Origin of the sequence: Plastoroseomonas hellenica (assembly GCF_018129085.1) — a bacterium.
Taxonomy (GTDB): domain Bacteria; phylum Pseudomonadota; class Alphaproteobacteria; order Acetobacterales; family Acetobacteraceae; genus Plastoroseomonas; species Plastoroseomonas hellenica.
In genome coordinates, this window is the sequence record NZ_JAAGBB010000018.1 from 57,672 (window position 1) to 113,913 (window position 56,242).

The window sequence follows — 56,242 nt, forward strand, 5'->3', positions numbered from 1 at the left end:
CCCGCCGCATGGCGGAGGATCACGTGGCGCTTTACACGCAGCTCGTGCACGGCAGGCGCATCCGGATCCCGGCCGCGGCGGAGTGACGGCCGGGACAAGCCCCGGAACTTCGCTTCAACTCTCCGCGGCCCTGCCCGGGGCCGCGGGCAGGATGATCTCGAAGACAGCGCCCGGCCCAATGGGCAGAAGGCGGAGGCTGCCGCCCGCGGCCTCCGTATGGCTGCGTGCGATGGACAGCCCGAGGCCGGTGCCGCCGCTCTCGCGCGCGGTGGTGAAGAAGCGGTCGAAGACCCGGGCCGCATTCGCGGCGGTGATGCCGCGCCCGCTGTCGCTCACCCGTATCAGCACCTGACCTTCCGCGATTTCCCAGGACAGGTTGCAGCGGGCCTCTGCTCCGGCGTGCTGGCGCACATTCTCGAACAAGATCGCGAAGACGCTGCGCAGCGTCTCCGGCGCGATCGCCGCGGTCGCGGCCGCGCCGCGCCATGCGATGGCGAGGCCCTGCGCGATGAAGGGTGCCGCCGCCACCTCCACGACCGCGCCGATCGTGGCCGCCGCGGGGCCCTGCGCGTGCGGCGCTTCGGCGCGCGCGAGCTCCAGCAGGCGGCGCACCAGCCGGTCCAGCCGCTCCACATCCGCCGCAGCCTGAGCCAGGAAGCCAGCGCGCTCCTCCGGCGTCATCGTCGCGGCATGGTCCTGCAGCAGCTCCAGCGCGCCGCGCAACGCGGCGAGCGGGGTCTTGAACTCATGGCTGACCTCGGCGGCGAACTGGCCGATATAGTCGGCGCGGCGCTCCAGCGTGCCGGCCATGCTGGCGATCGCGGCGAAGAGCTCATCGGCCTCGCGCACTGCGCTGCGCCTTGTACGCTGCATCGGCACCCGCGCGCCGGCCGCCACCGCCTTGGCCTGTTCCGCGACGGCGCGGATCGGCCGACCGACCGTATAGGCGGTGAAGGCGGCGAGCGCCGCCGCCACCAGCACCAGTGCCAGGGTCAGACCCGCCAGCTCCCACCGCTTGCCATAGAGCGCCTGGGCGATGCTGGATGGCGTGCGGGAGAGCCCCACGGCGCCGATGACATGCGGCCCGGCCCGCACCGGCAGCGCCACGAAGACGCGGAAGGGCGCCGCGCGGCTGATCGAGGCGAGCCCTGCCGGCGTTGCCGGCTCTCGTCGCGCCCGCAGCCGGGATGCAGGGTTGCCGGCCAGCGCGGCGGCGACCTCCTCCAGTCCCGCCAGCGACAACCCGCGTTCCCCGCCACTGGTCGCGACCACGATGCCCGCGTGGTCGGTCACGCGCATGCCGGCCAGGGTGACGCGCTGCGCCTCGGCCAGCACAGGCCCCAGCGCCTCCCCGGCGATGCGGGCAAAGCGATCGGCGGGTGCCGCGGGCAGCGTAGGCTCAGGCGGGGGCGACAGGATCGGGTCGCGCGCCAGGTCGAGCGTCGCGAAGCGCGGCGCCCAGCCTTCCGACGGCGGCACCAACGGCAGCGCCGCGAGCGTGGCCTCCGCCTCAGGCCCCGCCGCCTGCAGCCAGCCGGCATGGAAGGCGGCGCCGATCACCGCGGCCTGGGCCACCAGTTCGGTTTCGGTTTGGCGCACCAGCGCGCTTTCATAGATGCGCAGCATCCAGAGCCCACCGAGCGGCAGCGCGAGCAGCAGCAGGTTCACCAGCAGCAGCACGGTGCGGATGCGCGGCTTGCGCCGGATGGATGGCCTCGGTTCAGCCGCCATCGAGGAAGCGGTAGCCGAGGCCATGCACGGTGCCGATCGGCTCGGCGCCCAGCGCCGCGAGCTTGGCTCGCAGATGCCGCACATGGCTGTCGATGGTGCGGTCGCTGACGATGCGCGGCTCGGCATGGGCGGCCGCCATCAGCATCTCCCGCGTGTAGACGCGGCCCGGCTGCGCGGCCATGGCGCCGAGCAGGCGGAACTCGGTGACGGTCAGCGGGATGGGTTGACCGTGCCACTGCGCCTCGAAGCGTTCGGCATCGAGGCTGAGCGGGCCGCGGCGCAGCGGCGCGGCGGCGGGCGCGGTGACGCGCCCCTCCGCGCGGCGCAGCATGGCGCGCACCCGGGCCACCAGCTCGCGCGGGCTGAAGGGCTTGGTGACATAGTCGTCGCCGCCGAGCTCGAGGCCGAGCACCCGGTCCAGCTCCTCGTCGCGGGAGGAGAGGAAGATCACCGGCACGTCGTGACTGCGGCGCAGGCGCCGGCAGACCTCGGTGCCGTCGAGCTCCGGCATGGTGACATCGAGGATGATGAGGTCGGGACGCTCGCGCTCGAAGAGACCGAGCGCGGCAGCGCCGTCCGCGGCCTCCACGGTCGCGAAGCCGTCCCGGGCAAGCGCGAAGCGGATCACGCTGCGGATATGGGGGTCGTCGTCCACGACCATGATCTTGGGCATGCGGGCGGGGAATCACTCCTCTGCACGATCTTTGCACAGGATTTCCTGCGGCGCTGCAAGGCCTGCGGATAGCGGCTGCACATGGGCGGGGCAGGGTGCGGGGTGTCCAGAGGGGAGACCTGACCGCATGTCCGCCACCGAACCGCCATCCGGGGTGATCCCGCCCATGCCGGCGCCGCCGACCCGCCCGCGCAGCCTCGCCGCCAGCCTTGGCATTCCGACGATCAAGCTTGGCATGCTCGCCGGCCTGTTGCTGGCGCTGCTGCTGCCGCAGTACTTCATCGCCGACCTCATCGCCGAACGCGAAGGACGGCAGGAGGAGGTCCGGCGGGAGATCGGCGCATCCTGGGGGCAGCCGCAGACCGTGCTCGGCCCACTCCTGGTGCTGCCCTACCGGGTCCCAAGCTCCCGCGCACCGAGCGGCTGGGACCGCGCAGCGATTGCCATCCCGCCGGCCGAGCTTTCCACGCAGGCGGCAGTGATGCCGGAGCGGCGTCGACGGGGCCTGTTCGAGACAGTGGTCTACACTGCGCGGATCGATCTCGCCGCGCGCTTCGCCATCGAGGCGGTTCTACCGGACGGGGCGGAAGCGTTGTGGGGCGATGCCTATCTGCTGACCGGATCCAGTGACCAGCGGCCGGTCGCTGCCGCACCCAACTTGCGTTGGGGCGGGCGGGTGCTGACTCCGGCCGAGGGAGGCCAGGAGCGTTGCGGCGGCCTGGAGACGCTACGCTGGCCGCTGCGGCTCGAGGGGCCGCCGGAGCCAGGGCAGGCCATCGCCGTGAGCGGCGAGATGGAGCTGCGCGGGACGAGCAGCCTCGGGTTTCTGCCATTCGCGGCACGGGCCCGTTTCACGGCGGCTGGTGCCTGGGACAGCCCAAGCTATATCGGGGGTAACCTACCATCCCGCACCACGCTCGACGATGCCGGCTTCCGTGCTGAATGGTCCGGCGGCGTGGCGAGGCGAGCCTTTCCGACGGCTGCTGCGGGTGGCTGCGGGCCGAGCATCGCGGAAGTGCCCAGCATGGGCGTCGCCCTGCTGGAGGCCGTGCCGACCTACCGCATGGTCAACCGCGCCGCGAAATACGCGCTGATGTTCCTGGTGCTGGCCTTCCTGACCTATTTGCTCTTCGAGCTGGTGGCGGGACTGCGCATCCATCTCGTGCAGTACGGGCTGCTCGGCTTCTCGGTGGTGCTGTTTCCGCTGCTGCTGCTGGCGATCGCGGAACCGGCCGGCTTCGCGGCCGCCTATGCGATCAGCACCGCGATGGTGATGGCGCAGGCCAGCCTCTACACCGCGTCCGTCACCCATGACCGCCGGTTGGCGCTGATCTTCGCGGGCGTGCTCGCGACGCTGTTCGGCTTCCTCTACGTGGTGCTGAGCCTCGAGAGCCTCGCACTGCTGACCGGCGCTGTCGCGCTCTTCGCTGCGCTCTCGGTGGTGATGCTGGTGACGCGCCGGATACGCTGGGGCGCGTGAAGCTCGGAGCCTGGCCGCAGCGCGGCCAGGCTCCGGAGCTTCAGGTCAGCGCGGCAGCAGGCGGCGCACGCCATTGGCCATGTCGCCGAGCGCGGCCTCCGGCGTCGCGTTGCTTTCGACCACGCGGGCGATGTTGTTCACGATGGTCTCGGTGATGCGCACGCCATTGGTGCCCGGGAAGGCGTACCAGGCCTGGGCGATCGGCATCTGCTCCATCGCCGGGCGGAACAGCGGGTTCTCCCGGTAGAAGCTACCGAGGAAGCGGTCGTCGCGGGCGGCGATGGTGTTGCAGGGCACATAGCCGGTGCCGCGCGTCATCAGCTCCTGCCCGCGCGGGCCGGTGGCGAAGGTCACGAACTTCCACGCCGCCTCGTGCCGCGCGGCATCGCGGGTCAGGATCACCGCGGCATTGCCGCCGGTCGGCAGGCGGCCCTTCTCGGCATCGATCACCGGCATCTTGGTGGTGCGCAGATCGACATCGCGGCCGATGCTGCGCTGCATGGAGCCGATATAGGCCGTCGTGCCGGAGAAGATGCCCATCTTGCCGGCATAGAAAGCCTGCAGCGCCGCATCCACGGTGAAGGCCGGCATCCGGCCTTCCTTCACCATGCGGTCGATCAGGCGCATGGAGGCAAGGCCCTCGGCACCGTTGAAGGCGACGTCACGCTCATCGGCGGCCAGCATGGTGCCGCCATGGCCGTAGAGCAGGGCGGAGAACATCCAATCATCACCGGCCCAGCGGAAATGCATGCTGCTGTTGCCGTCGCCGAGCGCCTGCACGCGGCCGGCGAGTGCGATCAGGCTGTTCCAATCGGTCGGCAGGTTGTCCGGGTCGCCGCCGGCGCGGCGCACCAGGTTGGCGTTGTAGTAGACGATCGGGTTGGAGGAGGCGAAGCCCATGCCCGCCTGCACCTCCCTCACCTGACCGAGGCCGAGCAGGTTCGGCGTCCAGCCCTTGGCAGCGACATCCCCCTCCCGTTCCAGGAAGGGGCGGAGGTCGACCGGCAGGCGGCGCTCCACCAGCATGCGCAACCGGTTGAGTCCCTGGAAGCTGACATCCGGCAGCCCGCCGGCGACACCCTGGCGGAGCACCTGCTGCACGGCGTCCTCGTAGGAAGGGGAGGGCGCGGTGTAGCGCACCGAGAGCCCCGGATTGGCGGCGGCGAATTCCTCCGCGATCTTCTCCATCACGTCCTTGAAGAAGGCCGGCATCGGGTAGTGGACGACGAGCTCGGTCGGGCTGCCCTGGGCCGCCAGGATGCGTGGCGCGGCCAGCGTGCCGGCGAGCGCGGCACCGAGTGCTGCGCGGCGCGTGAGGATGGTCATGGCAATCTCCTTCGGAGGATGAGCGGTCAGCCCTTGAGGCCCGCGGTCGCGATGCCCTGGATGAAGCGGCGCTGCGCGAGCAGGAACAGGATCACCATCGGCGCGGTCACCATCACGGCGGCGGCCATCAGCGCGCCGACATCGTTGCCGGCCTCCTCGGCGCGGAAGAACAGCACCCCGAGCGCCGGCGTCGCCATGCCGTGCGACTGCACGACGATCAGCGGCCAGAACAGGTCGTTCCAATGCGCGACGATGGAGAAGGTGGCGAAGGCGGTTGCCGCCGGCCAGGCATTCGGCATGACCACGCGCCAGACGATCGACATCTCGCCCATGCCGTCGATGCGCGCGGCATGGATCAGCTCATCCGGCAGGGAGCGGAAGGCCTGGCGGAACAGGAAGATGCCAAAGACCGAGATGCTGAAGGGCGCGACCAGCGCCGTGAAGCTGTCGAGCAGCCCGAGCCGGGCGAAGCCGACATAGAGCGGCAGCGCCGGCACGTGGTAGGGGATCAGCAGCCCGAGCATGACCAGGCCGAACAGCACCTCCCGCCCGCGCCAGCGCAGTTTTGCGAGTGCATAGGCGGCGGGCACGGCGAAGAGGGTCTGGAAGAACAGGATCAGCGCGCAGACCACGACGCCGTTGAACAGGAAGCGCAGCATCGGCACTTCCCTGAGCGCCTTGCCGTAATTCTCCAGCGCGTAGAACCGCTCCGGCAGCAGGGAGAGTGAGTTGCTGAACACCTCGCTGCCCGGCTTCAGGGAGGCGAAGAACATCCAGACATAGGGCGCGAGAACGATGACCGCGCCGAGGCCGAGCAACGCCAGGCGCGGCAGGTCCTGGATCAGCGTGCGGTTAGCGCCAGGCGTCATCCGTAGTGCACGCGGCGGTCGAGGATGCGCGTCTGCACCAGCATCAGCACCAGCACGATCCCTAGGAAGACCACGGTGATGGCGGCGGAATAGCCGATGCGGAAATAGGTGAAGCCTTCCTGGTACATGGTGTGCAGCAGCACCTCGGAGGCGTTGTTCGGCCCGCCGCGGGTCAGCGCCTGCACGGTGTCGAAGACGCGGAGGCACCGGATGGCGGTGATGGTCACGACGAAGAGCGTGGTCGGGCCCAGCAGCGGCCAGGTGACCAGCCGGAAGCGGTCGAGCGCGGAGCGCGCGCCGTCGAGCTCGGCAGCCGCGTAGAGCTCGCGGGGGATGGCGGTGAGGCCGGCCATGAACAGCACCACGACGAAGCCCAGATTCTCCCAGACCCCGATCAGACAGAGCGAAGGCATCACCCAGTCGGAGGAGCCGAGCCAGTTGATCGGCGCGATACCGATCATCCCGAGCAGCTTGTTCACGGGACCGATGGTCGGGTGCAGCAGGTATTGCCAGGCCGTCGCCATGGCGACGAGCAGCGAGACCACCGGCAGGAAATAGATGGCGCGGAAGGTGGCGCGCAGCCTGGTGCCGCCTTCGATCAGCAGCGCGATGCCGAGGCCGAGGCCGATCGAGGCCGGTATCACCACGCCGACATAGAGCAGCGTGTTGCTCAGCGCGATGCGGAACACCGGGTCGGTCGTCAGCTCGGCGTAGTTCTCGAGGCCGATCCAGGCGAGCTCCGGCGCCCCCAGCTCCCAATCGGTGAAGGAGAGGCCGAGCAGGGCTGCGCTGGGACCCAGCAGCAGCAGGAACAGCGCGATGGTGGCGGGGGCGGCCAGCAGCCAGCCCGCCGCACCCTCGCCGAGGCCGCGCGCGGTGCCGGCCGCACGCCGGGGCGCCGGCAGCGCCAGCGCCTCAGGCATGGACGCGCCGGTCCGCAGGGACGGTGCGCAGCCGCTTTCCATCGGCGCCGAAGAGCAGCGCCTCCGGCCATTCGGCGCCGAGCCGGATGGCATCGCCGCGCCGCAGCCCACCGGCGATGGCGACCGGCAGCTTGGCGACCAGCGGCGCGTCCGGTGCCGCCAGCCGGGCATGCAGCAGCACCTCGGCGCCGAGGAATTCCAGATGCTCCACCGTCGCCGCCAACCCGTCGCGGGTCAGGCTCAGCGCCTCCGGCCGCAGCCCGAGAGTGAGCGTCGTGCCGGCCGGCGCTTCCGCCAGCATGGGCAGCAGCAGCGGGCCGACTGCCACACCACTCGGGGTGGCCAGCGCGGGCAGGGTGTTGATGCGGGGGCTGCCGAGGAAGCCCGCGACGCTGAGGTCGCAGGGGTCGTCATAGACCTGGCGTGGCGTGCCGAGCTGCAGCAGCTCGCCTTCCATCATCACCGCGACCCGGTCGGACATGGTCATCGCCTCGACCTGATCATGCGTCACATAGATGGTGGTGACGCCGGCGCGGCGGTGCAGCTCCACGATCTCCCGCCGCGTGCCGGCACGCAGCTCGGCATCGAGGTTGGAGAGCGGCTCATCCATCAGGAAGGCAGAGGGTTCGCGCACCAGGGCGCGGCCGAGCGCCACGCGCTGGCGCTGCCCGCCGGAGAGCTGCGCCGGGCGGCGCTGCATCAGGTGCCCGAGGCGCAGCATCTCCGCCGCCTCCCGCACGCGCGTCGCGATGGCACCGCGCCGTCCCGCCTGGCCAGGGACCAGATGGCGCAGCAACGGCAGCCGCTCCAGCGCCGAGAGCCGGCGCATCACCAGCGGCACGGCCAAATTCTGCTCGACGGTCAGGTGCGGATAAAGCGCGTAGTTCTGGAACACCATGGCGATGTCGCGATCCGCGGCGCGCAGCCGCGTCACGTCGCGCCCGCCGATGGTGATGCGCCCTGCATCCGCGGTCTCCAGACCGGCGATGATGCGCAGCAGCGTGGTCTTGCCGCAGCCGGAGGGGCCGACCAGGGAGAGGAATTCGCCCTCACGCAACGCGATGGAGACGCCTTTCAGGACCCGGGTCGCGCCGAAGGTCTTTTCGATGCCTTCGATCAGGATCTCCCGCCCCGCTTCACGCTGCATCGGGTTGCGCTTTCAGCAGATCGGAATTTGGATAGGCCTCGGCCCGCACCTGGTGGATGAAGGGGCGTTCCATGCCATCAGGGACGACCAGACTGGTCTCGACATGATCGGCATCGAAGCGGTGCAGCAGGTAGCCGCAGGGCCGGGCGCCGGGCAGGTCCGGCTGTTCATCCTCGGCGACGATGAAGCCGACCGAAGGCGCCCAGGCAAAGCGTACCGCGCCGCGCGCCACCTCGTGATGCAGGTGCAGGTGGCCGGAGGCGACGAGGCGGAGCGCCGGATGCGCCAGCAGCGGCAGGAAGGGCGCGCGCGCAAAGGGCGGCACCGACCAGTAATCGAACAGCGGATCATCGGCGGTGGTGACGAAGACCGGCTTGTGTAGGAACACCGCCAGCCGCCGATCGCCGAGGCTCGCCAGCGCCTCCGCGATGAAATCCGCCTGCGCCACTTCCTCGGGGTGGCCGGTGCCGCAGACCTGGCTGTTCAGGCCGAGCAGGCGCCAGCCATCCCTGTCCAGCACCCACCGCTCCTGCCCGAAATGCCGGCGGAAGCGCAGCAGCCGTTCCGTGTCGAAGGGCTGGCGCGGTGCGCGGTCGGGATGGTCGCCGACATCATGGTTGCCCGGCACCGCGAGCACCGGGCGCGGCAGCCGGGCGAAGCTCGCGGCGGCGAAAGCCATGTCAGCCTCGCTGTCGGCGCCATCGAGGGAGACGTCGCCGCTCGCCACGATGATGTCCGGGATCTCGGCCGCCAGCGCGGCCGCCACGGCGTCGAAATTCGCGCGGAACAGCGCGGTCCCCGCACCGAGATGCGTGTCGGAGATCTGGGCGAGCGTGAACATGGGGCTTCTCGGCGATCGTATGCCGGCGCTGTCTTAGGGAGGCTGGATTGCAGTCGCGTGACAGAATGATGAGCGTTTTGCGGTTGCGAAGGCCGTTCCGCTAGCGGAGCGCGGGATCGGGCGACGGCGCCGCTTCCATATCCGCGAGCACCCGCGCGACATGCGCGGCGAACAGGTCGACCAGCGCCAGCGCCTCGCTGGCCAGGGCCTCGCCATGGCGACGGACCAGGCAGATCTGCCGTTCCAATGGCGGATCGCTGATCGCGTTGATCTGGAGCGCGCCCAATTGCACGGCGCCGCGCAAGGCGCCGAGCGGCAGCAGCGTCGCCCAGCCACCAGCCCGGACCAGCCGGATCGTCGCGGCGAGGCTGTCGATCTCAGCATCCGGTGCCACGTCCAGCCCGACGCGGGCGGCACCCCGATCCACGATCCAGCGCAGCCCGTGATGGCGCGCCGGAAGTGCCAGGCGCAGCCTGGCCAGCATGCCGAGCGGCACCGGGCCCGTTGGCAGCAGGCCGGAGCCCGCGGCGGTCACGGCGACCAGCGGCTCGCGCGTGATCGGCCGCACCACGAGGCCGGGCTGCACGGCGTCATTGTCGACGAAGGCGCAGTCGATGCTGGAATTCAGGACCATCCGCCGCAACTCGTCGCTCAGCCCCTCCACCAGGTGCAGGCGTCGGTCGGGGAAGCGCTGGTTCCAGTCCGCGGCGCTGCGCGCCACGACCTCCGCCAGCAGGCTCATCTCGTCGAGCGCCGGGACGCAGCCGGCGCGCACCTGGCCGCGCGGACGGATGAGGCTGGGCCCGAGGCGGCCGAGATCCTGGATGAAGGCCGCCGCCGGCGGTGCCAGCGCGTTGCCGAGCACGGTCGGCGTCAGCCCGTGCGGATGGCGCTGGAACAGGCGTTGCCCCAGCGCCGCCTCCAGGTGCTGCAATCGCAGGGTGGCAGCGGGCTGGGCGATGCCGAGTTCCCGCGCGGCCCGGGTCAGGCTCGCGTGCCGCCAGGCGGCTTCGAAGCAGTCGAGATGCTCCCGCTCGATCGCCGTCGGCCAGGGGACCTGCGCCGGTGGCCGCAGGGCGGCAGCACCGATATGGCGAAGGATGCCGTGGGCCAGGATCGGTTCCAGGGCGGCCTCCCACGCATCCGCCGTGCCGGCGCTGCCGAGCAATTGCCAGCCGGGGCCGTCGGGCAGCGGCGACAGCAGGCGCAGGGTGGTCCTGCCATCGCGCAGCCAGCCCGGCAGCAGGAGCGAGGGCAGCAGCACGGGCCGGCGCCAGGGGCGCAGCGCTTCGTCGAGGCGATCCGGCGGCACGCCGAGCGGCACCGGCGTCAGCCCGCACGCCGCCGCCTGTGCCGCGGCGCCCTGCATCAGGGCAGGGGGCAATTCCGGCAGGCCGACGCTCTCCGCGCCGTCGGTGGGGCCGGCGAGGACCCAATGCTCGACCAGCCTCCCCGGCCGCTCACAGGCGTCCAGGGTGAAGCCCGCCTGCACCGCGGCGGCACCGGCCGGCAGCGCAAAGACATGCAGGTGCCGTTGCGGCATCTGCGCGGCGAGCTCGGTTGCGATTACCGCGGCGGCCTCCCGCGCCGGGCAGCCAGGTGCTGCGAGGCGCAGCCCGATCGCCAGCACCGCCGCAGGCTGCGAGACCCCGGCCGCGATCCGGCGCAGCGCCGCCTCCAGCTCAGCGAGCAGCGGCCTCGCAATGCGCTCGAATTGCCGTCCCGCGGCCGTCGGCACCAGGCCGCCTGCCTGGCGATCGAACAGCCTGGCGCCGAGGGCTTCCTCCAGCGCGCCGATCTGCACGCTCAGCGTCGCCGGTGCGCGGCCCATCTGGCGCGACGCGGCAGAGAGGCTGCCGGTATCGAAGGCGGCCAGGGCGCAGCGAAGCTGGCGGATCGTCGGCGGGTGCAGCGCTGAAGCCCCCTTCGCTCAATCTTATGGCCTTCGTCACCAAACCATATTGGACGCGCCGCCATGCACTGCAACACGCTCGTCATCGGAGAGCGAATGGGGATGGTGATGGCACGCAACATCAAGGCCCAGCGGGGTAACCTCCTGCGCTGCAAGGGATGGCGGCAGGAGAGCATCCTGCGGATGCTCGAGAACAACCTCGAGAATGGCGAGGATCCCGAGAACCTCATCATCTACACCGGCGCCCGCGCCGCGCGGAGCTGGGCCGATTACGACCGCATCGTCGGCGCGCTGCAGGCGCTGGAGGCGGATGAGACGCTGATCTGCCAATCCGGCCGCGCGGTCGCGAAGTTCCGGTCCCATGTGCGGGCGCCGCGCGTGGTGATGGCCAATGGCAATGTCTTGGGACGCTGGGGTACGCCCGATCAGTTCCATGAGCTGGAGCAGAAGGGCCTGACGGTGACGCCGGGCATGACCGCCGCCGCCTGGCAGTATATCGGCAGCCAGGGGATCCTGCAGGGCACCTACCAGTCCTTCATGGGCGCCGGGCAGCAATTCTTCGGCGGCGACCTGCGCGGCCGGCTGATCCTGACCGCCGGCTGCGGTGGCATGGGCGGCGCGCAGCCGCTGGCCGGCAAGCTCGCGGGCGCCGCGATCCTGGTCGTCGAACCCTCCCGCGCGCGGATCGAACGCCGTATCGCCAGCGGCTATTGCGACCGCATCACCGAGGATCTGGAGGAAGCGCTGCGCTGGGTGCTGGATGCCAAGGCATCGCGCAGCGCGCTGTCGGTCGGCCTGGTCGGCAATGCGGCCGTGGTGCATCCGCTGCTGCTGGAACGCGGCATCTTCCCGGACATCGTCACCGATCAGGTGAACACCGACCCCTATCGCGGCTACATCCCCGCCGGCATGACGCCGGAGGAAGCCGCGGCGCTCGCGCAATCCGACCAGGCGGAGCGCAAGCGCCGCGCCGAGGCAAGCCTCATCGTGCATGCGCGGGCGATGCTGGAGTTCCGCCGCCGCGGCGCCATCGTCTTCGAATACGGCAACGGCTTGCGCCTGCGCACCGCCGATCTCGGCGAGACGGAGATGCTCTCCATGGAGAGCTTCGTCACCATGTTCATCCGGCCGCTGTTCTGCGACGGCTATGGCCCCTTCCGCTGGCTCGCGATCTCCGGCGATCCGCAGGACATCGCGGAGATCGACGGCATCGTGGAGGAGACCTTCTCCCACAACCATTCGATCAACCACTGGATTCCGCTGGCGCGGGAGCATGTGCACTTCACCGGCCTGCCGGCGCGCATCGGCTGGCTCGGTCATGGCGAGCGCAGCCTGCTGGCGACCAAGGTGAATGAGGCGGTGGCCCAGGGCCGCACCAAGGGGCCGATCGCCTTCACCCGCGATCACCTCGATGCCGGCTCGGTCGCCAACCCCTTCCGGGAGAGCGAGAAGATGCAGGACGGGTCGGAGGCGATCTCGGACTGGCCGATCCTGAACGCGCTGCTCGCCTGTGCGAATGGCGCCGATCTCGTCGCCGTGCACTCGCGGGGTGGCTATTCCAATCAATCTGCTGGCCAGACCACGATCGCCGATGGCGATCCGCTGTCGGCGGAGCGGCTGCGCGCGGTGCTGGATGGCGATACCGGCATCGGCATCATGCGCCATGCCGAAGCGGGGTATGAGCGCGCGCTGACGAACAAGGCCAATTTCGGCCTGGGCTTCGCCTGATGTACGTCCTGCATGATAGCCGGCTGTCCGGCAATGCCTGGAAGGTGCGGATCCTGCTCTCGCAGCTCGGCCTGCCCTTCCGCCGCGTCAGCTATGTGCTGCCGGAAGGCCGCACCCGCACGCCGGAATTCCTGGCGAAGAATCCGGTCGGCAAGGTGCCGATGCTGGAGCTGCCTTCGGGGGAGGCGCTGTTCGAATCGAATGCCATCCTCTGCCACCTGGCGGAAGGCACGCCCTTCCTGCCGGAGGGCCTCGACCGCGCGCGCGTCCTGCAATGGATGTTCTTCGATCAGTCGGAGGCGCTGAAGGCGCTGGCAGGCGCACGCTTCTGGATCGGCATCGCGAAGAAGCCGGAGGAGAAGGCGGCCGAGATTCCGGTCTGGCATGCTGCCGGCAACAAGGCGCTCGGCATTCTCGACGGCCATCTGGCGGCGCGGGATTTCCTGGTGGGAGAGCGCTACACGATCGCCGACCTCGCCAACTTCCCCTACGTCGCCATGGCGCATGAAGGCGGCTTCGATATGGCGCGCTATCCGAACGTGACGGCCTGGATCGACCGCATCCGCGCCCAGCCCGGCCATGTGCCGCTGATCCAGGATGACGCGAAGGGAGTGGTGTGATGCGGGTGAAGCTCGATCTCGACGCGCTCGAAGGCGCGGTCCTCGGCGGGCTGGTGCTCTCGGCGGGCGGCAGCGGCGTGAAGCGCGGCGAGCGCAACCGCCGCATCGGCGAACAGGCGCTGGACTACGGCCCGCTCATGATGGTGACCCTCGACGAGCTGGAGGATGACGCCGGCATCATCGTCGCGACTGGCGTCAGCGCGCCCGGCTTCGCCAAGGCGATCACCTCGATGCGCGATTCGATCCAGTCGGCGGAGATGCTGATTGCCGCGACCGGCGGGGGCAGGCCGGCGGGCGTGATGCCGGGCCATGTGCCGGGGCTGATGGCCTGGATGCAGGCGGCGGTGCTCGGCATCCCCCTGGTCGATGCCGCGACCAATGGGCGCGGTCATCCGACGGTGAAGATGGGCGGCATGGGCCTCGCCTCGCGGCCGGAGGTCGCGGTGACCCAGGCCGGCTGCGGCGGCGCCAGGGATGACCGGGTCGAGATCGTGGTCACCGGCAGCATGGCCAAGACTTCGACCATCATGCGCGCCGCCTCGGTGCAGAATGGCGGCAGCCTCTACGCGACTCGCGGGCCCTTCGCCGCAAGCTTCGTCCGCCAGGGCGGCGCGCCGGGCGCAATGAGCTTCGCGACCAATCTCGGCCGCGCCATGCTTGCCAAGCCGGCTGGCTTCGCCCGGGTGGAGGCGGCCGCTGCCTTCCTCGAGGGCGAGGTGCTGGTCGTCGGCCGGGTCGAGGCCAATGACGTGCGTTACGATGGCGGCTTCGATGTCGGCCGGGTGGTCATCGCCGGCGATGGCGGGCGCATCACCCTGCATGTCTACAACGAGTACATGGCGGCCGACGCCGACGGCGTTCGCGTCCGCACCTTCCCGGACATGATGGGGTCCTTCGATCCGGCGACCGGTGCGCCGATCGCGATCAATGAGATGCCGGTGGGCCGCGAGGTCGCCATCGTCTCCGGCCCGCGCAGCGCCTTCCCGGTCGGCGCCGGCGCCACCGATCCCGCCGTCTTCCCGGAAGTGGAGGAAAAGCTGGGCGTACCGCTCGCCCCCTGACGGGGTGCGGGGAGGAGGAAGCGGGCGCCAGACCCGCGGACAGTCACGGCACTCGCACTGCCGCCATCCATCCGCTGACGAGACGGAGAGACGCATGCAACGCCGCCATTTCCTCGCTGCCGCGACCTCCCTTGCCGCCGCGCATTCACTCGCGCGGCCCGCCTATGCGCAAGGCGCCGCCAAGGTCCTCCGCGTCATCCCAGCGGCCAATCTGACCAGCCTGGATCCGATCTGGACCACGGCGCCGGCCACCAAGAATCACGGCTATCTCGTCTATGACCAGATCGCCGCGGTCGACGCCGAATTCGTCCCCCGCCCGCAGATGGCCGAAGGCTGGGAGATCGGTGATGACGGCCGGAGCTGGACCTTCATGCTCCGCGAAGGGCTGCGCTTCCATGATGGGGAACCGGTGCGCAGCGCCGACTGCATCGCCTCCATCCGTCGCTGGTGGGCGCGCGACGTCTTCGGCCAGGTGCTGGCATCCCAGACCGATGATATCGAGGCGCTCGACGACCGCCGCTTCCGCTTCCGCCTGAAGCGGCCCTTCCCGATGCTGGCCGCGGCACTCGGCAAGTCCAACTCCTCACAATGCTTCATCATGCCGGAACGGATCGCGCGGACCGATCCCGGTCAGCAGATCACCGATCCGACCGGCAGTGGGCCCTTCCGTTTCCTGCGCGAGCAATGGGTGGCCGGCGTCAAGGCCGTCTATGCGAAGCACGAAGCCTATGTGCCGCGTAGCGAGCCGGTCAGCAGCATCGCCGGTGGCCGGGTGGCGCGGGTCGACCGCATCGAATGGACGGTGATCCCCGATGCCGCGACGGCGGCCGCCGCGCTCCGCACCGGGGAGCAGGATTACTGGGACCAGGCGATGCACGACCTGCTGCCGTCCCTCCGGCGCGACCGCAACATCGTGGTGGAACCGCGCGATCGCTCCGGCACCTATGCGATGCTGCGCTTCAACCACCTGCAGGCGCCTTTCAACAATCCGGCGATCCGCCAGGCGGTGGCGATGGCGGTTGACCAGTCGCAGTACATGCAGGCCGTCGCCGGCAACGAACCCGGCGCCTGGGGCACCTGCGAGGGCTTCTTCGCCTGCAGCGGTCCGATGGCGAGCGAGGCCGGTAACGCCGTGCTGAAGACCCGCAGCATCGAACGCGCCCAGGCGGCACTGCGCGCCGCCGGCTACAATGGCGAGAAGGTGGTGCAGATCGCAGCGACCGACAGCGCGCCGCTCACGGCGGTCAGCGAAGTCACCGCCGACCTGTTGCGGCGCATGGGCTTCAACCTCGACTACGTCGCGTCCGACTGGGGCTCCATGCTGCAGCGGCGCAACAGCCGGGAGCCGGTGGAGCGCGGCGGCTGGAGCGTCTTCCACACCGTCTGGAATGGCGCCGATATCCTGAGCCCCGCGGTCAACACCCTGGTCCGCGCCAATGGCGGCGCCGCCTGGTTCGGCTGGCCGAGCGATCCCGAGCTCGAGACGCTGCGCAACGCCTGGTTCGAAGCGCCGGATCTCGCGAGCCAGCAGGCGGTGGTCCAGCGGCTGCAGGAACAGGCCTTCCGATCGATGCCCTATGTGCCGCTTGGTTATTACGTGCAGCCCGCGGCGTGGCGACGGAACGTGACCGGCGTCTTCCCGGTGCCGACGACGGTCTACTGGAACATCGGCAAGTCGGATTGAGCGAGGCTCAGCCCAGTTCCGGCTTCCAGCGCAGCAGGCGCAGCGCATTGAGCGTCACCAGCACGGTGGCGCCGGTATCGGCCAGGATCGCCGGCCACAGCCCGGTGATCCCGGCCAGCGTGGTGACCAGGAACAGCCCCTTGAGCCCGACCGCCACCGCCACGTTCTGGCGGATATTCGCCATGGTGGCGCGCGACAGCGCCACCAGCTCCGCAACGCCGGTCACGCGGTCCTTCAGCACCGCGGCATCGGCGGTCTCCAGCGCCACATCGGTGCCACCGCCCATCGCGATGCCGACCGAGGCGGCGGCCAGCGCCGGCGCGTCGTTGATGCCATCGCCTACCATGGCAACCGGCCCTGCCTGCCGCAGCGCCGCGATCTCCCGCAGCTTGTCGTCCGGCAGCAGCTCCGCCTTCACAGCCAGGCCGAGGCCCGCCGCAATGGCGCCGCCGGTGCGGGCATTGTCGCCGGTGAGCATGACGGATCTTACGCCGAGGCCCGCCAGTGCGGTGATGCCGGTGGCGGCGTCACCGCGCGGCTCGTCGCGCATGGCGATCAGGCCGAGCAGAGCATCGTCGGCCAGCACCACGACGACCGTCTTGCCGGCGCCTTCCAGCCCCGCCAGCGCCTCGGCCACTGGCCCGAGCGCGGTGCCGGCTTCCCCGGCATGGCGCGGGCTGCCGATGCTGATCCGTCGCCCGGCGACCAGCGCCGTCACCGCCCGCCCTGGGATTGCCGTCTGCTCGCGCGCCGGCGGCGGGGTCAGGCCGCGTTCCCCGGCGGCGGCGAGGATCGCCTTGGCCAGCGGATGCGCCGAGCCCTGCTCGACCCCGGCGGCGAGGCCGAGCAGCTCCTCCGCCGATCGGCCGGCCGCCGGCAGCAGGTCGGTCACGCGGGGACGGCCCTCGGTCAAGGTGCCGGTCTTGTCGAAGGCGATTGTCTGGGTGGCGCCGATCGCCTCCAGCGCCGCGCCGCCCTTGACCAGCAGCCCGCGCCGGGCGCCTGCGGAGAGGCCGGAGGCCATGGCGGCCGGCACCGAGATCACCAGCGCGCAGGGGCAGGCGATCAGCAGCACGGCGAGGCCACGATAGAGGCTGGTCCACCAGTCCCAGCCGAGCAGCGGCGGCGACAGCAGGATCACCAGCAGGGAGACGGCCATGGCGCCCGGCGTCCACCAGGCGGAGAAACGTTCGATGAAGCGCTGGGTCGGCGCGCGGGAGGCGGTGGCGTCCTCCACCATGCGGATGATGCGGGCGATGGTGTTGTCGGCGGCGGCGCGGGTCACGCGGATGCGCAACGCGCCATCAGCATTGATGCTGCCAGCGACCACGGCGTCGCCGGGGCCGCGCGCGACGGGCACGCTCTCGCCGGTCACCGGGCTCTCGTCGAGGGCGGAGCGGCCTTCCTCGATGACGCCGTCGCAAGGCACGCGGTCGCCGGGCCGTGCCAGCACCAGGTCACCGACGGCAAGCCGCTCCGGCGTCACCGGCTCGGTGGTGCCGTCGGCGTGCAGGCGCAGGGCAGTGCGCGGCATCAGCCCGGCCAGCGCCCGGATGCCGGCCCGTGCCCGGCCGGCGGCAACGTTCTCCAGCAATTCCCCGAGCGCGAAGAGCAGCACGACGATGGCGGCCTCCTCGGCGGCGCCGATCACCGCGGCGCCGATCCCCGCCGTGCACATCAGCGTCTCGATCGAGAAGGGGCTGCCGGCGCGGGCCAGCGCCAGGGCGCGGCGGCCGAAGGGGACCAGGGCGACGGCGGTCGAGGCGAGGAACAGCGGATAGGTCAGCCGCTCCGGCAGCAGCAGCGACAGCAGATAGGCGGCGCCGACCAGCCCGCCGAGCAGCCAGACCAGCTTCGCCTTGCCGGTCCGCCACCATGGCCTGCCCTGATCGGCGGGGTCGTCCTGGCCATGGGCGTGGCCGTGGGAATGGCCGTCATCCGCTGCCGCGGCAGCGGCCGTCTCCGAGAGCGGCGTCGCTGCATAGCCGAGTGCCGTCACCTCCCGGGTGACTGTCTCGGCGCTGGCCGTGCCCGGCGCCAGCGCCGCCGACAGCCGCTCCGCCATCAGGTTGACCTCGACCTCGGAGACGCCGGGCAGGCGCTCGACCGCGCGGGTCACCTTGGCGACGCAGCCGGCACAATCCATGCCCTCCACCCGCCAGGTCAGCTTGGTCGTCGTACCCATCACCGCCGCTCCATCGCTCCGGCGGCAGATATGGAACTTGCAGCGACTGGAGGTTCAAGCCCCCAGGAGCGTTCCTCAATCGCCGAGGATGAAATCGGCCAGCAGCTTGATGTTCAGCACCACGATCAGCGCGCCGATCGCCCAGCCAACCACGAGTTGCCAGCGCGGCGCCGCCAGCGCCCCGAGCCGCCGCTGGTCGGAGGCGAAGAGCATCAGCGGAATGATCGCGAAGGGAAGCTGCAACGACAGGATCACCTGCGACAGGATCAGGAGCTGCGCCGTGCCGCTGGCGCCGTAGAGCCAGGTGACCACCACCGCCGGCACGATCGCGACCAGCCGGGTCACCAGCCGTCGGAAGAAGGGTGGCAGGCGGAAGCGGAGGAAGCCTTCCATCACCACCTGGCCGGCGAGTGTCGCCGTCACCGTCGCGTTCAGCCCGCAGAGCAGCAGCGCGATGGCGAAGAGCATGGCGGCCAGGCCGCTGCCGAGCAGCGGCGCCATCAGCCGATAGGCGTCGCCGATCTCAGCCACTTCGGTGTTGCCGCTGGTGTGGAAGGTGGCGGCCGCGGTGACCAGGATGGCGGAGTTGATGAACAGCGCCAAGGTCAGCGCGATGGTGCTGTCGATGGTCGCGAAGCGCACCGCCTCCCGCTTCTCCTCGATGGTCGGGCCGACATCGCGGGACTGCACCAGGGCGGTGTGCAGATAGAGATTGTGCGGCATCACCGTGGCGCCGAGGATGCCGAGGGCGATGTAGAGCTGCGTCTCGTTGGTGACGATCGAGGCCGCCGGGATGTAGCCGCGCAGCACATCGCCCCAGACCGGATCGGCCATCGCGATCTGCACCGCGAAGCAACTGAAGATCAGCACGATCAGGCCGAAGATCAGCGCTTCCAGCCAGCGCATGCCCTTGTGCTGCAGCCAGAGGATCAGGAAGGCGTCAAGCGCGGTCAGCATCACGCCATAGAGCAGCGGAATGCCGAACAGCAGCTCCAGCGCAATGGCGGTGCCGATCAGCTCCGCCAGGTCGGTGGCGCAGATCGCGACCTCGGCCAGGAACCAGAGCGGATAGGCGACCGGCTTCGGGAAGCGTTCCCGGCAGAGCTGCGCCAGGTCCCGGCCGGTCGCGATGCCGATCCGGGCGCAGAGCGCCTGCAGCAGGATCGCCATCAGAGAGGAGGCGAGCGCCACCGCGAGCAGTGTGTAGCCGAAGGCCGAACCGCCGGCGAGCGCGGTCGCCCAGTTGCCCGGGTCCATATAGCCGACGGCGACCAGATAACCGGGGCCGACAAAGGCGAAGAGGCGGCGGAACCACCCGGCGGCATCCGGCACCCTGATGCTGCGATGCACTTCGGGCAGGCTCGGCGGGCGCAGGTCAGCGGGGGTGGCGCGGGGTGATGATCCGGCGTCGGGGCCGGGCGGCGGCGCCATGAAGCTGCTCCATAACTTAGCCTCGGCTAAGATACTCGGCATGACCTATGATGCAAGGCAGCACGTGTGAAGAATGCCCATATTCCTGCCATGCCAAAATCGACGACCTCACGTTTATTGCCGCCTGCCGATGATCATGCCGCCCGCTTCCTGCGTCAGCGGGAGGCGGATCGTGCCGCCGTCGCCGAGGATTATGTCGAACTGATCGCCGACCTGCTGCGCGAGGAAGGGGAGGCGCGGGCCGTGGATCTGGCACGGCGCATGGGCGTTTCGCAGGCGACGGTGACAGCGACCGTCGCGCGGCTGCAACGGGCAGGGCTGGTCGAAACCAAGCCTTATCGCGGCCTGTTCCTGACCCGGGCGGGAGATGCGATGGCCGAGGCCGCGAAGCGGCGGCATGACCTGATGGTGCGCTTCCTGTTGGCCGTCGGCCTCGATCGCGAAACCGCGGAAGCCGATGCCGAGGGGCTGGAACACCATGCCAGCGAGCGGACGCTGGCCACTTTCGCCCGTTTCCTGGCGGAACAGGAGAGCAAGGCATGACCACATTGTCGATCGGCGAGCTCGCCCGGGCCACCGGCGTGAAAGCCACGACCATCCGCTGGTACGAGACGGAGGGGCTGCTGCCACCGCCGGCCCGGACCGAGGGTGGGCACCGGGTCTACGGCACCGCGCATCGCGACCGTCTCGGCTTCATCCGGCATGCGCGGGAGCTTGGCTTCCCGATGCCGGCGATCCGCGACCTGCTCGACCTCGCGGCGCATCCGGACCGCGACTGCAACATGGCGCATGCCGTGGCGACCGCGCAGGTGACGGCGATCGATGCCAAGCTCCGCCAGCTCACGGCGTTGCGGGCGGAGCTGGCGCGCATGGCGGAGGCCTGCGCCGGCGGCGCCGCGGGGCACTGCCGCATCCTGGAGACGCTGGCCGATCACGCGCATGGCCATTGCGCCGATCCTTCGCATGGCGATCCGGCCCGAACGCCGAAAAATGTCATGCAGCCGGCCGCCATGCCGCTTCGTTGACCTGTCGCGGACGGGCTGCACCGTCCCTGCGGAAAGGACACGAAGCATGATCAATCCGAATCAGATCACCGAGCATATGGAAGTCGTCGGCTCCTGCGGGAACCATGTCGGCACGGTCGATCATCTCGATGGCGATCGCATCAAGCTGACCAAGGACGACAGCGCCGATGGCCATCACCATTTCCTCGACATCTCGGCGGTCGCCGAAGTGAAGGATGGCAAGGTGGTGACTAAGATGAACCACAAGCAGGCGCTGGCCCAGCTGCACTGACGGTGCTGCTGGCCGCCCGGTCAGCCGCGGGCGGCCAGCACCACGCCGCCGAGGGTCAGGACCAGGGCCAGCACCTCCCGCGCGCCGAACGGCTCGCCCAGCGCGGTCGCCGAAGCGATCACGCCGACCACCGGCGCCATCAAGGTGCCGACGGAGGCAACGGAAGCCGGCAGCCGTCGCAGCGCAGCAAACCACCCCGCGTAGCAGATGCAGAGTGGCACCAGCGCGGCATAGGCCAGCAGCAGCCATCGCGACGCCGGCACGCTCGCGGGATCGACGGCTTCGAAGGCGAGCGACAGCGCCATCAATGGCACGCAGCCGATGCCGACCTGCCAGGCAGCGCCGGCGAGGGGCGGCATGGTGACCGGCCAGCGTTTGGTGACCACCGTGCCGATCGCGAAGAGCAACGCAGCGCCGGACGCGAACAACACGCCCGGCAGCTTCGCCAGCCCGATCTCGATCCCGTGCCCGAGCATCAGGACCGCGACGCCCGCGAAGCCGATGGCGAGCGCGATCAGACGTCGTGCCGTCGGCCGCTCCCCGAGCACCGGCCAGGCGAAGATCACGGTCCAGATCGGCATGGTGTAGCAGGTGATGGCCGCTTCGCTCGCGCTCAGCCAATAGAGCGAGAAGATCGCGAGGCCCATCCAGGAAGTCACGTTGAGCAGCGATATCAGAATCAGGCGCGGCAACACCGCTGCCCGGACCGCGAGGCTTTCGCCCATCGCCAATGCCAGGCAGGCCAGGATGGCCGCCCCTGCCAGCCCCGGCCAGGCACGCAGCGCGAGCGGTGGCAGCTCACCCACCAGCAGCTTCATCGCCGGCCAGTTCAGGCCCCAACCCGCGGCGGTCAACAGCAGGATGACCAGGCCGGCGGTACTCGCCGGCGCGCGGGTGGTCAGTGCATGAACTCCGGCGCCTCGCGGGCCAGGATGCGCTTGACGCTTTCGAGGTGCAGGCGCGCGCTCTCGCGGTCGCCCTCGCGCATCTGCCGGTAGGTCCGCTCGGCCATCTCCGGCGGCACCGGCTTCAGGGCGCGGCCGGTCGACATGGCAAGCCGCTGCGCCTCCGCGGCGCGCTCCAGGTAATAGAGGTCGTCCCAGGCCTCGGCGATCGATTGGCCGATCACCATGACGCCGTGGTTCTTCATGAAGACCACGTCGGCCTCGCCCATCGAGGCGGCGATGCGATCGCCCTCCGCCTCGTCGAGCGCGAGCCCGCCATACTCCTCATCGACCACGGTGCGGCCATAGAATTTCAGCGCCGTCTGCCCGGCCCAGACCAGCGGCGGGCCTTCCAGCATGGCGAGCGCGGTCGCGTTCGGCATATGGGTGTGGAAGGCGGCGCGGGCGCGCGGGTTCTTCATGTGCAGGCGGCCATGGATATAGAAGGCTGTCGCTTCCGGCACGCCCTGGCCGGCCACCACGTTGCCGCCGAAGTCGCAGACCAGCAGATTGGATGCCGTGACCTCGCTGAAGGCGAGGCCATAGGCGTTCACCAGGAAAAGGTCGTCGCGCCCCGGCACCATGGCCGAGAAGTGGTTGCAGATGCCCTCATGCATGCCGAGCTTCGCCGCCATGCGGAAGCAGGCCGCGAGATCGACGCGCGCCTGGCGCACCGCATCGCCATCGAGATCGGAATTGCGCAGGATCGCGGGTGCCGTCGCGGCACCGAGGGCATGGGCCATGTGAACTCTCCCCGGAACGCATGAGGCTTGCAGAGGCCAGCGCCCAGGACAAGATGTCCGACGGAGGTGGCGCCCATGCGACCGAAGCTGGCCAGCGTGCTGGAAACGGCACTCTATGTCGACGCGATGCCCCGTGCGCGCGACTTCTATGAGGATGTCCTGGGCCTCGCGCCCGTCTTCACCGACGACCGGCTGACCGCCTATGAAGTGGCGCCCCGCTCGGTGCTGCTGCTGTTCCGGCGCGGCTCGACCACCGAGACGGCGGTGATGCCGGGCGGCACCATCCCGCCGCATGACGGGGCGGGGCCGCTGCATATGGCGTTCTCCGTCGCCGAAGGCGACCTGTCGCCCTGGGAGGCCTGGCTGGCGACGCGCGGCATCGCCATCGAAGGGCGCACGGACTGGCCGCGCGGCGGCCACAGCGTCTATTTCCGCGACCCGGACGGGCATCTCCTGGAATTCGCGACGCCGGGCATCTGGCCCGGGGATCGCTTGCCTTCGGAGGCGGCAGCGCGATAGTCCGGAGCCTTGAGCACGAGGCAGGGGCTATGAGCGGCAGCAATCAGCGGATCGACGGCAAGCGGCTGTGGGACAGCCTGATGGCCATGGCCGAGATCGGCGCGACGCCCAAGGGCGGCGTGCGCCGCCTGACGCTGACCGATGTCGACAAGCGCGGCCGCGACCAGTTCCGCACCTGGTGCGAGGCGCTCGGCCTCCAGGTCCGGGTCGATGCCATCGGCAACATGTTCGCGCGGCGGGAGGGGCGGGACCCCAGCCGCCTGCCGGTGCTGTTCGGCAGCCACCTCGACAGCCAGCCCACGGGCGGCAAGTTCGATGGCGCGCTCGGCGTCATCGCCGGGCTCGAGGTGATGCGCACGCTGAACGACCTCAACATCGCGACCGAGGCGCCGATCGAGCTGGTGAACTGGACCGATGAGGAAGGCAGCCGCTTCGGCCATTCGCTGATGGGCAGCGGCACCTGGGCCGGGATCTACGGTCTCGACAAGACCTATGCGCTCAAGGACGCCGAGGGCGTCACGGTCGGCGAGGCGCTCGAGGGCATCGGCTACAAGGGCGAGCATGCCGCGAAGCCCTTTCCGGCCGACGCCTATTTCGAGCTGCATATCGAGCAGGGACCGATCCTGGAGCGCGAGGGCAAGGAGGTCGGCATCGTCACCGGCGCCCAGGCGCAGGTCTGGTATGATGCCGTGGTCACCGGCCAGGACGCCCATGCCGGCACCACGCCGCCCTCCGCCCGCAAGGATGCGCTGCTGACCGCGGCCCGGATCATCGATCTCGTGGACAAGCTCATGCGCGAACGCGGCGATGACGGCCGCGGCACCGTCGGCTGGCTGCAGGTGGTCAATGCCAGTCGCAACGTGGTGCCGGGCGAGGTGCGCTTCTCGATCGAGTTCCGCCACCCGGAGACCGCTGTCATCGAGGAGCTGGCCGCCGGCTTCCCGGCCATGGCGGAGGCGATCGCGACCGCCAACCGCACGCCGCTCGAGCTCACTCAGCTCTTCAAAATCCCGCACCAACCCTTCGATCCCGGCTGCGTCGACCTGGTGCGCCAGGCCGCGGCGCGGCTCGGCTATTCGACGCGGGAGATCATCTCCGGCGCCGGCCACGACGCGGTCTATGTCGCGCGCAGCGTGCCCACCGCGATGATCTTCACCCCCTGCAAGGACGGCCTTTCCCACAACGAGGCGGAGAGCATCCAGCCGGAGGAGGCGGAGGCGGGCGCGCAGGTGCTGTTCCAGGCGATCCTGGCGCGCGCCAACCGGACGCTATGAGATAGGGCTGCGGCGAGGCTAGCATCCGGCGAAAGCCTGAGCGTTCGATGATCGGATGGCCGAATGGCCCGGAGATCTGAATCGGACGCTCTACGATCAGGGAGCCACGCCATGGACGCAGCCACCTTGCCCCCCGTCATCCGCCTGCATCCCGAGGACGGGGTGGTGATCGCCCGCATCGCGCTGCCGCCGGGGACGCCGGTGGCGCCGGGCGTCGCAGTGGGCGAGCGGCGTATCCCGCCCGGGCACAAGGTGGCCACCCGCCTACACGAGAAGGGGGAGCCGATCCGGCGCTATGGCCAGATCATCGGCTTCGCGACCGATGCGATCGCGCCGGGCGCCTGGGTGCATACGCATAACTGCGCCATGGGCGATTTCGCCAAGGACTACGCCTGGGGCGTCGATGCCCGCGATCCGAAGGCGGTGCCGGTGCCCGCCACCTTCGAAGGCATCCGCCGCGCCGATGGCCGCGTCGCCACCCGCAACTACATCGGCATCATCACCAGCGTGAACTGCTCCGCCCATGTCGCCGATCTGATCGCGCGGCAGTTCGAGCCGAACCCGATCACCGGCGACAATCCACTCGCCGATTGGGCGCATGTCGACGGCGTCGTCGCGCTGACCCACAAGACCGGCTGCGGCATGACGATGGGCGAGCCGCTGACCCTGCTGCGCCGCACGCTCGCCGGCTTCGCGCGCCACGCCAATTTCTCCCATGTCATCGCAATCGGCCTCGGCTGCGAGGTGAACCAGCTCGCGCCGATGCTGGAGGAGCAGCGCCTGGCCGGGCGGCTGCGCAGCATGGACATCCAGGACAGCGGCGGTGCCCGCAAGACGGTCGAGGCCGGGATCAGCTTCGTGCGGGAGGTGCTGGCGGATTCCAACACCTCGCGGCGGCAGACGGTGCCGGCGAGCGAGCTGACCGTGGCGCTGCAATGCGGCGGCTCCGATGGCTATTCGGGCATCACCGCCAATCCCTCGCTCGGAGCTGCGTCCGATCTGGTGGTTCGGCATGGCGGCACGGTCATCCTGTCGGAGACACCGGAGACCTATGGCGCGGAGCATCTGCTGACCCGTCGTGCGGTCAGCCAGGAGGTCGGCGAGAAGCTGGTCGAGCTGATGCGCTGGTGGGAACGCTACACCGAGCGCGAGCAGGCGGAGATGAATGCCAACCCGTCGCCCGGCAACAAGGCGGGCGGCCTCACCACAATCCTGGAGAAGTCGCTCGGCGCCATGGCCAAGGCCGGCACCACGAACCTGGTCGATGTCTATCGCTATGCCGAGGCGGTGACCAAGAAGGGCTTCGTCTTCATGGACACGCCGGGCTACGACCCGGTCGCCGCCACCGGCCAGGTGGCGGGCGGCGCCAACCTGGTCTGCTTCACGACCGGGCGCGGCAGCGTCTTCGGCATGAAGCCGGCGCCCTCGATCAAGCTCGCGACCAACGGCGCGATGTATGAGCGGATGTCGGACGACATGGATGTGAATTGCGGCACCGTGCTGACTGGCGAGGAGAGCGTCGCGCAATGCGGTGAGCGCATCTTCGAGCTGATGCTGCGCGTCGCGAGCGGGGAGCGGACGAAAAGCGAGGCGCTCGGCTTCGGCGCTTCCGAATTCGCGCCATGGACCATCGGGGCGACGATGTGAGCCCGGCCTATGGCATGGTGACGTCAGGCGTCGGTGCCATGCTGCTGGTCGCCGGCCTCGGCTTCCTGCTGGCGTCGCTGATGGCCATGACGCGGGCCTGGCGCGGCGGCCTGCCCTGGTGGTCGGGCGGGCTGATCTGGTTCACGCCCTCCCGCCAGCCACCAGCAGCGCGCCCGCACATGCGGACGGCGCTGCGCCGCTGGCTGGCCGCGATCCCTTGCCTGATGGCCGCCGTCGCGCTGCTCTCGCTGGCGGGCACCTAGAGCATGATGCGCTCGCTTGCGCTCACGGATCATGCTCTAGCCTTTTGTTTGATCGCGTGATTCAGACTTTTCGGCGATTCCGCCTCAAGTCATCACGCTCTAACGGCGCCCGCCGCGCTTTTTTCTGGCGATCCGATTCACGCCTCCGGGCGGTTCCGCCCGGAGGCGATCCGACCGCTGCTCAGGCGCTCCAGGGCACCAGCTTCTGGGTCTGCTCGCCGAGCCCTGCGATGCCGAGGCGCAAGGTCTGCCCGGCCTTCAGGAAGATCGGCGTCGGCTTGACGCCGAGGCCGACGCCCGGCGGCGTGCCGGTGCTGATGACATCGCCCGGATGCAGGGTGATGCACTGGCTGACATAGGCGATGAGCTGCTTCACGCCGAAGATCATCGTCTTCGTGCTGCCGTTCTGCATCCGCTTGCCGTCCACCTCGGTGAACATCGCGAGGTTCTGCGGATCGGGGATCTCGTCCTTGGTCACCAGCCAGGGGCCGAGCGGCCCGAAGGTGTCGAAGCCCTTGCCCTTGTCCCAGGCGCCGCCACGCTCGGCCTGCCACTCACGCTCCGAGACGTCATTGGCGATGGCGTAGCCGGCGACGTAATCCAGCGCCTTCTCCTCCGGCACGTGCCGCGCCGTGGTGCCGATGATGACCGCGAGCTCGACCTCGTAGTCGGTCTTCACGCTGTTGCGCGGGATGATGACGTCGTCGTTCGGGCCGGTGACGGCGCCGAGCGACTTCAGGAAGACGATCGGCTCCTTCGGGATCGCGGCGCCGGTCTCGGCCGCGTGGTCGGCGTAGTTCAGGCCGATGCAGACGAAGTTTGTCAGCCCGGTGACGCATTGGCCGAGGCGCGGATTGCCGTCGACCTTCGGCAGCGTGTTCGGGTCGAGGCCTGCGATCTTGGCCAGCACACCGGGCGACAGCGCCTCGCCGGCGAGATCCGGGATGATGCCCGACAGATCGCGGATCGCGCCCGCAGCATCAAGCAGACCCGGCTTTTCCTTGCCCTTCGGGCCGTAACGCAGAAGCTTCATCGAGGTCTTCCTTATGGAGTTACAAGAACGGGCCGGCCACCTGACCGATCCGAGAGCGAAGCCCGTGCGGCCGCAGGCCGCCGATAGTTGCTGCGGGGCGAGCGCAGCGATGCCCCGGCTCTCCTTCGCCTAGGCTTCGGAGAGCACGCGCCACGCAGCTGCAGGCTGCTACTGGTTTCTGCGGAGCAAGGCGAAGCCGATGCTCCGGGGCCGCGAATGCGGCCCCGCGCGCGACCAACAGCCGTCGCCAGAGCGCACCCGACAGCGCGAAAGCCAAGCGACCGGAGGTCGCGCCGGCGCCTGAGGACATTAATTCGTCCAACCGCCGTCGATGACGATGGCCTGGGCGGTCATGAAGCCGCTCTCGTCGCTCGCGAGATAGACGGCGAGTGCCGCGATCTCCTCGGCATTGGCGAGGCGGCCCATCGCCTGGCGGGCGACGAAGGCGGCGCGCGCTGCCTCGAGGCCACCCGCCGCCACGGCATTGGCGGCGACGCGTTCGCCGAGGCTTGGCGTGTCCACCGTGCCGGGGCAGATGCAGTTGCAGCGGATGCCGCGGGTCACGTAGTCCGCAGCGACGCTCTTGGTCATGCCGACAACGGCAGCCTTGGTCGCTCCATAGACGAAGCGGTTGGCGACGCCTTTCACGCTGCCGGCAGCGCTCGCCATGTTGACGATGGCGCCGCCGCCCTTGGCCAGCATGCCGGGAAGCGCCGCCTGCATCGCCTTCCATTGGCTGCGGGCGTTCAGTGCGAAGGCCGCGTCCCATTCGGCGTCGCTGCAGGTCTCGGCCGTGTTCTGGTGCACGAAGCCCGCGCAGTTGAACAGCACGTCGAGCGGCCCGGCCTTCGCCATGGCGGCTGCCAGCGCGTGGTCATCCAGCACGTCGAGCCGCTGCGTCGCGACGCCGTGCTCTTCGAGGCCGGCGAGCTTCGCGGCATCACGGTCGGTCGCGATGACGCGACCGCCCTCGCGTGCAAAGGCGATGGCGGAAGCGCGGCCGATGCCCTGGCCGGCCGCGGTGACGAAGCAGGCCTTGCCCGCGAGGCGTCCGGTCATGTCCCGCTCCCTTGTCAGTGGAGCGTCCGATTCAAACCTTCGGGCCGTCCGACGTATAGGTCGGACCCCATCCGGTCATCGGACGCTCAGTGGTTATGGCGGCTCTCGCCGCGCGTCGTCAGGATATCGAGATACATGGTCGCCGGCTCCAGGCAGCCGCCGGTGCCGAGCTGGCCGACCATGCTGCGGTAAATCTCCTCCCAGGGCGTCTTGTTCAGCAGCTTGGGCGGGGTCCAGGCGGCGCGGCGGGCGGCCAGCTCCGCTTCCGGGATCAGCACGTCGACCTTGCGGGTCGTCAGGTCGATGCGGATCGGATCACCCGATTTCAGCAGTGCCAGTCCACCGCCGACCGCCGCTTCCGGTGTGACGTTGAGGATGGAGGGGCTGCCGGAGGTGCCGCTCTGTCGCCCGTCGCCCATGGTGGGCAGCGCCGAGATTCCCTTGTTCAGCAGTGCAGCCGGCGGCTGCATGTTCACCACCTCCGCGCTGCCGGGATAGCCGACCGGTCCGCAATTGCGGATCACCAGTACCGTATGTTCATCGATCCCGAGCGAGGGATCCTCGATGCGATCGTGATAGTCCTCCGGCCCTTCGAAGACGACGACCTTGCCTTCGAAGACATCGGGCGGGTTCGACAGGAAGCGGCGGCGGAAGGCCTCGTCGATGACGCTCACCTTCATCACCGCATTGTCGAAGAGGTTGCCGGAGAGGATGACGAAGCCCGCACGCTCCTTCATCGGCTCGGCATAGGCGCGGATCACCTCGCGGTCCGGTGGCGGCACTTCGGCCAGGTCCTCGGCGACGGTCCTGCCGGTCACCGTGCGCGCCTCGCCGCGCAGCTTGCCGGCTTGCTTGAGCTCCGCCATGACGGCGGGGATGCCGCCGGCGCGGTGGAAGGCCTCGCCCAGGAAGCGGCCGGCCGGCTGGCAATCGACCAGCAACGGAATGTCCTGGCCGATGGTTTGCCAATCCTCGATCGAGAGTTCGACGCCCATGTGCCGGGCAATTGCGATGATATGCGGCGGGCAATTGGTGGAGGCGCCGATCGCGGAGGCGCAGAGGATCGCATTCTCGAAGGCGGCGCGCGTCATGATGTCGGAGGGCCGAAGATTCTCGCCCACCATCGCGACGATGCGCCGGCCCGTGGCATAGGCCATCTGCCCGCGCTCCCGGTGCGGGCCGGGGATCGCCGCGCAGCCGGGCAGCGACATCCCCAGCGCTTCCGCCAGGGAATTCATCGACAGCGCGGTGCCCATAGTGTTGCAGTGGCCGACGCTCGGCGCGCTGCTCGCCACCAGCTCCATGAAGCCGTCATAGTCGAGCTGGCCCTGTGCCAGCATCCTGCGCGCTTCCCAGACGATGGTGCCGGAGCCGGTGAGCCGCCCCTTGTAGTGGCCATCGAGCATCGGCCCGCCGGACAGCACGATCGCCGGGATGTTCATCGTGGCGGCACCCATCAGGCAGGCGGGCGTCGTCTTGTCGCAGCCCGTGGTCAGCACGACACCGTCCAGGGGATAGCCGTGCAGCACCTCGACCAGCGAGAGATAGGCCAGGTTGCGGTCGAGCGCCGCGGTCGGGCGCTTGCCGGTTTCCTGAATGGGATGGATCGGAAACTCCAGCGGGATGCCGCCGGCGTCACGGATGCCGGCCTTGGTGCGCACCGCCAGATCGATATGGTGCCGGTTGCAGGGCGCGATGTCGCTGCCGGTCTGAGCGATGCCGATGATCGGCTTGCCCGACTGCAACTCGCCCCGCGTCAGCCCGTAATTCAGCATGCGCTCGATGTAGAGCGCGGTCATGCCGGGATCCTCGGGGTCGTCGAACCAGCGCTGGCTGCGCAGGCGGAAATGCTTCTTGGTCTGATCGGCGCCGGCCATGGCTCCTCGCCTCCCACTATCTTGGGGAGGCAGGCTCTCGCCCTCGGCGGACGCTGTCAACGGCGGGCGGCGGCGGTCAGCCGGCGCCAGCGGCGCAGCATGAGCACGGCCACCACCGCCAGCCCGGCGGCCAGCCCCCACCAGACCCCGCGGGCCTCGAGCCCCACCGGCAGCGCCAGCGCGACGCCGAGCGGCAGACCGATGCCCCAATAGCCGAGGGCGGCGAACAGCATCGGCACCCGCGTGTCCTTGAAGCCACGGAGCGCGCCTGCGGCCACCACCTGCACGCCATCGGCAAGCTGGAAGACGCCTGCGATCACCAGCAACGCGGCGCCGAGCTCGGCCGCCGCCGCGGCACTCGGGTCGGCCGGTTCCAGGAAGGCCCAGGTGAGCGGGCCGGAGAAGCCGATCAGCAGCACCGCCATCAGCACCATGAAGCCGGCGCCGAGCAGGATCGCGACCCGCCCGGCCCAGGCCGCCGCGGCCGTCGCGCCGGCGCCGACGAAGAGCCCGACGCGGGAGGTCGCGGCCTGGCCGATGCCCATCGGGATCATGAAGGTGCAGGTCGCGATCTGCACGGCGATGGCGTGGGCGGCCACGGAAATCGCGCCGAACCAGCCCACCACGATCAGCGCCGTGGCGAAGACCCCAATCTCCAGCAGCATCTGCGCCGCGATCGGCAGCCCGACCCGGAACACCTCCGCGAGGCGCGCGAGGTCGAGGCGCCAGAAGCGCCCGAGCAGGCGAAAGCGGTGCAATTGCCGGTCGCGCCGGATCAACAGCAGCAGCACGCCGAGCATGGTCAGGTTGGCGATGGCGCTGGCGATGCCGGCGCCGGTCACGCCCCAGCCATGCCAGGACCCGACGCCCCAGGGGGCGCCGCCGAAGACCAGGATCCAGGCCAGCACGGCATTCAGCAGCACTGCGCTGCCGGAGACCCAGAGTGCCGCGTTCGGTCGCTCCATCGCCGCGAGGAAGCCGCGCAGCAGGACGAAGCCGCAGAAGCCGGGCATGCCCCACATCATCGCGCGCACATAGTCGCCGGCGAGTGCCGCCAGGGCCGGATCCTGCCCGAGCAGGCGCAGGATCGCGTCGGCGTGCCACATCACCAGCCAGGCCGGCAGCGTCAGCGCGGCGATCGCCCAGACAGTCTGGCGTGCATCGCGCCGCATCTCCCGCATCCAGCCGCGGCCAAGCCCGCCGCCGCGACGCCCGGCGCCGCGGGACTGCGCCAGCATCGGCGCCGCGGCGAGCGCGATGCCGAAGCTCGGCGCCAGCATCGCCCAATAGAGGTTGGCCCCAAGCGTCGCCGCCGCCAGCGCCTGAGTGGAGAGCCGCCCCAGGATCAGCGCATCGGTCAGCGCCAGCGCGAATTGTGACAGGTTGGTGAGCGCCAGCGGCGCCGCGAGGGCGAGCAGCGCGCGCAGTTCGGCCCGGAGACCGCTGCGCGGCATGGACGTGTCCGGCATGGTGTTTTTTGACCGTGTTGGGACGGGCGTAGCCATTCCAGGCTGACGCAGCCGGGGATGCGGATCACGCGCTCAGATGGAGACACTGACCCGTGGCGGGCTCGCTTGAGCCGCTGGCAGATCAGTCCGGCGGCGTCGCGCCGCCGGAGATGGAGATCAGGCGGCCGGGGCTTCGCCGAGGAAGGATTGCACCGCCAGGAACAGGGCGCCGCGATTGCGCTCCATCCACATGCCATGCGTGCCTTCGCCGAGCAGCACCAGGCGTTTCCCGGGCGAATTGGTCAGCAGCGGGAACAGCGTCTGCGCCATGTAGGGCGGCGTGTCCTGGTCCCATTCGCCGAGGACCAGTAGGGTCGGCGCGGTGATCTTCGCGGGATCGTAGAAGGGCCGGCCGGCGGCCCAGTATTCTCGCCCATCCGCGACCGAGCCGTTCGGCGCGCGCAGCACCGGTGGGTTGCGGCGCTGGCCTTCGGGATCGGTCGCCCAGGTGACGCCGGCCCAATGCTCGAACCAGCCGGCCGGCACCAGCCCGGCGCGCTTGTCCTCCGGCACGCCGGCGCCGCGCCGGGCGCGCGCCGCCTGCTGGGTCACCAGGCGATAGGCGCCGAGATTGCCGCCGGGGTCGGCGAGGCTGGCGCTCTGGCGCAGCCAGACCGGTGCATAGAGCACCAGCCGCTCCACCAGCGCCGGGTTCTCGGCGGCGAAGCGCCCCATCAGGGCGGTGCCCCAGGAATAGCCGAGCATGCAGAGCTTCGGCAGCGACCGTGCATTGCGAATGAAGGCCGCGGCGGTCGTGATGTCCTGCACCGCCTGTTCCCCGCGCACCAGCGGCGGGTTGGCCTCGGGCGGCTGCGCCATCTCGGGCGGGCGAGTGCTGCGGCCATAGCCGCGCAGGTCGAGGCACCAGACATCGAAGCCGTTGCCGGCGATATAGTCCATCCAGGACGGGCCGCCGCCGAGCGGCAGGTCGAAGGCGGTCGAGGCCGGATAGGTCGCGCCATGCACCATCAGCAGGGTGCGGCCGGGGCGGGCGGCCAGGCCCTCCGGCCGCTTGCTGCGCAGGAACAGCTCGATTCCCGCATCGCCCGAGGGGATCATATGCTCCTCGGTCACGATCTGCGGTGCCGCCTGCGCCGCGGCCTGCACGGGAATGACGAAGGGGGCGGCGAGGAGGGGGGAGGTCATGAGGACGCGGCGCTTCATTGGATGTCCCGTGCTCTGGTTTGACCCACCCTACAGCTTGGCGGCGGGCAATGCAGCCTCCCCCTCCCCGGGCCCTTACTCGCTCTCCGGCGGAATGACGTTGCTGCGCTTGCCTTCCAACAGGACGTCGCGGACCGTCTCGACGGACAGGCGCCGGATATCCTCCCAGGCCTCCGGCGAATGGAAAGCGATATGGGGGGTGACGATCACGCGGCCGAGCACCCAGTCCTCCCGCGCGCGATAGGCGCGGAGGAGTTCCGGCAGCGGCTCGACCGGCGGCTCCACCGGGATCACGTCGAGGCCGGCGCCGGCGATATGGCCTTCCTTCAGCAGCTTCGCCAGCGCATCGAGGTCGAGGATCGGGCCGCGCGCCGTGTTCACCACCACCGCATTCTTCGGCAGCAGCCGCAACTCCCGCTCGCCCACCAGGCCGCGGGTGGCGCGGGTCAGGGGCGCATGGATCGAGAGCACGTCGGACTGCGCCAGCAACTCATCGAGCGTCCGGACGCGCTCGAAGCCGAGGGCGCGCTCCCAGCCATTCGGCTGGAAGGGATCGTGGAAGACGACGCGGTAGCCGAGCGCCTTGGCGCGCAGCCCGGCGGCTGTGCCGATGCGGCCGCAGCCGAGCAGGCCGAAGGTCTGCACCTCCTGCCGCCGCACCACCGGGTGGCGCATGACCGCCCAGGGGGCGGGCGAGGAGCCGCGCTGCGTATCATGATAGAGCGTCAGCCCGCGGCGCAGCGACATCGCCAGCAGCACCGCGAATTCCGCGACCTCCATGGTGCCGTAGTCCGGGGTGTTGCAGACGGTGATGCCGCGCGCCGCGCAGGCTTCCCGGTCCACCCGATCATAGCCGACGCCCATGCGGACAACGAGCTTCAGCTTCGGTGCACGCGCGATGTCCTCGGCCCGCACCGGGCAGCGCAAGGTCATGATCGCATCGGCTTCGGCGAGCATGGCATCGGGCAGCTCGCTCATGCTGCTCTTGGCATTGCCGCGCAGGATGCGCGCGCCACCCTTCAGGACCGCATCCTCGACGGATGTGTCGGGATAGAGCCCCTCAGGCTCGAGCACCGTGAGCGCCATACGCGCTTCCCCCCTTCTATGCTGAGCGTGATGACCTCAGGCCGGGCCGGCCGAAAAGTCTGAATCACGCGATCGGACAAGTTCGGGCAGGATGCGGGCCGGATCGGGTACCGGCAAGAGGAGCAGGGCGCATGGCGGAACGGCGGATACTGGTGACGGGGGCAGCGAGCGGCATCGGGGCCGCGGCCTGCCGGCTGCTGGCGGCGCCCGGCGTCACCATCGCCGTCCATACCCGCAGCAACCGGGAGGGGGCGGAGCGCACCGCGGCCGCGGTGCGGGAGAAGGGCGGCATGGCGCATCTGGTGCTGGGCGATCTCGAGGATGCTGCGGCGCCTGCGCGGATCGTCGCCGAAGCGGCGGTGGCGCTCGGCGGGCTCGACGTGCTGGTCGCCAATGCCGGATTCGCGGACCGCACGCCGATCGCCCAGCTCACCGCCGAAGCCTTCGCTCGCAGCCAGGCGGTGATCGCGCAGGGCTTTCTGGCTCTAGCGCAGGCGGCTGCGTCGCATCTGGCGGCGGGGCAGGAGTCGCGGCTGATCGCCGTCTCCTCCTTTGTCGCGCATGTGTTCCGCACGGACACGCCGACCTTCCCGGCTTCCGCCGCGGCCAAGGCGGCGGTGGAGGCGCTGGTCAAGGCGCTCGCCATCGAATGGGCGCCCAAGATCACGGTGAATGCGGTGGTGCCGGGCTATACGCGCAAGGACGCCGGGGCGCATCGCGCGCTGACCGATGCACAGTGGCAGGAGACGCTGGCGCGCATTCCGCTGCGGCGCCTGGGCGAGCCGGAGGATGTGGCGGCGGGGATCACCTTTCTGGCCTCGCCGGCCGCGCGCTACGTCACCGGGCAGTTGCTGCATGTCGATGGGGGCATTGCGGTGTGATGCTCGGCGGAGAACGTCCTGACGTTCGGAGCCGAGCATGTGCGCGCAGGGTTGGTATGGCGGCTGCGCGCCGAGTCACGGGTATGCTGCTCCTGCTGCTGAACCTTCCGGCTGCGGCGCAGGATGCGGCGGCGGTGCATGGCGGGCCGGTGCGCGCGCTCGCAATGGGGGTGGACGGCACGCTTGCTTCCGGCAGCTTCGATCAGTCGGTGATCCTCTGGGACGTGGCGGCCGGTCGGGCCCGGACGGTGCTGCGCTGGCACCAGGGCGCGGTCGCGGCGCTCGCGCCGCTGCCGGATGGCGGCTTCGCCAGCGCCGGAGAGGATGGACGGATCGCGCTCTGGCCTGCCGGGTCCCTGGGGCCGGAGCCGGCGCGGGTGCTGGAAGGCCATGCCGGTCCGGTCGCGGCGCTGGCGGTGCAGGAGGGCATTCTGGCCTCCGCGAGCTGGGACGGCACGGCGCGGCTCTGGCCGCTCGCCGGGGGCGCCGCCCGGGTGCTGGAAGCGCATCGCGGGCAGGTGAATGGCGTGGCCTTCCTGCCGGACGGCACGCCGGCGACCGCGGGCTATGACGGCAGCATCCGCCTGTGGCCGGCGGCCGGGGCTCCACGGATCCTCGCAGAGCTCGGGCTGCCGGTGAATGCGCTGCTGGCGCTGCCGGATGGCGCGCTCGCCGCGGGCGGCGCGGATGGTGCGGTGCGGATCCTGGCGCCGGATGGCCGCCAGCGCGAGCTCGCCGCGGGCAATCGCCCGATCGCGGCGCTGGCGGCGTCCCCCGACGGGCGGCTGCTGGCGGCGGCATCGCTCGGGGGATCGGTGACACTCTGGGCATTGCCGGAGGGGCGGCTGCGGCACAGCCTGGAAGGGCCGGGGCTGCCGGTCTGGTCGGTGGCTTTCGCCGCGGATGGCCGCACGCTCTGGACCGGCGGCGCGGACCGGCGGGTGCGGCGCTGGGACGCCGCGACCGGGCAGGCGATCGGCCCGCTGGTGTCGGAGGGCGGGGATGCCGCGCCGCGCGCCGGCCTCGATCCGCACGGCGCCCGCGTCTTCCGCGCCTGCGCTGCCTGCCATGCGCTGACGGCGGAGGGCGGGCCGATGGCGGGGCCGAGCCTCGCCGGCATTTTCGGGCGCCGCATGGGCAGCCTGCCTGGTTATCGCTATTCGGAGCGGCTGGCGCGCGGCGACATCGTCTGGACGCGGGAGACGGTCGCCGATCTCTTCACCCGCGGCCCGGATGTGGTGACGCCGGGCACCCGCATGCCGATCCAGACCGTCGGCGACCCCGAGGATCTGCGCGCGCTGCTCGATTTCCTGGAAGCGGCGACTCAACCAGAGACGCGATAGAGCGTCACCACGCGTGTTTCGCGATCCTCCAGCTCCCGCGTCACCGGCACATCATAGGTGGCGATCGGCGCCATGCCCTGCTTCGGTAGATAGGCGCGGCCGGGATCGGCGATGATGACCTCCGCTCCTGCGCGCGCCAGGCTGCGCAGCCAGGGCAGGATGTGCTCGGTCATCGGCGCCTCGTAGCAGACATCGCCGGCCAGTACGGTGTCCCAGCGGCGGGCTTCGCCGACCACGTCGCGGGCGAGTGCGGCGACCGCCACGCCGTTCAGCGCGGCATTGAGCAGGGTGGCCTCGGCGGCGAGCGGATCGATCTCGGCGGCCTCCACCAAGGCGGCACCGGACAGGGCGCAGGCGATGGCGGCCAGGCCGCAGCCGGCGGCGAAATCCAGCACCCGCTTGCCGGCGACGCGCTGCGGTTCGTCGAGGACCAGCCGCGCCAGCGCCTGGCTGCCGGGCCAGGCGAAGGCCCAGAAGGGCGGCTCGATGTTCTGCTCGGCGAGGAAGGCTTCCGTCGCCTCCCAGAGTGGCGTGAGCTCCGTCGCGAGGTGCAGCGCGATCTCCGGCACCAGCGGCGCGCGGGCGATGGTAGTGGCGCTCCGGATGAAGCCGACTGGGTTCACAGCCGTCCGATGAGGAAGGCGAGCGCGACCGCGAGGCCGACCTCCCGGTTGGCCTGGAAGAGCCTGAGGCAGAGGCCGGGATCATGGATATCGAGCGCCGCCACCTGCCGCGCCAGCAGCGCTGCCGGCAGGGCCAATGCCGCGAAGAACCACATCGACAGCCCGGTCAGCCAGCCGGTGAGTGCCAGGAGCGCGATCATCCCGCCATAGCAGGCGGCGAGGAAGAGGCCCGTCGCTTCCCCGAAGTGGAGCGCGGTGGAGCCGATGCCGACCATCGCGTCGTCTTCGCGGTCCTGATGCGCGTAGATCGTGTCGTAGCCAAGGATCCAGAGGATGGTCGCGGCATAGAGCAGCGCGGTCACGGCATCGACGCCGCCGGTCGCCGCCGCATGGCCCATCGGGGCGCCCCAGCCGAAGGTCAGGCCGAGCATCGCCTGCGGCCAGTTGGTGACCCGCTTGGCCAGTGGATAAAGCGCGATCGGTACCAGCGAGAGCACGCCGAGCAGGATGGCCGCGCGGTTGAGCTGCGCCAGGATCAGCAGCGATACCAGCAGCAGGCCGATGAGGAAGACCAGCGCCTGTCGCGGCGTGACGGCACCGGAAGCGAGCGGCCGGCCGCGCGTGCGCTCGACGCGCTTGTCGATGTCGCGATCCCAGAGGTCGTTCACCACGCAGCCGGCACCCCGCATCAGCACCGCGCCGATGCCGAACAGCGCGGTCAGCCGCAGCCCTTCGGTCACCGTCGGCGCCGCCAGGGCGAAGGCCCAGAGCGCGGGCAGGAACAGCAGCGGGACCCCGATCGGGCGATCGAGGCGCATCAGCAGCGCGTAGGGGCGGGCGGCCTCGGGCAGGCGCGCGACCCATCCGCCTGCGCGGATATCGGTATGGCCGGACACGGCGCCTATAGTCACGGCCGGAGGGTCCATGTCCATCCCGCGAATCGCCTGCGATGCCCCGCTCGCCGAGGGTGCCGAGATCGAAGCCTCGCCCGCCCAGGCGCATTACCTCGGCGCCGTCATGCGCCGGGCCGCCGGCGATCCGTTGCACCTGTTCAACGCCCGGGACGGCGAGTTCGCGGCGACCATCGCCGCGATCCGCAAGGATCGCGCGCGTTTCGCGGTAGGCGCCCGGCTGCGCGCCCCGGCAGCGGTGCCCGATATCCGGCTGCTGATGGCGGCCGTGAAGCGGGACGCCATGGAATGGACGGTCGAGAAGGCGACCGAGCTTGGCGTCGCCTCGATCCAGCCGGTCTTCACCCGCCGCAGCGTCACCGACCGGGTAAACACAGACCGGCTGGCGCTGATCGCGCGCGAGGCGGCCGAGCAATGCGAGCGCCTAGACGTCCCCCGCGTGCATCCGGCGGCACCTTTGCACGCGGTGCTGGATGCCTGGGACGGGGCGCCGCTGCTGGTCGCCGCGGAACGTATGGATTGCCCCCCGCTCATTGCAAGGGCGAGTGGGTTGCGTCCGCCGCTCGGCTGGCTCGTGGGACCGGAGGGGGGGTTCGAGCGGGCCGAGCTTGACGATCTGGCCCGGCGCCTCTTTGTTGCGGAGGTCGCCCTCGGCCCGCGCATCCTGCGGGCGGAGACGGCGGCGGTCGCGGGGCTCGCGCTGCTGCAGGCAGCCGCGGGAGACTGGGCCTGATGAACCCGCGAGAGCAGATCCCGCGCAGGCGGAACGCCGGAGCGGGTGAAGATGCTCGCAAACTATCTGGCCCTGTCCTGGAACGGATCCATGTCGAATCCCGGTGACGCCGATCTGACGCCGATCACGTCGACGCAGCAGCTTGCCGGCTGGTTCGCTGCCGGCTCGAAGCCGCGCGACCATTGGACCATCGGCACCGAGCACGAGAAATTCGGCTTCCGGCGGGACGACCTTTCGCCGCCGCCCTATGCACCGCACGGCATCGAAGCCCTGCTGCTGGGCCTGCAGGGGCGCGGCTTCGAGCCGATCACCGATCAGGGCAAGGTCATCGGGCTGAAGCGCGACGGCGCCTCCATCTCGCTGGAGCCGGGCGGCCAGCTCGAGCTGTCGGGGGCGCCGCTGCCGGACCTGCACGCGACCAATGCCGAGCTGCGCGCGCATCTGGAGGAGGTGCGGGCGGTTGCCGGCCCGCTCGGGATCGGCTTCGCGCCGCTCGGCTTCCATCCGCTGGCGACGCGCGAGCAGATGCCCTGGATGCCGAAGAGCCGCTACGCGATCATGCGCGAATACATGCCGCGCGTCGGCGCCATGGGCCTCGACATGATGCTGCGCACGTGCACGGTGCAGGTGAACCTCGATTTCGGCGATGAGGCTGATATGGCGGAGAAGTTCCGCGTCGCCCTCGCGCTGCAGCCGCTGGCGACCGCCCTCTTCGCCAATTCGCCCTTCGCGGAGGGCAGGCCGAACGGGCTCCGGACGCTGCGCGGGCGGGTCTGGACGGAGACCGATCCCGATCGCACCGGCATCCCCGCCATCGCCTTCGAGCCGGGCTTCGGCTTCGAGCGCTTCGCCGACTGGGTGCTCGACGTGCCGATGTATTTCATCGTGCGCGACGGGCGCTATGTGGATGCGGCGGGCGTGCCGTTCCGCGCCTTCATGGAAGGGCGGGCGGAGCGGCTCGCGGGCCATGCGGCGACGATGGGGGACTGGGCGGATCACGTCACCACCGTCTTCACCGATGTGCGCCTGAAGCGCTTCCTGGAGATGCGCGGCGCCGATGCCGGCAGCCCCGCGATGATGGTGGCGCAATCCGCCTTCTGGGTCGGGCTGCTCTATGACGATGCCGCGCAGAAGGCGGCGGCGGCGCTGGTCCGCGGCTGGGACATCGGCGGTATCCGCGCGCTCAGGCTCGCGGTGCCGGAGCAAGCGCTGACGGCGGAGATCGCCGGTCGAAGCCTCCGCGACGTTGCGCGCGACGCGCTGGCGATCGCGCGCCAGGGCCTCCGCGCGCGCGGCCTCGGGGAGGAGCGCTACCTCGACGTGCTGGACGAGGTGGCGGCGAGCGGCCTGACCCAGGCGGACCGCTGGCTGGAGCGCTGCGCGCGGGACTGGGGCGGCGATGTGCGCCCGGTGCTGGAGGCAGCTTCCGTCTGAGGCGCCGCCACCGAGGGGGTCACCGCACCGCGGTGCCGCCGACGGTCAGCCCGGCCATCTTCAAGGTCGGCTGGCCGACGCCCACCGGCACGCCCTGGCCCTGCTTGCCGCAGGTGCCGATGCCGGGATCGAGCGCCATGTCGTTGCCGACCATCGTGACCTTGGTCAGCGCGTCCGGCCCATTGCCGATCAGGGTCGCGCCCTTCACGGGCGCGCCGATCTTCCCATCCTCGATCAGGTAGGCCTCGCTGGCGCTGAACACGAACTTGCCGTTGGTGATGTCCACCTGGCCGCCACCGAAATTCACCGCGTAGAGGCCGCGCTTGACGCTGGCGATGATCTCCGTCGGCGCCACGTCGCCACCGAGCATCACCGTATTGGTCATGCGCGGCATCGGAATATGGGCATGGCTCTCGCGGCGGCCGTTGCCGGTCGGCGCCACGCCCATCAGCCGGGCATTCTGCCGGTCCTGCAGGAAGCCCTTCAGGATGCCGTCTTCGATCAGCACGTTACGGGCGGACGGCGTGCCCTCGTCATCCACGGTCAGGCTGCCGCGCCGATCGGGAATGGTGCCGTCATCGACCACGGTGACGCCCGGCGCCGCGATGCGCTGACCGAGCAGGCCGGCGAAGGCGCTGGTGCCCTTGCGGTTGAAGTCGCCCTCCAGCCCGTGGCCGATCGCTTCATGCAGCAGGATGCCCGGCCAGCCATTGCCGAGCACGACCTCCATCTCTCCGGCCGGAGCGGGCACGCTCTCGAGATTGACCATGGCCTGGCGCAGTGCTTCCTCGACCGCTGCCTTCCAACTCGCTTCCCCGAGGACGCGGTCATAGGCGAAGCGGCCGCCGGTGCCGTAGCTGCCGGTCTCCCGCCTTCCGTCCTGTTCGACGACGACGGAGACGTTGAAGCGCACCAGCGGCCGGATATCGGCGACGCGCTGGCCGTCCGGGCGCAGGATCTGCACCGCCTGCCATTCGCCGGTGACGCTTGCCATCACCTGCACCACGCGCGGGTCGCGGGCGCGGGCGAAGGCGTCGATCTCGGCGAGCAGCGCTGTCTTGGCCGCGAAGTCGAGCCCGGCCAGTGGATTGGCATCGGCATAGAGCCGCGCATTGGTGGCGCGGGGGCCGACATCGAGGGTGCCGGAATGCCCATGCTTCACCGCCGCCACCGCCTCGGCGGCGCGGGCGAGCGCCGGCTCGGAGATCTCCGCCGAATGGGCGTAGCCGGCGGCATCGCCCGCCACGGCGCGCAGGCCGAAGCCGCGCGTGGTGTCGTAGGACGCGCTGCGGATGCGGCCATCGTCGAGGGCGATGGCCTCGCTCTCCCGGTATTCGAGGAAGAGCTCGCCATCCTCGCAGCCTTCGGTGCCCCGGCGCAGCAGGCGTTCGGCGTCGGCGCGGTCGATTGTGTCGAAGAACAAGGCATCGGTGGTGGCGAGCGCGGTCATGCGATGGCTCCCGGGCGTGCGGCGCGGCGCGTCGCGTGAAGGGCGAGGATGGCGGCGGTGAGCACCAGCACCGCCACCGCCTGATGCAGGGTGCCGAGCCAGGCGGGCACGACGGCGAGCAGCGTCGCGACGCCGAGCGCGTATTGCAAGACAATCGCGCCGAGCAGCGCGAAGGCGGCATGGCGGGCGCGGCCGGCGGGCAGCGGCTGGGCGCGGAAGGCGGCGAAGAGGGCCGCGGCCAGGGTCAGCGTCGCCAGCAGGCGGTGGTTGAACTGCACGGCCGCGATGTTCTGCGTCAGGTTCTGCCAGAGCGGGGTGAGGCGCCAATACCCCTCCGGCACCCAGCGGCCGTCCATCAGCGGGAAGGTGTTGTAGTCGAGGCCGGCGCGGATGCCGGCCACGAAGCCGCCGGCCAGGATGGTCAGCATCGCGAGCCCGGCCGCGGCATGCAGTGATGCCCGCAACGACTTCGCCTCGGCGGGCGCCGGGCCGGGGCGCAGCAGGGTCAGCGCCGTCCAGAGCACCATGGCGAAGAGCAAGAGCGCGAGCATCAGGTGGATGACGAGGCGGTAGGGGGAGACGGCGGTGCGATCGGCCTCGAAGCCGGACGCCACCATGATCCAGCCGACCAGCCCCTGCATGCCGCCGAGCGCCAGCAGTAGCAGCAGGCGCGGCTTGTAGCCCGCCGGGATGCGGCCGCGCAGCCAGAACCAGGCAAGGCCGCCGGCATAGACGAAGCCGATCAGCCGCCCCCAGAAGCGGTGGGACCATTCCAGCCAGAAGATGCCCTTGAAGCCCTCGAGCCCGAAGCCCGCGTTCACGAGCTGGTACTGCGGAATCGTGCGGTAGAGGTCGTAGAGGCGCTGCCATTCGGCATCCGACATCGGCGGCAGGGCGCCCGAGAGCGGCGCCCATTCCATGATGGACAGGCCGGATCCGGTCAGCCGCGTGGCCCCGCCGAGCGTCACCATCACCCAGATCAGCCCCGCGACCGCCAGCAGCCAGCGGGCGACGGCGCGGCGGTTGCGGGCCTCGGCGGGGGCGGCATCCGGGGCCTGGGGACGGGCATCGAAGGGCATGGCGCGATATATAGGCCTGTGCCCGGCGCGCGACACCCGTCCTTGTCGGGGGGCCGGTGTCCTGCTAACCGCGCCGCCCATGGAGATCGACGCCCCGCCCGCGCCACGCCTCTCGGTCGTCGTGCCGGTGCGGAACGAGGGCCCCAACATCGTCCCCCTGGTGCAGGAGATCGAGGCGGCGCTCGCCGCCATCCCGCATGAGATCGTCTATGTCGACGACGGCAGCACCGACGACACCCCGGCGCGGCTGGCCGAGGCCGCCGGCATCGCGCCGCTGCGCCACCTCCGCCACCGCGAGAGCTGCGGGCAATCGGCGGCGGTCATCACCGGCGTGAAGGCGGCGCGTGGCGCCTGGATCGCGACCTTGGATGGCGACGGGCAGAACGATCCCGCCGATATCCCGCGCCTGCTGGCCCGGGCCGAGGCGGAAGGGGCCCGGACGCTGATCGCGGGGCATCGGGTGAGTCGGCGGGATTCGCGGGTGAAGCGGGTGACCAGCCGGATTGCCAATCGGGTCCGCGCCCGGCTGCTGCGCGATGCGACGCCGGATACCGGCTGCGGGCTCAAGGTCTTCTCCCGTGCCCTGTTCCTGGAGCTTCCGCATTTCGACCATATGCACCGCTACCTGCCGGCGCTGACCTTGCGCCAGGGCGGCCAGGTGGTGAGCGAGCCGGTGGGCCACCGGCCGCGCACGCGGGGCCGTTCCAACTACGGCACGCTCGACCGGCTGGCGGTCGGGATCAGCGACCTGCTGGGCGTCGCCTGGTTACAGCGACGAGGCAAACTGCCCGTCATTGAAGAATGACGGGCATTTTTGTTTTGTCCTCAAACGCCGGCGCCGGCATCCGTCGGCTTGGCTTTCGCGCTGTCAGCTGTGCTCTGGACGCGGCGGTCGGTCGCGCGCGGGCCGCATTCGCGGCCTCGGGGCATCGGCTTCGCCTCGCCGCCGCAGAGATGGGTGGCGGCCTGCGGCCGCTTGGTTCTTTTTGGGGCGTCGCATGACGCCGTCTCCGGCCGCAGCGCGCCGGGGGGCGCTGGTCAAGTTCGCGATCATGGTGGCGGGCCTGGTCGCCGGTGGGCTGTTGCTGCGCGCCGTGGGGGCGGCGCCTGGTACCGACTGGGTGGATGCGCATATCCGCGATGGCGGGCTGCTTGGGGAAGCGGTGTTCCTGCTGCTCGGCACCGCGCTGACCGCGGCCGGGGCACCGCGGCAGGGCATCGCCTTCCTCGGTGGCTACGCCTTCGGGGCGGTGATCGGCACGGCGCTGGCGCTGCTGGCGCAGGTGGCGGGTTGCGCCTTGTCCTTCGGCTGGGCGCGGCTGGTCGGGCGCGCCTGGGCGGAGCGGCGGATGGCCGGCCGCTTCGGCCACCGGCTGCGGCCGCTGCGCGATTCGCTGGCCGAAAGCCCCTTCGGGGCGACGCTGGCGCTGCGGCTGCTGCCGATCGGGAACAACCTGGCGCTGAACCTGCTGGCCGGCATGGCGGGCATCGCCTTCTCGCCCTTCCTGGCGGCTTCCGCCATCGGCTACCTGCCGCAGACCGTGGTCTTCGCCTTGCTCGGCAAGGGCATCCGCGTGGACGGCGCCTGGCAGATGGCGCTCGCCGGCGGGCTGCTGGCCGGCTCGATCGCGATCGGCTTCTGGCTGCTCCGCCGCCACCGGGCCGGACGAGCGCTGGAGGATTGATGCGAATCCGGCGCGATTCGCCTGCCGGCCTGCCGCGCCGCCGCCGTCAAGCGATCCAGGGGACCTGGACGTCCGGGCTGCCGGCCGCGGTCAGGGTGCGCCAACTGCGCACCGTCTGCTTGGTCTGGTCGCTGAACGCGATGCGGTGATTCTGCATCGCGGTCGGGTCGCGATGGTAGTGGCTCGGAGCCTGGAAATACTGCGCGGGCTGATTGATCCAATTGTAGCAGAGATCCTGGATCGAATCGAAGCGCAACGCCTCCGCGACCAGGAAGCACAGCAGGATCATGTTCGGCTTGTTTGGAGTGCTGAGCTTGCCGTCGAAGTCGCGGATCTCGGCAACGAAGCGCCAGGGTTCGATGGTGTGACCGGAAAGCGCGGTGAGGCCGAGGTTGTTGTAGTTGGACGAGCCGCCGAGGATGCGGCGTGCGTCCCCCGGCACCGATGGCAGCCTGCCCTCCGGCTCGAACTCCCACCAGAAGCGCGCACCCCAGGCGCGGAAGCCGATCACGTAGAGGGAGCGCGGGTCCATCGCGATTTCCAAGAAGGGCAAGGCGAAGTTGCCTATCCCGGAGGAGACCACGCAGGAGATGGTGCGGCTCTGCTCGCCGCGATGCCGCATGACCTCGCGCCGGGCCTGCCGCGTCGATTGCCGGTAATAGGGGCCCAGCGAAACCGCCGTGTAGATCGGTGCCATCCCGCGCTCCGCCACATCCGGAACGGAGGCTACAGGAGGGCGGGCTCCCGGCTCCACGCAGATTGTTCCGATATCGGCTCAAGTTCCCGTCAGGACAAGCGTGGCCTGCTCTCCGCGTCATGGCGCGCGATGAAGTCGCCGAGCAGCGCATTGACCGCGTCCGGCGCCTCATAGGCGGCCCAGTGCCCGATATCGGGCAGCACGGTCACCGGCACGTCGGGACGGGCGGCGTGGAGTGCGCCGATGCGGGCGTCGAGCGCGGGGTAGGCGACCTGGTCGCGGGCGCCCCAGATCGCCTGCACCGGGGCCTGGATCCGGGGCAGCGCGTCGCGCAGCCGGGTGGAGGTGGCGAAGCCGCGGCTGCGCAGCCGGGCATGCACCGTGTTCCATTCCTGGATGGCGAGCGCCGCGGTATCGATCGAGTCCGGCCGGTGCAGCATGATGGCACGCAGATTGGCGCGATGGGCATCGACCCGGTCCCCGCCGGACTTCTCGCGCAGCTTGGTGAGGGCCACGGGCTGGCGCGGGGTGCCGAGGGAAGCGGCGCCGATCAGCGTCAGGGAGCGGAGCTGCGCCCCGACACCGGCCGCGACCAGGCCCGAGATCATCGCGCCGAAGGAAAAGCCGCAGAGATGGAAAGGGCCGTCGAGCAGGCGCGGGATGCCCTCCAGCAGCGCCGCGGCGGCTTCCTCCGGCCCGGCGGGATCGGCCGGCATGGCGGAGAGGCCGAGGCCGGGCAGGTCGGGGGCGTAGACGGCGCGCGTTTCGGCCAGCACCGGGATGGTGCGCGCCCAGTGGCGCCAGGAGCCGGAGCCGCCGTGGAAGAGAATGATCGGCGTGCCTGTGGCCGGACCCCAGCGATGCCAGACGAGGCCGTCCGGCGCGCCGCCGCAGGGGGTGGTGAAACGCGTCGCGGCAGCGGCGAGGGCGGGCAGGGGTTCGGGGAGCGTTTGCATTGCACCATGGCGCCATGGCCCGACGCCCCCGTCCAGGGGGGCACCGTTGCGATTGCCCGCCTGGATGGTCATCTTCGCCCCTTCTGCCATTCCACGGGAGGCCGCGTTGCGAGCCACGAGAGACGTCGCGAAGATGGCCGGCCGGCGGCAGGCGGCGGAGGCATCGCTTCCTGCCGCGATGGCGACGCGCCGTGGCTGAGGCAGGCTTCCGCCTGGAGGGGCGGCGGGTCTTCGTCGCCGGACATCGTGGCATGGTGGGTTCGGCCCTCTGCCGCCGGCTGGCGCGGGAGGGTTGCGCCCTGCTGACCGCCGGGCGCGACGTGCTGGACCTGACGCGCCAGGAGCCGGTCGAGGACTGGATGGCGGAGCAGCGGCCCGACGTGGTGATCGTCGCGGCGGGCAAGGTGGGCGGCATTCTGGCCAACGACACCTACCCGGCGGATTTCATCTACGAGAACCTGATCATCGAGGCGAACCTGATCCACGCGGCGCATCGCATCGGGGCCGCGAAGCTGCTGTTCCTCGGCAGCTCCTGCATCTACCCGCGGGAAGCACCGCAGCCGATGCCGGAGGACAGCCTGCTGACCGGCCCGCTGGAGCCGACCAACGAATGGTACGCGATGGCGAAGATCGCCGGCATCAAGCTCTGCGAGGCCTACCGCAAGCAGCACGGCGACGACTTCATCAGCGCCATGCCCTGCAACCTCTACGGGCCCGGCGACTATTTCCACCCCGAGCGCAGCCACGTCATTCCTGGCATGATGCGCCGCTTCCACGAAGCGACGGCGCGCGGCGACGCCAGCGTCACCTGCTGGGGCAGCGGGACGCCACGGCGCGAGTTCCTGCATGTGGATGACCTGGCCGATGCCTGCATCTTCCTGCTGCGGCGCTATTCCGCCGCGCCGCATGTGAATGTCGGCACCGGCAGCGACATCACGGTCGCCGAATTGGCCGGGACCATGAAGCGGGTCACCGGCTTCCGCGGCGAGATCCTGTGGGACCGGACGAAGCCGGACGGCATGATGCTGAAGCGCATGGACACGGCCCGGCTGACGGCGCTCGGCTGGGTTCCGCGAACCGCTTTCGCGGATGGCCTGGCCGAAACCTATCGCTGGTTCCTGGAGCAGCCTGCGCTGCGGTCCTGATCCCGGATCTTTCTGGTCGCGTGATTCACGATTTTCGGCGATTCCGCCTCAACCGACCACGCTCCAGGAGGATTCCGTTACGGCCGCGCCGCATCGAGCGCCCGACGCACGCTGACGGCCTCCTGCGTTGCCGCAAGGATGCCGACCACGGCTGTGCGCAGCTCCGGCGCGGGATGGCCGGCCTGGGCGGCGCGTTCGAGGGCGAGCGCGTCGCGCGCCAGCAATGGCGCGCCGAGGTTGCGTGCGGCGCCAAACGCCCGGTGCGCAAGCTGGCGCAGCCTCGGCGTCTCGGCGGCGCCGTCCAACGCGGGATCGGAAAGTGCCTCGCAGAGGGTCGCGAGCTCCTTGCCGAATTCAGCCATGATGTCGGCCGTGGCGGGGCCGAGTTCGCTGGTCAGGGCAGGCAGCGTCTCGCCATCCAGCAGCGGCGGCGTCTCCGGCGCGCTCGCCTGCTCGGCCGGCGCGAGGTTGAGACGGGCAAGGGCGGCGGCCAGCGCGCGGCGATCGATCGGCTTGGGCAGGTGTCCGTCCATGCCGGCCGCGCGGCAGGCCTCCACCTGCTCGGGCAGGGCAGAGGCGGTGACCGCCAGCACGGGGATCCGGTTGTGCGGCGGTGGCAGGGCCCGGATGCGCCGTGTGGCTTCCATGCCGTCCATATCCGGCATCTGCAGATCCATCAGCACGACATCCACCCCGCCCCGTGCGACGCGCTCGACGGCAGCGGTGCCGTCATCGGCCACCTCGGTGACATGGCCGTCGGCGCGCAGCAGGGCGCGGGCGACGTCGCGGTTGGCGGCGATGTCGTCCACCACCAGGATGCGGAGGCTCCGCTCCGGCCTCGTCGCGGTATCGGTGCGGCGCTCGCCCTTCGGCAGCTCGGCAGGGGCGAGCGGCAGTTCCACCCAGAAGATGGAGCCGTCACCTTCGATGCTGTCGCAGCCGATATGACCGCCCATCATCGCCGCCAGGCGGGCGGAGATGGCGAGCCCCAATCCGGTGCCGTGCGCGCCGGTGGCGCCGAGCGTCGCGAGCTGCACGAAATCGCGGAACAGGAGATGGCGCTGGTCCTCGGCGATTCCGGGGCCGGTGTCGTGCACCTCGAAGCGCAGCCGGCCGTCGGGCAGGCGGCTCGCAGCCAGGGTGACGCGGCCGCCGCTCGGGGTGAACTTCACCGCGTTGGCGAGCAGGTTGAGCAGCATCTGGCGCAGCCGCGTGGGATCGGCCTGCACCGCGGCGGGCAGTGATGGGTCGAGATCCATGCGGAAGGCGATGGATTTGCGGGCGACCTCGGTCCGCAGCAGCGCGACGCAGCCTTCCAGGAGATCCCGGAGTGCGACCGGCCGCGGGTCCAGCTCCATCCGCCCAGCTTCGATCTTGGAGAGGTCGAGCAGGCCGTTGACCAGTTCCAGCAGATGGCGGCCTGCACTGTGCAGGATCCGGATCTGGTCGCGCTGATCCTGTTCCAGCCGCGGATCGTCGAGCAGCACCTGGGCGAAGCCGAGGATGCCGTTCAACGGTGTCCGCAGCTCGTGCGACATGCGGGCGAGGAAATCGGTCTTGGCTTCGCCGGCCGCCGCGGCGGCGTCGCGCGCTGCCGCGAGCTCGACCATCGCCCGCTTGAGCGGAGTGATGTCGGTGCGGATGCCGACCGTGCCGCCATCCGGCGTCCGGCGCTCGGTGATCAGCACCCAGCGGCCATCAGGCAGCAGGCGCTCCATCGGCGCCTGGTCGCCATGGTGGAATTCCTTGGAGATCCGCACGAAGGATTCGATGTCGGGGCCGGCCTGCGGGTATTGGCCGCGCCGCGCCCCTTCCCGCATGATGTCATCGAACAGCGCGCCGGGGACGATGAAGGGCGCGCTGATCCGGTAGAAATCCTTGTAGCGGCTGTTACAGGCGATCAACCGGTCGTCCGGGTCGAACATCACGAAGCCGTCCGACATGGATTCCAGCGCGTTCTCCAACGTCTGCCGGGCCTCGGCGCGCTCGTCCTCGGCGCGTTCGCGCACACGCAGCACGATCATCAGCGCCGCGGCGATGGCGGCCATCAGCAATGCGATGGCGCCCGATGCGATATAGGCGCGCTGACGATCCTGATACCAGCCGCCGAGCGCTGCCTCCACATCCAGCGTGGTGACGATGGCCAGTGCCGGGTAGAGCGTCGGCAGCGCCAGGGCGAAGGCCTCCCGGCCATCGAAGCGGGACGGCTGGATGCCGATGGCGCGGTCGGGCGGCGCGAAGCGCGCCGCCTCGGGCTGCATCTGGGTGCCGATGCGCAACTCATCATGCGGCAGTGACGCCATCAGCTTGCCGTCGCTGCGTTCCAGCGTCACCCGCAACCCGCTGCGGACGCCGCCGACGCTCAACAGCGTCTGCACCAGGGGCACGGGCACCTCGGCCACCGCGATCATCGGGCCGGTGCCGGCGATGGTGACGTTGCGGGCGAAGAACAGCGACCATTCGCCGGTATTGGGGTTCTTCACCGGGCCGCCGATGGAGACGCTGCCGCCGCGCGTCGCCACCTCCGCGAAGTCGCTCTGCAGCGAGAGCGGCAGGCGGCGGCGCCGGGAGACCGGCAAGGCCGCCACCACCGGCGTGCCATCCAGGCGCAGCAGCAGCACGTCGCGATAGGTGAAGCTCTGGTGGTTCATCTCCTGCAGCATGCGGTTGATCACCGCCGGATCGAACCCGCTCTGCCGCGTGTAGGGCGCGAGCACGGCGGGCAGCGCCGCGAGCATGGCGTCCACCTGCACGAAGGAGCGGTTGATGGAGGCCTCGACGCCGTGGGCGACCCGCTCCACCGTCTCGCGGGCGGCGGCGACCTGCGCATCATGCGCGCGGTTGACCAGCAATCCCGTCACCACCGCCTGCGCCAGGATCAGCGCAGTGGCCGCGAGGATGATCGCGACGCGGAGGCTGCGCGTGTGGCTCATGGCTGCTCGGGCACCGCCCTGATGCCGAGGGTCTGCCCCAGGGTATGGTTCCAGGCCTCCACGCAGTCATTGCCGCAGCGGCGCACCCAGCCGGGCAGCACCGATTCGATCAGCAGGTTCCGCCGGCGAGCCTCGTCCTGCGGGCTGACCGGCACCACGGTCAGGCGACCGCGCCGGCCCATCCGGCATTCCGCGGCGCCGGCGTTGCAGGCGAGGCCATCGCCCGTCTCCTCATCCGCGGCTTCCCAGATCCGGTTCTCGAGCTCCGCGATCTCCCGGCGGAGCAGGGTGCGCAGATCCTCGGGCAGCCCGTTCCAGGCCGCGCGGTTGGCGCCGAAGACCGAGAGCCCCCAGGTGATCGCCATGCTGTGCACATGGGTGCTTACCTCCTGCAGCCCGACCGCATTGCCGGAGAGCGTGCCGGTAATGGCGCATTCGACGCCGCCGCCGCGCATCGCCGACACCATCTCCGCGAAGGGGGTCACCACCGGGATGGCGCCGAGTGCCGTCACCACCTCCGACTGCCCGACCGAGGAGGTGCGGATGCGCCGGCCGGCCAGGTCGGCGAGACCGGTGAAGGGGCGGCGGCAGAAGATCACCTGCGCGGGATAGGTATAGACGCCAAGCAACTCGACATCGTAGCGCTCGGCCAGCACCTCCCGCATATGCGGACGGTACGCCGCGACGGTGCGGCGCAGCGCCGGCATATCCGGGCTGACCGCCGGCAGATCGGCGGCGTTGAGCTCCGGCTCCTCATTGGCGACGAGGGCCAGGAGCGCGGTGCCGAAGGGCACGACGCCAAGGCGCATGAGTTGCAACATCTCCTGTCCGCGGATGCCGCTGCGGTCGAAGGCGGCGATCTCCGCATGCAGGCGGCCGCCGGTGATCTCGGGGACGCGGCGGCGCCAGAACGGCTCCTCGAACTGGACGAACTGGCGGACATCGGCCAGGCCGCCCACAATCTTGATGCGAATCGGCTGCTCCTGCGCGACCGCGGATGACACGGTGAGGCCGAGCAGCAACAAAGCGAACGCCCAGAGCGTCGTCTTCGGCAAAGCCATCTCCCTTTGTGCCCCCGCGGCCGCGCTATGGCACCACGACGTATTCAATCCTACAACTATTGCGTGAACTTGGTAATGCCGGAGCACGGCACCGGAAGGCGGAGGGGCTATGGCGCGGGTCGCGATCATCAGCCATCGGGGCGGCAGCTTCCTGTGGCCGGAGAACAGCCTGGCCGCGTTTCGGAAAACCCTGCTGCTGCCGCTGGAGCAGGCGGAATGCGACGTCCACCTCTCGGCCGACGGCGCCGTGGTGGTGATGCATGACGCGACCCTGGATCGGACGACCGACGGCACGGGGCCGGTCGCGGCGCAGGCGCTGGAGGCACTGCGGCGATGGCGCATCCGCGGCACCGGCGGCGAAGGGGTGCCGACGCTGGCCGAGCTTGCGGCGTTGTTCCACGGCGCTGCCATGCGGCTCAGGGTGGAAATCAAGACGGATGCCGGGGGCCGGCCCTATCCGGGGATCGTGGGCAAGACCCTCGCGGTGCTGGATGCCGCCGGTATCCGCGACCGGAGCGTGCTGATCGGCTTCCAGGCGCCGGTGATGGCCGAGGCGCTGGCCGCCGGCGGGCTCGCCGGGGTGTCCTGGCTGCTGGAGGGGCGGGCCCTGCAGGAGATCGGGGTCGATGGCATCGTCGCGGCAGCGCGGGCCTATGGGTTTCGCGATCTCGGCTTTCCGGCGCGATCCTTGGATACCGAGCTGCTGGCGCGGCTGCGCGGGGACGGCTTCAGCGTGAACGTCTGGGGCGCCAACCACCGGGAGGAGATCGCCCGCATGCTGGCGCTCGGCGTCGACGCCTTCGCGACGGACGATCCACCGCTGGCGATCGCCATGCGCGGCTGAAGGATGCTGCGGGGGTGGGGCCGCGGCGCGAGCGGATCGCCGCAGGGCGGCTCCGCCTGGAGGCGTGAATCTGCTCGCCAGGCAGAAGGCCGGAGCGATTGAAACGTAGCGAAGCGCAGTGAAATCGCTCTAGTCTCGCGGCCAAGAGCGAGATCGGGAGGGCGTGCTTGGCGGATGAGACGCCATTGCTGCGGGCGCAATCCGTCAGCCTGCGCTTCGGCGGCGTCCGCGCGCTGACCGATGTCTCCTTCGCCGTGGCGCAGGGCGAGATCTTCTCCATCATCGGCCCGAACGGGGCCGGCAAGACCTCCATGGTCAATTGCGTCTCGGGGCGCTACCGGCCGACCGAGGGCCGCATCCTGTTCGAGGGACGGGACATCACGGCGCTGCGGCCGAACCGGCGCGCCGGCCTCGGCATCGGGCGCACCTTCCAGAACCTGGCGCTGTTCGCGCATATGAGCGTGCTCGACAACATCATGGTCGGGCGCCACCACCTGCTGCGCGCGGGCTTCCTGCGCGGCATGGCCTATTGGATCGGCGGTGCCCAGCGGGAGGAGCTGGAGCACCGGCGCGCGGTCGAGGAGATCATCGATTTCCTGGAGATCCAGCATGTGCGCAAGGCGCCGGCAGGCACCCTCTCCTACGGGCTGCGCAAGCGGGTGGAACTGGCGCGGGCGGTCGCGCTGCGGCCGAAGCTGATCCTGCTCGACGAGCCGATGGCCGGCATGAACCTCGAGGAGAAGGAGGACATGGCCCGCTTCATCACTGACCTGAATGAGGAATGGGGGATGACCGTCCTGATGATCGAGCACGACATGGGCGTCGTGATGGACATCTCCCATCGCGTCATGGTGCTGGATTTCGGCCGTAAGCTGGTGGAAGGCACGCCCGAGGTGGTGATGGCCGACGAGCACGTGAAGCGCGCCTATCTGGGCGAGGTAGAAGCGGCGTGAGCGCGTCCGATCGCCGCAGGGCGGAGCCGCCGGAGGCGGCGAGCACCGGAGGCGTGAATCGGCCGCGCGGCGCCGAAGGCGCCCACGAAGACGCGTCCGATCGCCGCAGGGCGGAGGCGCCGGAGGCGGCGAGCACCGGAGGCGTGAATCGGCCGCGCCCAGTGCCCGAAGACACCCTGCCGAAACTGCTGTTGCGCAACGCCGCCGCGCATGGCGACGAGATCGCGTTGCGCGAGAAGGAATTCGGCATCTGGCGCGCCATCACCTGGGCGGCCTACGAGGCACGGACGCGCGCCTTCGCGCTCGGCCTCGCGGAGCTCGGCGTGCGGTCGGGGGAGGTGGTGGCGCTGATCGGCGACAACCGCCCTGACTGGGTGATGGGCGAGATCGCGACGCATGCGATCGGTGCCCGTTCCCTGGGCATCTATCGCGATGCGCTGGATGAGGAGGTCGCCTATCTGCTGGCCTTCTCGGGTGCCGTCGCTGTCATCGCCGAGGATGAGGAGCAGGTGGATAAGCTGCTCAACATCTCGGACCGGGTGCCGTCGCTGCGGCACATCGTATTCAGCGACCCGCGCGGGATGCGCAAGCACGTCGATCCCCGGCTGCTCGCGGCCGATGCCTTGGTGGCCCAGGGGGAGGCGGCGCATGCGGCCGATCCCGCGCGCTGGCTGGCGATGGTGGCGGCGACGCGGGGCCAGGATGTGGCGGTGCTCTGCACCACCTCCGGCACCACGGCGCGGCCGAAGCTTGCGATGCTGACCGGGGTGGCGCTGGTGCGCCATGCGGAGGCCTATCTGAAGGCCGACCCCAAGGGGCCGGAGGATGAATACGTCTCGGTGCTGCCGCTGCCCTGGATCATGGAGCAGATCTACGTCCTCGGCTGGGGGCTGGTCGCCCGGATGAAGGTCAACTTCGTCGAGGAGCCCGAGACGATGATGGCCGATTTCCGCGAGATCGCGCCTAGTTTCGTGCTGTTCGCACCGCGGGTGTGGGAAGCGCTGGCGGCAGAGGTGCGGGCGCGGGTGATGGATGCCTCCCCCCTCAAGCAGCGTGCCTTCGCCCGCGGCATGGCGCTCGGCCTCGCCGCGCTGGAGACCGGGCGGCGGTCACGGCTCGCCGACCTGCTGCTGTTCCGCGCCTTGCGCGACCGGCTCGGCTTCTCGCGCCTGCGCTCGGCCGCGACTGGCGGTGCGGCGCTGGGGCCGGAGACCTTCCGCTTTTTCCAGGCCATGGGAGTGCCACTGCGCCAGCTCTATGGCCAGACGGAGCTGCTCGGTGCCTATACGCTGCACCGCGTGGGGGAAGTGGATTTCGACACGGTCGGCGTGCCCTTCGACGAGAGCATCGAGATCCGTATCCACGAGCCGGACGCCAATGGCGTGGGCGAGATCGTGACCCGCCACCCGCACATGTTCGCGGGCTATGCCGGCGTCGTGGAGAACCCTGATCTGCGCGAGGGCTGGTTGTATACCGGCGATGCCGGGTATTTCGACAAGCGCGGCCAACTGGTGGTGATCGATCGCATCAAGGACATCGCGACCACCCGTGGCGGCGACCGCTTCAGCCCGCAATTCATCGAGAACAAGCTGAAGTTCAGTCCCTACGTGGCGGAAGTGGTGGTGCTCGGCGACCGGCAGACGCATCTGGCGGCGATGATCTGCATCCGCTTCCCGATCGTCGGCAAATGGGCGGAGCGGCAGCGGATCTCCTTCACCACCTATTCCGACCTCGCGGCCAGGCCCGAGGTGCTGGCGCTGCTGCGCGCTGAGGTCGAGAAGGTGAACGCGACCCTGCCGGAGGCGCAGCGGATCCGCGACTTCATCCTGCTCTACAAGGAGCTGGACGCGGATGACGAGGAGCTGACCCGCACCCGCAAGGTGCGGCGCGGCGTGATCGGCGAGAAATACGGCACTATCATCGCCGCCATCTACCGCGGCGACGCAGCGATTCCCGTGGATACGACCATCGCCTTCCAGGACGGCACGACACAGCGCATCCGCACCACGCTCGCGGTGCAGCACATGGCCGGCACGGCGCCCGCGATGGCGGCGGAGTAGGGCGATGGAAACCGGGCTTCTCTTCCAACTGGTGCTGAACGGGCTGATCGTCGGTGCGCTCTACGGCGTCGTCGCGATGAGCTTCGTGCTGATCTACAAGGCCTCCCAGGTCGTGAACTTCGCGCAGGGCGAGTTCCTGCTGGTCGGCGCCTGGGTCTGCTGGTGGTTGCTGACCACCTGGCAATTGCCCTTCTGGGCGGGCTTCCTGGTGACGCTCGCCTTCATGACCCTGTTCGGCGTCATCCTGCAGGTCGTGGTGCTGCGACCCCTGATCGGGGAGCCCGTGATCAGCGTCATCATGGCGACGGTCGGGTTGTCGATCTTCTTCCAGGCACTGATGAAATGGATGTTCGGCGTCTTCGCCCAGCCCTTCCCGCCGATCTTCCCGGTCGAACGGGTGCGGATCCTGGGGCTCGAGGTGCAGAGCGTCTATCTGATGAGCCTCGGCATATCGCTGCTCATCATGCTCGGCTTCTGGTGGTTCTTCACCTGGTCGAAGCACGGGCTGGCGATGCGAGCGACGGCCTTCGACCAGCAGGTGGCGCAATCGCTCGGTGTCTCGGTGCCGCGGGTCTTCGCGATGTCCTGGGCGATCTCGGCGGTGGTCTCGGCGGTCGCGGGCGTGGTCGTCGGCGTCGTGAACGGAGTGTCCTCGGCGCTGTCCTTCTACGGCATCAAGGTCTTCCCGGCGGTGATCCTGGGCGGGCTCGACAGCGTGGTGGGTGCGGTGTTGGGCGGCCTGATCGTCGGCGTGCTGGAGAACCTGGCGCAATATGTCGACGCCGAGTGGCTGAACTGGGGGAACATGTATCAGGTGGCGCCCTTCTACGCGCTGATCCTGATCCTGCTGATCAAGCCCTACGGGCTGTTCGGCACCAAGACCATCGAGCGGGTATGATGTCGGGCATGACTCCGGCCGGCGATTTCCGCAGCAGCTATCGCGCCGACACCACGATTTTCCCGACCCGCGGCAGCCGCGTCGCGCTGCTCATCGGCATCGCCATCCTCTGCACCTGTCCACTGATGCTCGGGCGCTACGAGCTCGGGTTGCTGATCACCATCGGCTTCATGGGAATAGCGGCGCTCGGGCTCAATATCCTGGTCGGCTTCACCGGGCAGATCTCGATCGGCCATGCCGCCTTCTTCGGCTTCGGCGCCTTCGCTTCCGCGCTGCTCGCGGAGCATCACGTGCCGGTGCCGATCGCGATCTGGGGGGCGGGGCTGATGACGGCGGTGGTGGGCCTCGTCTTCGGTGCGCCGGCGGCACGGCTGAAAGGGCTCTACCTGGCGATCGCGACGCTCGCCGCGCAATTCATCCTGGAGGATTTCTTCGCCCGCGCCCGCTGGTTCACGGGGGGCGTCGCCGGACGGATCACCGAGCCCTACACGGTGTTCGGGGTCAGCTTCGACCGCGAGGAAACCTATTTCTA

Annotated in this window: 51 protein-coding genes (2 of these 51 only partly in view); 25 read left to right on the forward strand and 26 right to left on the reverse strand. The window is 70.2% G+C overall.

Going from position 1 to position 56,242, the window contains the following annotated elements; genetic code table 11:
• On the forward strand, positions 1–86 hold the final stretch of the coding sequence (locus GXW71_RS15995; RefSeq protein ID WP_211853533.1) for a glycosyltransferase family 4 protein. The gene continues 976 nt to the left of window position 1, outside the view; only the last 86 of its 1,062 coding nucleotides appear in the window; its start codon lies beyond the left edge, outside the window; it ends in the stop codon at positions 84–86.
• Positions 87–114: 28 nt separating this feature from the next.
• Here the strand turns inward: GXW71_RS15995 and GXW71_RS16000 are convergent, their stop codons facing one another.
• The gene (locus GXW71_RS16000; RefSeq protein ID WP_211853534.1) at positions 115–1,731 is read right to left on the reverse strand and encodes a sensor histidine kinase; all 1,617 of its coding nucleotides are present in this window, start codon (positions 1,729–1,731) and stop codon (positions 115–117) included.
• The gene (locus GXW71_RS16005) at positions 1,721–2,404 is read right to left on the reverse strand and encodes a response regulator (RefSeq protein WP_211853535.1); all 684 of its coding nucleotides are present in this window, start codon (positions 2,402–2,404) and stop codon (positions 1,721–1,723) included. Before GXW71_RS16005 ends, GXW71_RS16000 begins: the two co-directional genes overlap by 11 nt.
• Before the next feature lie 127 nt (positions 2,405–2,531).
• Here GXW71_RS16005 and creD point away from each other — a divergent pair, with 127 nt between their 5' ends.
• Entirely contained in the window at positions 2,532–3,884 is a 1,353-nt protein-coding gene (creD, locus tag GXW71_RS16010; protein WP_211853536.1) for a cell envelope integrity protein CreD, read from the forward strand.
• A gap of 45 nt (positions 3,885–3,929) precedes the next feature.
• Here creD and GXW71_RS16015 read toward each other — a convergent pair whose 3' ends face one another.
• The 6 genes from GXW71_RS16015 to GXW71_RS16040 all read right to left on the reverse strand — a co-directional run bounded on the left by GXW71_RS16015 (position 3,930) and on the right by GXW71_RS16040 (position 10,902).
• Positions 3,930–5,210, reverse strand: coding sequence for an ABC transporter substrate-binding protein (locus tag GXW71_RS16015; RefSeq protein ID WP_211853537.1), 1,281 nt, complete (start codon positions 5,208–5,210; stop codon positions 3,930–3,932).
• A 26-nt stretch (positions 5,211–5,236) separates the two neighbouring features.
• On the reverse strand, positions 5,237–6,079 hold the full coding sequence (locus tag GXW71_RS16020) for a carbohydrate ABC transporter permease (protein ID WP_211853538.1): 843 nt from the start codon (positions 6,077–6,079) through the stop codon (positions 5,237–5,239).
• Entirely contained in the window at positions 6,076–7,002 is a 927-nt protein-coding gene (locus GXW71_RS16025) for a carbohydrate ABC transporter permease (protein WP_211853539.1), read from the reverse strand. The genes GXW71_RS16020 and GXW71_RS16025 overlap by 4 nt, the downstream gene beginning before the upstream one ends.
• On the reverse strand, positions 6,995–8,149 hold the full coding sequence (locus GXW71_RS16030; protein ID WP_211853540.1) for an ABC transporter ATP-binding protein: 1,155 nt from the start codon (positions 8,147–8,149) through the stop codon (positions 6,995–6,997). Before GXW71_RS16030 ends, GXW71_RS16025 begins: the two co-directional genes overlap by 8 nt.
• Positions 8,139–8,990, reverse strand: a complete 852-nt coding sequence (locus GXW71_RS16035) for a metallophosphoesterase family protein (protein WP_211853541.1) — start codon at positions 8,988–8,990, stop codon at positions 8,139–8,141. The genes GXW71_RS16030 and GXW71_RS16035 overlap by 11 nt, the downstream gene beginning before the upstream one ends.
• 100 nt (positions 8,991–9,090) lie before the next feature.
• A complete protein-coding gene (locus tag GXW71_RS16040) occupies positions 9,091–10,902 on the reverse strand; it encodes a LysR family transcriptional regulator (protein ID WP_281417377.1) in 1,812 nt (603 codons plus the stop codon).
• A 108-nt stretch (positions 10,903–11,010) separates the two neighbouring features.
• Between GXW71_RS16040 and GXW71_RS16045 the strand changes: the two genes are divergently transcribed.
• The 4 genes from GXW71_RS16045 to GXW71_RS16060 all read left to right on the forward strand — a co-directional run bounded on the left by GXW71_RS16045 (position 11,011) and on the right by GXW71_RS16060 (position 15,995).
• Positions 11,011–12,630, forward strand: a complete 1,620-nt coding sequence (locus GXW71_RS16045) for a urocanate hydratase (RefSeq protein ID WP_246526619.1) — start codon at positions 11,011–11,013, stop codon at positions 12,628–12,630.
• Positions 12,630–13,250, forward strand: coding sequence for a glutathione S-transferase family protein (locus GXW71_RS16050; protein WP_211853543.1), 621 nt, complete (start codon positions 12,630–12,632; stop codon positions 13,248–13,250). Before GXW71_RS16045 ends, GXW71_RS16050 begins: the two co-directional genes overlap by 1 nt.
• Positions 13,250–14,311 carry an S-methyl thiohydantoin desulfurase domain-containing protein gene (locus GXW71_RS16055; protein ID WP_211853544.1) on the forward strand — a complete coding sequence of 354 codons (1,062 nt, stop codon included), beginning with the start codon at positions 13,250–13,252 and terminating at the stop codon, positions 14,309–14,311. The genes GXW71_RS16050 and GXW71_RS16055 overlap by 1 nt, the downstream gene beginning before the upstream one ends.
• Positions 14,312–14,405: 94 nt before the next feature.
• The gene (locus GXW71_RS16060) at positions 14,406–15,995 is read left to right on the forward strand and encodes an ABC transporter substrate-binding protein (RefSeq protein WP_211853545.1); all 1,590 of its coding nucleotides are present in this window, start codon (positions 14,406–14,408) and stop codon (positions 15,993–15,995) included.
• Positions 15,996–16,002: 7 nt separating this feature from the next.
• Here the strand turns inward: GXW71_RS16060 and GXW71_RS16065 are convergent, their stop codons facing one another.
• Positions 16,003–18,180, reverse strand: coding sequence for a heavy metal translocating P-type ATPase (locus GXW71_RS16065; protein ID WP_246526620.1), 2,178 nt, complete (start codon positions 18,178–18,180; stop codon positions 16,003–16,005).
• Between the two features lie 75 nt (positions 18,181–18,255).
• Positions 18,256–19,611, reverse strand: coding sequence for an Nramp family divalent metal transporter (locus GXW71_RS16070; protein ID WP_211853546.1), 1,356 nt, complete (start codon positions 19,609–19,611; stop codon positions 18,256–18,258).
• 90 nt (positions 19,612–19,701) lie between these two features.
• Here GXW71_RS16070 and mntR point away from each other — a divergent pair, with 90 nt between their 5' ends.
• From mntR to GXW71_RS16085, 3 genes are read left to right on the forward strand one after another with little or no spacing between them, the layout of a single operon-like run.
• Positions 19,702–20,154, forward strand: a complete 453-nt coding sequence (gene mntR / locus GXW71_RS16075) for a manganese-binding transcriptional regulator MntR (protein WP_211853547.1) — start codon at positions 19,702–19,704, stop codon at positions 20,152–20,154.
• Entirely contained in the window at positions 20,151–20,636 is a 486-nt protein-coding gene (locus GXW71_RS16080) for a MerR family transcriptional regulator (protein WP_211853548.1), read from the forward strand. The genes mntR and GXW71_RS16080 overlap by 4 nt, the downstream gene beginning before the upstream one ends.
• Before the next feature lie 46 nt (positions 20,637–20,682).
• Positions 20,683–20,907: a DUF2171 domain-containing protein gene (locus GXW71_RS16085; RefSeq protein WP_211853549.1), complete on the forward strand. Its 225-nt coding sequence runs from the start codon at positions 20,683–20,685 to the stop codon at positions 20,905–20,907.
• Positions 20,908–20,927: 20 nt separating this feature from the next.
• Here GXW71_RS16085 and GXW71_RS16090 read toward each other — a convergent pair whose 3' ends face one another.
• Positions 20,928–21,809 carry a DMT family transporter gene (locus tag GXW71_RS16090; RefSeq protein ID WP_367617317.1) on the reverse strand — a complete coding sequence of 294 codons (882 nt, stop codon included), beginning with the start codon at positions 21,807–21,809 and terminating at the stop codon, positions 20,928–20,930.
• Positions 21,806–22,594, reverse strand: coding sequence for an aldolase (locus GXW71_RS16095; protein ID WP_211853551.1), 789 nt, complete (start codon positions 22,592–22,594; stop codon positions 21,806–21,808). Before GXW71_RS16095 ends, GXW71_RS16090 begins: the two co-directional genes overlap by 4 nt.
• Positions 22,595–22,669: 75 nt before the next feature.
• Here GXW71_RS16095 and GXW71_RS16100 point away from each other — a divergent pair, with 75 nt between their 5' ends.
• The 4 genes from GXW71_RS16100 to GXW71_RS16115 all read left to right on the forward strand — a co-directional run bounded on the left by GXW71_RS16100 (position 22,670) and on the right by GXW71_RS16115 (position 26,297).
• The gene (locus GXW71_RS16100) at positions 22,670–23,113 is read left to right on the forward strand and encodes a VOC family protein (RefSeq protein WP_211853552.1); all 444 of its coding nucleotides are present in this window, start codon (positions 22,670–22,672) and stop codon (positions 23,111–23,113) included.
• Between the two features lie 29 nt (positions 23,114–23,142).
• Positions 23,143–24,387, forward strand: a complete 1,245-nt coding sequence (locus GXW71_RS16105; protein WP_211853553.1) for a Zn-dependent hydrolase — start codon at positions 23,143–23,145, stop codon at positions 24,385–24,387.
• Positions 24,388–24,498: 111 nt separating this feature from the next.
• Positions 24,499–26,034: a UxaA family hydrolase gene (locus tag GXW71_RS16110; protein ID WP_211853554.1), complete on the forward strand. Its 1,536-nt coding sequence runs from the start codon at positions 24,499–24,501 to the stop codon at positions 26,032–26,034.
• Positions 26,010–26,297, forward strand: a complete 288-nt coding sequence (locus GXW71_RS16115; RefSeq protein WP_211853555.1) for a hypothetical protein — start codon at positions 26,010–26,012, stop codon at positions 26,295–26,297. The genes GXW71_RS16110 and GXW71_RS16115 overlap by 25 nt, the downstream gene beginning before the upstream one ends.
• 181 nt (positions 26,298–26,478) lie before the next feature.
• Here GXW71_RS16115 and GXW71_RS16120 read toward each other — a convergent pair whose 3' ends face one another.
• The 6 genes from GXW71_RS16120 to GXW71_RS16145 form a co-directional block, all read right to left on the reverse strand.
• Positions 26,479–27,330: a fumarylacetoacetate hydrolase family protein gene (locus GXW71_RS16120; RefSeq protein WP_211853556.1), complete on the reverse strand. Its 852-nt coding sequence runs from the start codon at positions 27,328–27,330 to the stop codon at positions 26,479–26,481.
• A gap of 309 nt (positions 27,331–27,639) precedes the next feature.
• The gene (locus GXW71_RS16125) at positions 27,640–28,389 is read right to left on the reverse strand and encodes an SDR family oxidoreductase (protein ID WP_211853557.1); all 750 of its coding nucleotides are present in this window, start codon (positions 28,387–28,389) and stop codon (positions 27,640–27,642) included.
• A gap of 86 nt (positions 28,390–28,475) precedes the next feature.
• Positions 28,476–30,266, reverse strand: coding sequence for an IlvD/Edd family dehydratase (locus tag GXW71_RS16130; protein WP_211853558.1), 1,791 nt, complete (start codon positions 30,264–30,266; stop codon positions 28,476–28,478).
• A 56-nt stretch (positions 30,267–30,322) separates the two neighbouring features.
• Positions 30,323–31,720 carry an MATE family efflux transporter gene (locus GXW71_RS16135; protein WP_211853559.1) on the reverse strand — a complete coding sequence of 466 codons (1,398 nt, stop codon included), beginning with the start codon at positions 31,718–31,720 and terminating at the stop codon, positions 30,323–30,325.
• Positions 31,721–31,891: 171 nt separating this feature from the next.
• Positions 31,892–32,920, reverse strand: coding sequence for an alpha/beta hydrolase (locus GXW71_RS16140; RefSeq protein ID WP_246526621.1), 1,029 nt, complete (start codon positions 32,918–32,920; stop codon positions 31,892–31,894).
• A gap of 93 nt (positions 32,921–33,013) precedes the next feature.
• Positions 33,014–34,024, reverse strand: coding sequence for a C-terminal binding protein (locus GXW71_RS16145; RefSeq protein ID WP_211853561.1), 1,011 nt, complete (start codon positions 34,022–34,024; stop codon positions 33,014–33,016).
• 131 nt (positions 34,025–34,155) lie between these two features.
• Here GXW71_RS16145 and GXW71_RS16150 point away from each other — a divergent pair, with 131 nt between their 5' ends.
• Both GXW71_RS16150 and GXW71_RS16155 read left to right on the forward strand, forming a co-directional pair.
• A complete protein-coding gene (locus tag GXW71_RS16150; RefSeq protein WP_211853562.1) occupies positions 34,156–34,905 on the forward strand; it encodes an SDR family NAD(P)-dependent oxidoreductase in 750 nt (249 codons plus the stop codon).
• A gap of 83 nt (positions 34,906–34,988) precedes the next feature.
• Complete coding sequence (locus tag GXW71_RS16155; protein WP_211853563.1) at positions 34,989–36,248, forward strand: c-type cytochrome; 1,260 nt, start codon at positions 34,989–34,991, stop codon at positions 36,246–36,248.
• On the opposite strand, the gene GXW71_RS16160 is transcribed toward GXW71_RS16155, so the two are convergent.
• Together GXW71_RS16160 and ubiA are read right to left on the reverse strand one after the other, a co-directional pair.
• Positions 36,230–36,871 (reverse strand): class I SAM-dependent methyltransferase, encoded by a 642-nt coding sequence (locus GXW71_RS16160; RefSeq protein ID WP_211853564.1) that lies wholly within the window; start codon positions 36,869–36,871, stop codon positions 36,230–36,232. The genes GXW71_RS16155 and GXW71_RS16160 overlap by 19 nt on opposite strands.
• Positions 36,868–37,803, reverse strand: coding sequence for a 4-hydroxybenzoate octaprenyltransferase (ubiA, locus tag GXW71_RS16165; protein ID WP_408901996.1), 936 nt, complete (start codon positions 37,801–37,803; stop codon positions 36,868–36,870). The genes GXW71_RS16160 and ubiA overlap by 4 nt, the downstream gene beginning before the upstream one ends.
• Here ubiA and GXW71_RS16170 point away from each other — a divergent pair.
• Together GXW71_RS16170 and GXW71_RS16175 are read left to right on the forward strand one after the other, a co-directional pair.
• Positions 37,796–38,515: a 16S rRNA (uracil(1498)-N(3))-methyltransferase gene (locus tag GXW71_RS16170; protein ID WP_211853566.1), complete on the forward strand. Its 720-nt coding sequence runs from the start codon at positions 37,796–37,798 to the stop codon at positions 38,513–38,515. The two genes, ubiA and GXW71_RS16170, sit on opposite strands and share 8 nt — an antisense overlap.
• Positions 38,516–38,605: 90 nt before the next feature.
• Positions 38,606–39,949 (forward strand): glutamate--cysteine ligase, encoded by a 1,344-nt coding sequence (locus tag GXW71_RS16175; RefSeq protein WP_211853567.1) that lies wholly within the window; start codon positions 38,606–38,608, stop codon positions 39,947–39,949.
• Between the two features lie 19 nt (positions 39,950–39,968).
• On the opposite strand, the gene tldD is transcribed toward GXW71_RS16175, so the two are convergent.
• On the reverse strand, positions 39,969–41,399 hold the full coding sequence (gene tldD, locus GXW71_RS16180; RefSeq protein WP_211853568.1) for a metalloprotease TldD: 1,431 nt from the start codon (positions 41,397–41,399) through the stop codon (positions 39,969–39,971).
• Positions 41,396–42,478, reverse strand: a complete 1,083-nt coding sequence (locus GXW71_RS16185) for a COX15/CtaA family protein (protein ID WP_246526622.1) — start codon at positions 42,476–42,478, stop codon at positions 41,396–41,398. The genes tldD and GXW71_RS16185 overlap by 4 nt, the downstream gene beginning before the upstream one ends.
• Positions 42,479–42,557: 79 nt before the next feature.
• Here GXW71_RS16185 and GXW71_RS16190 point away from each other — a divergent pair, with 79 nt between their 5' ends.
• Positions 42,558–43,283, forward strand: coding sequence for a glycosyltransferase family 2 protein (locus GXW71_RS16190; protein WP_211853570.1), 726 nt, complete (start codon positions 42,558–42,560; stop codon positions 43,281–43,283).
• A 193-nt stretch (positions 43,284–43,476) separates the two neighbouring features.
• On the forward strand, positions 43,477–44,163 hold the full coding sequence (locus tag GXW71_RS16195; RefSeq protein WP_211853571.1) for a TVP38/TMEM64 family protein: 687 nt from the start codon (positions 43,477–43,479) through the stop codon (positions 44,161–44,163).
• A gap of 46 nt (positions 44,164–44,209) precedes the next feature.
• Here GXW71_RS16195 and GXW71_RS16200 read toward each other — a convergent pair whose 3' ends face one another.
• Positions 44,210–44,860, reverse strand: a complete 651-nt coding sequence (locus tag GXW71_RS16200; protein WP_211853572.1) for a ribosome-inactivating family protein — start codon at positions 44,858–44,860, stop codon at positions 44,210–44,212.
• An 89-nt stretch (positions 44,861–44,949) separates the two neighbouring features.
• A complete protein-coding gene (locus GXW71_RS16205; protein WP_211853573.1) occupies positions 44,950–45,816 on the reverse strand; it encodes an alpha/beta fold hydrolase in 867 nt (288 codons plus the stop codon).
• A 191-nt stretch (positions 45,817–46,007) separates the two neighbouring features.
• On the opposite strand from GXW71_RS16205, the gene GXW71_RS16210 reads away from it, so the two are divergent.
• A complete protein-coding gene (locus tag GXW71_RS16210) occupies positions 46,008–46,961 on the forward strand; it encodes a GDP-L-fucose synthase family protein (protein ID WP_367617314.1) in 954 nt (317 codons plus the stop codon).
• A 77-nt stretch (positions 46,962–47,038) separates the two neighbouring features.
• Here GXW71_RS16210 and GXW71_RS16215 read toward each other — a convergent pair whose 3' ends face one another.
• Both GXW71_RS16215 and GXW71_RS16220 read right to left on the reverse strand, forming a co-directional pair.
• Complete coding sequence (locus GXW71_RS16215; RefSeq protein ID WP_211853574.1) at positions 47,039–49,894, reverse strand: ATP-binding protein; 2,856 nt, start codon at positions 49,892–49,894, stop codon at positions 47,039–47,041.
• Positions 49,891–50,949, reverse strand: a complete 1,059-nt coding sequence (locus GXW71_RS16220) for a TRAP transporter substrate-binding protein (protein ID WP_246526623.1) — start codon at positions 50,947–50,949, stop codon at positions 49,891–49,893. Before GXW71_RS16220 ends, GXW71_RS16215 begins: the two co-directional genes overlap by 4 nt.
• Positions 50,950–51,064: 115 nt before the next feature.
• Between GXW71_RS16220 and GXW71_RS16225 the strand changes: the two genes are divergently transcribed.
• From GXW71_RS16225 to GXW71_RS16245, 5 genes are all read left to right on the forward strand, one after another.
• The gene (locus GXW71_RS16225; protein WP_211853576.1) at positions 51,065–51,799 is read left to right on the forward strand and encodes a glycerophosphodiester phosphodiesterase; all 735 of its coding nucleotides are present in this window, start codon (positions 51,065–51,067) and stop codon (positions 51,797–51,799) included.
• A gap of 167 nt (positions 51,800–51,966) precedes the next feature.
• Positions 51,967–52,752, forward strand: a complete 786-nt coding sequence (locus GXW71_RS16230) for an ABC transporter ATP-binding protein (protein ID WP_211853577.1) — start codon at positions 51,967–51,969, stop codon at positions 52,750–52,752.
• A gap of 161 nt (positions 52,753–52,913) precedes the next feature.
• A complete protein-coding gene (locus tag GXW71_RS16235; protein WP_367617315.1) occupies positions 52,914–54,812 on the forward strand; it encodes an AMP-binding protein in 1,899 nt (632 codons plus the stop codon).
• 4 nt (positions 54,813–54,816) lie between these two features.
• Complete coding sequence (locus GXW71_RS16240; RefSeq protein WP_211853578.1) at positions 54,817–55,710, forward strand: branched-chain amino acid ABC transporter permease; 894 nt, start codon at positions 54,817–54,819, stop codon at positions 55,708–55,710.
• Positions 55,711–55,718: 8 nt separating this feature from the next.
• Positions 55,719–56,242, forward strand: the 5' portion of a protein-coding gene (locus tag GXW71_RS16245) for a branched-chain amino acid ABC transporter permease (RefSeq protein ID WP_408901827.1). Its footprint extends 532 nt past the window's final position; the window shows 524 of its 1,056 coding nt (coding positions 1–524); the start codon lies at positions 55,719–55,721; its stop codon lies off the right edge, out of view.

Coding starts and splice junctions, on each gene's coding strand:
- creD (WP_211853536.1), top strand. CDS start 2,532: ATGTCCGCCACCGAACCGCCATCCGGGGTGATCCCGCCCATGCCGGCG.
- ubiA (WP_408901996.1), bottom strand. CDS start 37,803: ATGGACATGGACCCTCCGGCCGTGACTATAGGCGCCGTGTCCGGCCAT.
- mntR (WP_211853547.1), top strand. CDS start 19,702: ATGCCAAAATCGACGACCTCACGTTTATTGCCGCCTGCCGATGATCAT.
- GXW71_RS16035 (WP_211853541.1), bottom strand. CDS start 8,990: ATGTTCACGCTCGCCCAGATCTCCGACACGCATCTCGGTGCGGGGACC.
- GXW71_RS16190 (WP_211853570.1), top strand. CDS start 42,558: ATGGAGATCGACGCCCCGCCCGCGCCACGCCTCTCGGTCGTCGTGCCG.
- GXW71_RS16240 (WP_211853578.1), top strand. CDS start 54,817: ATGGAAACCGGGCTTCTCTTCCAACTGGTGCTGAACGGGCTGATCGTC.
- GXW71_RS16060 (WP_211853545.1), top strand. CDS start 14,406: ATGCAACGCCGCCATTTCCTCGCTGCCGCGACCTCCCTTGCCGCCGCG.
- GXW71_RS16065 (WP_246526620.1), bottom strand. CDS start 18,180: ATGGGTACGACGACCAAGCTGACCTGGCGGGTGGAGGGCATGGATTGT.
- GXW71_RS16205 (WP_211853573.1), bottom strand. CDS start 45,816: ATGCAAACGCTCCCCGAACCCCTGCCCGCCCTCGCCGCTGCCGCGACG.
- GXW71_RS16000 (WP_211853534.1), bottom strand. CDS start 1,731: ATGGCGGCTGAACCGAGGCCATCCATCCGGCGCAAGCCGCGCATCCGC.
- GXW71_RS16170 (WP_211853566.1), top strand. CDS start 37,796: ATGTCCATCCCGCGAATCGCCTGCGATGCCCCGCTCGCCGAGGGTGCC.
- GXW71_RS16225 (WP_211853576.1), top strand. CDS start 51,065: ATGGCGCGGGTCGCGATCATCAGCCATCGGGGCGGCAGCTTCCTGTGG.
- GXW71_RS16185 (WP_246526622.1), bottom strand. CDS start 42,478: ATGCCCTTCGATGCCCGTCCCCAGGCCCCGGATGCCGCCCCCGCCGAG.
- GXW71_RS16080 (WP_211853548.1), top strand. CDS start 20,151: ATGACCACATTGTCGATCGGCGAGCTCGCCCGGGCCACCGGCGTGAAA.
- GXW71_RS16140 (WP_246526621.1), bottom strand. CDS start 32,920: ATGACCTCCCCCCTCCTCGCCGCCCCCTTCGTCATTCCCGTGCAGGCC.
- GXW71_RS16015 (WP_211853537.1), bottom strand. CDS start 5,210: ATGACCATCCTCACGCGCCGCGCAGCACTCGGTGCCGCGCTCGCCGGC.
- GXW71_RS16110 (WP_211853554.1), top strand. CDS start 24,499: ATGGACGCAGCCACCTTGCCCCCCGTCATCCGCCTGCATCCCGAGGAC.
- GXW71_RS16020 (WP_211853538.1), bottom strand. CDS start 6,079: ATGACGCCTGGCGCTAACCGCACGCTGATCCAGGACCTGCCGCGCCTG.
- GXW71_RS16215 (WP_211853574.1), bottom strand. CDS start 49,894: ATGAGCCACACGCGCAGCCTCCGCGTCGCGATCATCCTCGCGGCCACT.
- GXW71_RS16055 (WP_211853544.1), top strand. CDS start 13,250: ATGCGGGTGAAGCTCGATCTCGACGCGCTCGAAGGCGCGGTCCTCGGC.
- GXW71_RS16095 (WP_211853551.1), bottom strand. CDS start 22,594: ATGGCCCATGCCCTCGGTGCCGCGACGGCACCCGCGATCCTGCGCAAT.
- GXW71_RS16045 (WP_246526619.1), top strand. CDS start 11,011: ATGGCACGCAACATCAAGGCCCAGCGGGGTAACCTCCTGCGCTGCAAG.
- GXW71_RS16005 (WP_211853535.1), bottom strand. CDS start 2,404: ATGCCCAAGATCATGGTCGTGGACGACGACCCCCATATCCGCAGCGTG.
- GXW71_RS16105 (WP_211853553.1), top strand. CDS start 23,143: ATGAGCGGCAGCAATCAGCGGATCGACGGCAAGCGGCTGTGGGACAGC.
- GXW71_RS16025 (WP_211853539.1), bottom strand. CDS start 7,002: ATGCCTGAGGCGCTGGCGCTGCCGGCGCCCCGGCGTGCGGCCGGCACC.
- GXW71_RS16030 (WP_211853540.1), bottom strand. CDS start 8,149: ATGCAGCGTGAAGCGGGGCGGGAGATCCTGATCGAAGGCATCGAAAAG.
- GXW71_RS16115 (WP_211853555.1), top strand. CDS start 26,010: ATGGACCATCGGGGCGACGATGTGAGCCCGGCCTATGGCATGGTGACG.
- GXW71_RS16145 (WP_211853561.1), bottom strand. CDS start 34,024: ATGGCGCTCACGGTGCTCGAGCCTGAGGGGCTCTATCCCGACACATCC.
- GXW71_RS16085 (WP_211853549.1), top strand. CDS start 20,683: ATGATCAATCCGAATCAGATCACCGAGCATATGGAAGTCGTCGGCTCC.
- GXW71_RS16175 (WP_211853567.1), top strand. CDS start 38,606: ATGTCGAATCCCGGTGACGCCGATCTGACGCCGATCACGTCGACGCAG.
- GXW71_RS16150 (WP_211853562.1), top strand. CDS start 34,156: ATGGCGGAACGGCGGATACTGGTGACGGGGGCAGCGAGCGGCATCGGG.
- GXW71_RS16070 (WP_211853546.1), bottom strand. CDS start 19,611: ATGGCGCCGCCGCCCGGCCCCGACGCCGGATCATCACCCCGCGCCACC.
- GXW71_RS16135 (WP_211853559.1), bottom strand. CDS start 31,720: ATGCCGCGCAGCGGTCTCCGGGCCGAACTGCGCGCGCTGCTCGCCCTC.
- GXW71_RS16100 (WP_211853552.1), top strand. CDS start 22,670: ATGCGACCGAAGCTGGCCAGCGTGCTGGAAACGGCACTCTATGTCGAC.
- GXW71_RS16050 (WP_211853543.1), top strand. CDS start 12,630: ATGTACGTCCTGCATGATAGCCGGCTGTCCGGCAATGCCTGGAAGGTG.
- GXW71_RS16120 (WP_211853556.1), bottom strand. CDS start 27,330: ATGAAGCTTCTGCGTTACGGCCCGAAGGGCAAGGAAAAGCCGGGTCTG.
- tldD (WP_211853568.1), bottom strand. CDS start 41,399: ATGACCGCGCTCGCCACCACCGATGCCTTGTTCTTCGACACAATCGAC.
- GXW71_RS16200 (WP_211853572.1), bottom strand. CDS start 44,860: ATGGCACCGATCTACACGGCGGTTTCGCTGGGCCCCTATTACCGGCAA.
- GXW71_RS16195 (WP_211853571.1), top strand. CDS start 43,477: ATGACGCCGTCTCCGGCCGCAGCGCGCCGGGGGGCGCTGGTCAAGTTC.
- GXW71_RS16125 (WP_211853557.1), bottom strand. CDS start 28,389: ATGACCGGACGCCTCGCGGGCAAGGCCTGCTTCGTCACCGCGGCCGGC.
- GXW71_RS16130 (WP_211853558.1), bottom strand. CDS start 30,266: ATGGCCGGCGCCGATCAGACCAAGAAGCATTTCCGCCTGCGCAGCCAG.
- GXW71_RS16155 (WP_211853563.1), top strand. CDS start 34,989: ATGCTGCTCCTGCTGCTGAACCTTCCGGCTGCGGCGCAGGATGCGGCG.